At 71.5% G+C, this 57,671-nt stretch carries 51 protein-coding genes (2 of these 51 cut by a window edge); 24 read left to right on the plus strand and 27 right to left on the minus strand.

All coding sequences use genetic code 11. The features are described from left to right. The 6 genes from BUB75_RS32870 to BUB75_RS45695 all read right to left on the minus strand — a co-directional run. A protein-coding gene (locus tag BUB75_RS32870; protein WP_073262636.1) for a hypothetical protein crosses the window boundary here: on the minus strand, nucleotides 1-953 show its 5' portion. It extends 265 nt beyond the left edge of the window; 953 of the gene's 1,218 nt are visible here — the first part of the coding sequence; the start codon lies at nucleotides 951-953; the stop codon falls past the left edge of the window. Between the two features lie 100 nt (nucleotides 954-1,053). Continuing rightward, nucleotides 1,054-1,176 (minus strand): ribosomal protein bL36, encoded by a 123-nt coding sequence (locus BUB75_RS32875; RefSeq protein ID WP_073262638.1) that lies wholly within the window; start codon nucleotides 1,174-1,176, stop codon nucleotides 1,054-1,056. A 139-nt stretch (nucleotides 1,177-1,315) separates the two neighbouring features. Beyond that, the gene (locus BUB75_RS32880) at nucleotides 1,316-1,528 is read right to left on the minus strand and encodes a hypothetical protein (RefSeq protein WP_073262640.1); all 213 of its coding nucleotides are present in this window, start codon (nucleotides 1,526-1,528) and stop codon (nucleotides 1,316-1,318) included. 131 nt (nucleotides 1,529-1,659) lie between these two features. Next, on the minus strand, nucleotides 1,660-3,000 hold the full coding sequence (locus BUB75_RS46620; protein WP_178380035.1) for a hypothetical protein: 1,341 nt from the start codon (nucleotides 2,998-3,000) through the stop codon (nucleotides 1,660-1,662). A 162-nt stretch (nucleotides 3,001-3,162) separates the two neighbouring features. Next, a complete protein-coding gene (locus tag BUB75_RS46625) occupies nucleotides 3,163-3,426 on the minus strand; it encodes a hypothetical protein (protein ID WP_073262644.1) in 264 nt (87 codons plus the stop codon). 21 nt (nucleotides 3,427-3,447) lie between these two features. Continuing rightward, entirely contained in the window at nucleotides 3,448-3,675 is a 228-nt protein-coding gene (locus BUB75_RS45695; RefSeq protein ID WP_143175557.1) for a hypothetical protein, read from the minus strand. A 727-nt stretch (nucleotides 3,676-4,402) separates the two neighbouring features. On the opposite strand from BUB75_RS45695, the gene BUB75_RS32895 reads away from it, so the two are divergent. Next, nucleotides 4,403-4,813 (plus strand): hypothetical protein, encoded by a 411-nt coding sequence (locus BUB75_RS32895; RefSeq protein ID WP_143175558.1) that lies wholly within the window; start codon nucleotides 4,403-4,405, stop codon nucleotides 4,811-4,813. An 85-nt stretch (nucleotides 4,814-4,898) separates the two neighbouring features. Here the strand turns inward: BUB75_RS32895 and BUB75_RS32900 are convergent, their stop codons facing one another. After that, complete coding sequence (locus BUB75_RS32900; RefSeq protein WP_073262648.1) at nucleotides 4,899-6,509, minus strand: MFS transporter; 1,611 nt, start codon at nucleotides 6,507-6,509, stop codon at nucleotides 4,899-4,901. A 235-nt stretch (nucleotides 6,510-6,744) separates the two neighbouring features. Between BUB75_RS32900 and BUB75_RS32905 the strand changes: the two genes are divergently transcribed. Then, nucleotides 6,745-7,746 carry a GntR family transcriptional regulator gene (locus tag BUB75_RS32905; RefSeq protein ID WP_073262650.1) on the plus strand — a complete coding sequence of 334 codons (1,002 nt, stop codon included), beginning with the start codon at nucleotides 6,745-6,747 and terminating at the stop codon, nucleotides 7,744-7,746. Nucleotides 7,747-7,777: 31 nt separating this feature from the next. On the opposite strand, the gene BUB75_RS32910 is transcribed toward BUB75_RS32905, so the two are convergent. After that, the gene (locus tag BUB75_RS32910) at nucleotides 7,778-9,019 is read right to left on the minus strand and encodes an ROK family transcriptional regulator (protein ID WP_218617913.1); all 1,242 of its coding nucleotides are present in this window, start codon (nucleotides 9,017-9,019) and stop codon (nucleotides 7,778-7,780) included. A gap of 45 nt (nucleotides 9,020-9,064) precedes the next feature. Between BUB75_RS32910 and xylA the strand changes: the two genes are divergently transcribed. The 8 genes from xylA (at nucleotide 9,065) to BUB75_RS32950 (ending at nucleotide 17,625) form a co-directional block, all read left to right on the plus strand. Then, a complete protein-coding gene (gene xylA / locus BUB75_RS32915) occupies nucleotides 9,065-10,252 on the plus strand; it encodes a xylose isomerase (protein WP_073262654.1) in 1,188 nt (395 codons plus the stop codon). Between the two features lie 145 nt (nucleotides 10,253-10,397). Further along, nucleotides 10,398-11,828 (plus strand): dihydrolipoyl dehydrogenase family protein, encoded by a 1,431-nt coding sequence (locus BUB75_RS32920; protein ID WP_218617914.1) that lies wholly within the window; start codon nucleotides 10,398-10,400, stop codon nucleotides 11,826-11,828. Between the two features lie 84 nt (nucleotides 11,829-11,912). Then, nucleotides 11,913-12,359 carry a hypothetical protein gene (locus tag BUB75_RS32925; RefSeq protein ID WP_073262656.1) on the plus strand — a complete coding sequence of 149 codons (447 nt, stop codon included), beginning with the start codon at nucleotides 11,913-11,915 and terminating at the stop codon, nucleotides 12,357-12,359. Between the two features lie 394 nt (nucleotides 12,360-12,753). Then, complete coding sequence (locus BUB75_RS32930; protein ID WP_073262658.1) at nucleotides 12,754-13,716, plus strand: ABC transporter substrate-binding protein; 963 nt, start codon at nucleotides 12,754-12,756, stop codon at nucleotides 13,714-13,716. Further along, nucleotides 13,706-14,548, plus strand: coding sequence for an ABC transporter permease (locus BUB75_RS32935; protein ID WP_073262660.1), 843 nt, complete (start codon nucleotides 13,706-13,708; stop codon nucleotides 14,546-14,548). The genes BUB75_RS32930 and BUB75_RS32935 overlap by 11 nt, the downstream gene beginning before the upstream one ends. Next, nucleotides 14,545-15,324 (plus strand): ABC transporter permease, encoded by a 780-nt coding sequence (locus BUB75_RS32940; RefSeq protein ID WP_073262662.1) that lies wholly within the window; start codon nucleotides 14,545-14,547, stop codon nucleotides 15,322-15,324. Before BUB75_RS32935 ends, BUB75_RS32940 begins: the two co-directional genes overlap by 4 nt. Before the next feature lie 3 nt (nucleotides 15,325-15,327). Then, nucleotides 15,328-16,113, plus strand: a complete 786-nt coding sequence (locus tag BUB75_RS32945; protein ID WP_073262664.1) for an ABC transporter ATP-binding protein — start codon at nucleotides 15,328-15,330, stop codon at nucleotides 16,111-16,113. A gap of 99 nt (nucleotides 16,114-16,212) precedes the next feature. Further along, nucleotides 16,213-17,625, plus strand: coding sequence for an amidase (locus BUB75_RS32950; RefSeq protein WP_073262666.1), 1,413 nt, complete (start codon nucleotides 16,213-16,215; stop codon nucleotides 17,623-17,625). A gap of 71 nt (nucleotides 17,626-17,696) precedes the next feature. On the opposite strand, the gene BUB75_RS32955 is transcribed toward BUB75_RS32950, so the two are convergent. The 4 genes from BUB75_RS32955 to BUB75_RS32970 form a co-directional block, all read right to left on the minus strand. Beyond that, the gene (locus tag BUB75_RS32955) at nucleotides 17,697-18,722 is read right to left on the minus strand and encodes a hypothetical protein (RefSeq protein WP_073262668.1); all 1,026 of its coding nucleotides are present in this window, start codon (nucleotides 18,720-18,722) and stop codon (nucleotides 17,697-17,699) included. Next, a complete protein-coding gene (locus BUB75_RS32960) occupies nucleotides 18,719-19,678 on the minus strand; it encodes a transporter substrate-binding domain-containing protein (RefSeq protein WP_073262670.1) in 960 nt (319 codons plus the stop codon). The genes BUB75_RS32955 and BUB75_RS32960 overlap by 4 nt, the downstream gene beginning before the upstream one ends. A gap of 66 nt (nucleotides 19,679-19,744) precedes the next feature. Further along, nucleotides 19,745-20,374, minus strand: a complete 630-nt coding sequence (locus BUB75_RS32965) for an HD domain-containing protein (protein WP_073262672.1) — start codon at nucleotides 20,372-20,374, stop codon at nucleotides 19,745-19,747. Further along, entirely contained in the window at nucleotides 20,371-21,327 is a 957-nt protein-coding gene (locus tag BUB75_RS32970) for a GlxA family transcriptional regulator (RefSeq protein WP_073262674.1), read from the minus strand. Before BUB75_RS32970 ends, BUB75_RS32965 begins: the two co-directional genes overlap by 4 nt. A gap of 143 nt (nucleotides 21,328-21,470) precedes the next feature. On the opposite strand from BUB75_RS32970, the gene BUB75_RS32975 reads away from it, so the two are divergent. Next, nucleotides 21,471-22,565 (plus strand): sporulation protein, encoded by a 1,095-nt coding sequence (locus BUB75_RS32975; RefSeq protein WP_073262676.1) that lies wholly within the window; start codon nucleotides 21,471-21,473, stop codon nucleotides 22,563-22,565. Here BUB75_RS32975 and BUB75_RS32980 read toward each other — a convergent pair. The 8 genes from BUB75_RS32980 to arc form a co-directional block, all read right to left on the minus strand. Next, nucleotides 22,562-23,458 (minus strand): SdiA-regulated/phytase-like domain-containing protein, encoded by an 897-nt coding sequence (locus BUB75_RS32980; protein ID WP_073262678.1) that lies wholly within the window; start codon nucleotides 23,456-23,458, stop codon nucleotides 22,562-22,564. The genes BUB75_RS32975 and BUB75_RS32980 overlap by 4 nt on opposite strands. 72 nt (nucleotides 23,459-23,530) lie before the next feature. Then, nucleotides 23,531-24,541 (minus strand): helix-turn-helix transcriptional regulator, encoded by a 1,011-nt coding sequence (locus BUB75_RS32985; RefSeq protein ID WP_073262680.1) that lies wholly within the window; start codon nucleotides 24,539-24,541, stop codon nucleotides 23,531-23,533. A 54-nt stretch (nucleotides 24,542-24,595) separates the two neighbouring features. After that, entirely contained in the window at nucleotides 24,596-25,393 is a 798-nt protein-coding gene (gene prcA, locus BUB75_RS32990; RefSeq protein WP_073262682.1) for a proteasome subunit alpha, read from the minus strand. A gap of 31 nt (nucleotides 25,394-25,424) precedes the next feature. Then, a complete protein-coding gene (prcB, locus tag BUB75_RS32995; protein ID WP_218617917.1) occupies nucleotides 25,425-26,282 on the minus strand; it encodes a proteasome subunit beta in 858 nt (285 codons plus the stop codon). Nucleotides 26,283-26,388: 106 nt separating this feature from the next. After that, nucleotides 26,389-26,601, minus strand: a complete 213-nt coding sequence (locus BUB75_RS33000; protein ID WP_073262684.1) for a ubiquitin-like protein Pup — start codon at nucleotides 26,599-26,601, stop codon at nucleotides 26,389-26,391. A 61-nt stretch (nucleotides 26,602-26,662) separates the two neighbouring features. Beyond that, complete coding sequence (gene dop / locus BUB75_RS33005) at nucleotides 26,663-28,186, minus strand: depupylase/deamidase Dop (RefSeq protein ID WP_073262686.1); 1,524 nt, start codon at nucleotides 28,184-28,186, stop codon at nucleotides 26,663-26,665. A 94-nt stretch (nucleotides 28,187-28,280) separates the two neighbouring features. After that, on the minus strand, nucleotides 28,281-30,902 hold the full coding sequence (locus tag BUB75_RS33010) for a glycosyltransferase family 39 protein (RefSeq protein WP_073262688.1): 2,622 nt from the start codon (nucleotides 30,900-30,902) through the stop codon (nucleotides 28,281-28,283). 100 nt (nucleotides 30,903-31,002) lie between these two features. Then, nucleotides 31,003-32,790: a proteasome ATPase gene (gene arc, locus BUB75_RS33015; protein ID WP_073262690.1), complete on the minus strand. Its 1,788-nt coding sequence runs from the start codon at nucleotides 32,788-32,790 to the stop codon at nucleotides 31,003-31,005. A 268-nt stretch (nucleotides 32,791-33,058) separates the two neighbouring features. Between arc and BUB75_RS33020 the strand changes: the two genes are divergently transcribed. After that, the gene (locus tag BUB75_RS33020; RefSeq protein ID WP_073262692.1) at nucleotides 33,059-33,352 is read left to right on the plus strand and encodes a ferredoxin; all 294 of its coding nucleotides are present in this window, start codon (nucleotides 33,059-33,061) and stop codon (nucleotides 33,350-33,352) included. 92 nt (nucleotides 33,353-33,444) lie between these two features. On the opposite strand, the gene BUB75_RS33025 is transcribed toward BUB75_RS33020, so the two are convergent. After that, complete coding sequence (locus tag BUB75_RS33025) at nucleotides 33,445-34,431, minus strand: tRNA (adenine-N1)-methyltransferase (protein WP_084742040.1); 987 nt, start codon at nucleotides 34,429-34,431, stop codon at nucleotides 33,445-33,447. Nucleotides 34,432-35,222: 791 nt separating this feature from the next. Between BUB75_RS33025 and BUB75_RS33030 the strand changes: the two genes are divergently transcribed. From BUB75_RS33030 to BUB75_RS33055, 6 genes are all read left to right on the plus strand, one after another. After that, nucleotides 35,223-36,137 (plus strand): RecB family exonuclease, encoded by a 915-nt coding sequence (locus BUB75_RS33030; protein ID WP_084741994.1) that lies wholly within the window; start codon nucleotides 35,223-35,225, stop codon nucleotides 36,135-36,137. Between the two features lie 933 nt (nucleotides 36,138-37,070). Further along, a complete protein-coding gene (locus BUB75_RS33035) occupies nucleotides 37,071-38,390 on the plus strand; it encodes a sensor histidine kinase (RefSeq protein WP_084741996.1) in 1,320 nt (439 codons plus the stop codon). Further along, on the plus strand, nucleotides 38,387-39,070 hold the full coding sequence (locus BUB75_RS33040; RefSeq protein ID WP_073262698.1) for a response regulator: 684 nt from the start codon (nucleotides 38,387-38,389) through the stop codon (nucleotides 39,068-39,070). The genes BUB75_RS33035 and BUB75_RS33040 overlap by 4 nt, the downstream gene beginning before the upstream one ends. A gap of 52 nt (nucleotides 39,071-39,122) precedes the next feature. Then, a complete protein-coding gene (locus BUB75_RS33045) occupies nucleotides 39,123-39,845 on the plus strand; it encodes a Clp protease N-terminal domain-containing protein (protein ID WP_073262700.1) in 723 nt (240 codons plus the stop codon). 197 nt (nucleotides 39,846-40,042) lie between these two features. Further along, nucleotides 40,043-40,828, plus strand: a complete 786-nt coding sequence (locus BUB75_RS33050) for an ABC transporter ATP-binding protein (protein ID WP_218617918.1) — start codon at nucleotides 40,043-40,045, stop codon at nucleotides 40,826-40,828. After that, complete coding sequence (locus BUB75_RS33055) at nucleotides 40,828-43,368, plus strand: ABC transporter permease (RefSeq protein WP_073262703.1); 2,541 nt, start codon at nucleotides 40,828-40,830, stop codon at nucleotides 43,366-43,368. Before BUB75_RS33050 ends, BUB75_RS33055 begins: the two co-directional genes overlap by 1 nt. 68 nt (nucleotides 43,369-43,436) lie before the next feature. Here the strand turns inward: BUB75_RS33055 and erm are convergent, their stop codons facing one another. The 5 genes from erm to metH form a co-directional block, all read right to left on the minus strand. Beyond that, the gene (gene erm, locus BUB75_RS33060) at nucleotides 43,437-44,207 is read right to left on the minus strand and encodes a 23S ribosomal RNA methyltransferase Erm (protein WP_073262705.1); all 771 of its coding nucleotides are present in this window, start codon (nucleotides 44,205-44,207) and stop codon (nucleotides 43,437-43,439) included. A 283-nt stretch (nucleotides 44,208-44,490) separates the two neighbouring features. After that, nucleotides 44,491-46,164 carry a peroxidase family protein gene (locus BUB75_RS33065; RefSeq protein ID WP_143175559.1) on the minus strand — a complete coding sequence of 558 codons (1,674 nt, stop codon included), beginning with the start codon at nucleotides 46,162-46,164 and terminating at the stop codon, nucleotides 44,491-44,493. Nucleotides 46,165-46,503: 339 nt separating this feature from the next. Further along, complete coding sequence (locus BUB75_RS47310) at nucleotides 46,504-47,385, minus strand: hypothetical protein (RefSeq protein WP_143175560.1); 882 nt, start codon at nucleotides 47,383-47,385, stop codon at nucleotides 46,504-46,506. 173 nt (nucleotides 47,386-47,558) lie between these two features. Next, the gene (locus tag BUB75_RS33075) at nucleotides 47,559-48,257 is read right to left on the minus strand and encodes an HAD family hydrolase (RefSeq protein ID WP_073262709.1); all 699 of its coding nucleotides are present in this window, start codon (nucleotides 48,255-48,257) and stop codon (nucleotides 47,559-47,561) included. Continuing rightward, complete coding sequence (gene metH, locus BUB75_RS33080; protein ID WP_073262711.1) at nucleotides 48,254-51,817, minus strand: methionine synthase; 3,564 nt, start codon at nucleotides 51,815-51,817, stop codon at nucleotides 48,254-48,256. Before metH ends, BUB75_RS33075 begins: the two co-directional genes overlap by 4 nt. Before the next feature lie 170 nt (nucleotides 51,818-51,987). On the opposite strand from metH, the gene BUB75_RS33085 reads away from it, so the two are divergent. Continuing rightward, nucleotides 51,988-52,860, plus strand: coding sequence for a PAC2 family protein (locus BUB75_RS33085; RefSeq protein WP_073262713.1), 873 nt, complete (start codon nucleotides 51,988-51,990; stop codon nucleotides 52,858-52,860). Between the two features lie 324 nt (nucleotides 52,861-53,184). Then, nucleotides 53,185-53,589, plus strand: coding sequence for a DUF397 domain-containing protein (locus BUB75_RS33090; RefSeq protein ID WP_084742003.1), 405 nt, complete (start codon nucleotides 53,185-53,187; stop codon nucleotides 53,587-53,589). Here the strand turns inward: BUB75_RS33090 and BUB75_RS33095 are convergent. Beyond that, nucleotides 53,570-54,310, minus strand: coding sequence for a DUF6082 family protein (locus BUB75_RS33095; RefSeq protein WP_143175561.1), 741 nt, complete (start codon nucleotides 54,308-54,310; stop codon nucleotides 53,570-53,572). The two genes, BUB75_RS33090 and BUB75_RS33095, sit on opposite strands and share 20 nt — an antisense overlap. 222 nt (nucleotides 54,311-54,532) lie before the next feature. Here BUB75_RS33095 and BUB75_RS33100 point away from each other — a divergent pair, with 222 nt between their 5' ends. From BUB75_RS33100 to BUB75_RS33115, 4 genes are all read left to right on the plus strand, one after another. Next, on the plus strand, nucleotides 54,533-55,765 hold the full coding sequence (locus tag BUB75_RS33100; RefSeq protein ID WP_073262719.1) for a sensor histidine kinase: 1,233 nt from the start codon (nucleotides 54,533-54,535) through the stop codon (nucleotides 55,763-55,765). Then, nucleotides 55,762-56,418, plus strand: a complete 657-nt coding sequence (locus tag BUB75_RS33105) for a response regulator (RefSeq protein WP_073262721.1) — start codon at nucleotides 55,762-55,764, stop codon at nucleotides 56,416-56,418. The genes BUB75_RS33100 and BUB75_RS33105 overlap by 4 nt, the downstream gene beginning before the upstream one ends. Nucleotides 56,419-56,531: 113 nt before the next feature. Continuing rightward, entirely contained in the window at nucleotides 56,532-57,278 is a 747-nt protein-coding gene (locus tag BUB75_RS33110; RefSeq protein WP_073262723.1) for an ABC transporter ATP-binding protein, read from the plus strand. Further along, nucleotides 57,278-57,671, plus strand: the 5' portion of a protein-coding gene (locus BUB75_RS33115; RefSeq protein WP_073262725.1) for an FtsX-like permease family protein. 2,123 nt of this gene lie beyond the right edge of the window; 394 of the gene's 2,517 nt are visible here — the first part of the coding sequence; the start codon lies at nucleotides 57,278-57,280; its stop codon lies beyond the right edge, outside the window. The genes BUB75_RS33110 and BUB75_RS33115 overlap by 1 nt, the downstream gene beginning before the upstream one ends.

Consider the following 57,671-nt stretch of genomic DNA (forward strand, 5'->3'; position numbering starts at 1 on the left):
GTGCGGACCACGCCTGCCTCGACCGGTTCGTCGGCGTCCGGCCGCGGCGGGCGCAACCGTTGCGGCTCCGGACGCTCGGCCTGGGCCACCGCCTCGGTGAGGTCCCCCGCCGACAGCCAGGCCCGGGGCGCGTCGAACACGAGACCGGCCAGCGGCGCGGCCAGCGCCCCGACCGATGACCGCCGGGTGAACGTCCGCCACGCTTCTGCGGGCAGCAGGTCCAACGCACGGGTCGCGCCGACCGCCTGGGTGAGCCGGCCCGCTGCGGCGGTCGAGACGTCCCGGTAGGCCGCGATCGCGGCGCGGAGTTCGGTGCTCGGCCGGGTCAGGTCCGGCCAGCGGTTGAGCATGACGTCGTGCACCGCGGTCGCCTCGCCGATCAGCGTGTCGGCGTTCCAGAGCAGCGGCGCCTTCTCGCGCAGCGTGTCGATCGTGCCGCCGGAGGTGAGCATGAACAGCTCGGTGACGATCAGCCGGAACGCCTTGGTGAGCCGGGCGGCACTGTCTCGGGCGTCGTCGGCGGTGGCGGCCGGGTCGTCGAGGTTCAGCCGCTCGAGCGTCAGCATTCGGTGCAGTTCGAGCTGGCCACCGCGGGTGAGCATGCGCCGGACGAACAGCAGTGACACGTAGCTGGTGAACGAGGCCCGGTAGACGTCCTGGTGTGGGCGGTCGAACGCCTTCTGGACGGCACCGAGTTCCCGCAGCACCCGCACACGGGCCTGGAAAACGGCCTCGGGAAAGCCGCGGCACGCATGCCGCATCTGCTCCATCGTGAGGCCCTCGCTGCCCGCCGCCGAGAACGCGGTGAACAGCGCGTCGGCCAGGTCGACCAGCACCGGGTCGGCGACCACGGACTGCGCGGAGCTGCCCAGGACCGCGAACATCTGCCGGTAGACCGCGACGATCGCGTTGTCGTGCGCGGCGCTCTCCAGCGTCAGCTCATCGGGGTCCACAGTCCGGTCACTCTAATCGCCCGCCCCGACAGTTCCGGCGGCCCACCGGTCCGGATGCGCAGAAGGGCCCCGGTCAGTGACCGGGGCCCTACGCTGTGCGTCAGCCTTGTCGAGCCTTCAGCCGCGGGTTGCGCTTGTTGAGGACGAAGATCTGGCCGTGGCGTCGCACCACGATCGAGCCGTCCTTCTGCTTCAGCGACCGAAGCGAGTTCCTGACCTTCATCGCGGCCGTTCCTCTCCGCTCCCGGCGCTCCCGGAAGCCCACGTACCCGACAACCGTTTTCACTAACGGCTTCATTCCCGGGATCCCATGTGGAGCGATTGCATTTGGAAGACGTATGGCCCTTCCGAATGCAATCCGCTCAGGCGGCGACCGAGACGCTCCGACCGGGAAGCCGGTCGAGCGACGGGGTGAGCCCGTACTCCGCCTGGGCGCGCAACGCCTCGCGGGTGTAGGCGTCGGCGAACTGCCACGCCAGATCGTCACGGTCCTCGGCGACCGCCTCGTTGATGCGGGCGGCGTAGTCGTCGTGGAGTTCCTGCAAGTACTGCTCGATGCTCAGTGCCGTGGGCACGGTGGCCTTCCTCGTTCGTGGTTCGTCTTCGTTCGTTGACTTTAACGATTCAGAGCGCCGATCATTCCCGGGTGCGACGGCGGTCACTGCGCGTGCGGCGCGGGGGGCTTGGGGGCCGCTTGGCGGGGTGACTACACTGGGTCGGCCTCGTGGGCCTGACCAGGGGGACAAGTAGGCGACCGAAGGTACAGAAGGCCACTGAGGACACCAGAATCTGACCGATCGGACGAAGCGCGACCACCCACCCGGCCCCTAGCGTCCGGCGCCATGACCCCGGGAACCACCCCCAGCGCCGCTGGGGCCACCGCCGCTGCTCCGACCGACCCGACCGTTCCGATCGTGCCGATCCGGGGTGGGAGCACGACGGCGACGGTTCCCCTGGTCATCGTGGATCCCGACGAGGAGTCGGAGGGTGCGGACGGCGCTGTCGACGCCGTGGAGCCCGCCGCCGCCGAGGGCGCGGAGGCCGCGGAGGCCAGTGCCGTCGCAGTCGCGGTCGCCGAGGCGGGGCCCGCCGCGGAAGTAGAGACCGGGGGCGCCGCGGAAGCTCCCCCGGTCGCCGAGTCCGCGGCCGTCGCAGAGGTGCCCGACCGACCCGCCGCCGCCCCCGGTCGTGCCACCGCAGAACCGACCCCGCCGACCGCCGGGGCCGACCGCACCACCGCAGGGGCCGGATCGACACCGGCGCCCGGGACCGAACGCACCACCGCAGGGGCTGGGTCGGCGGCGGGGTCTGGGGCGGACGCGTCCGCGGACGCGGAGCGCAGGCCGCCGCGGCCGACGGTTCCGATCAGCGGCCCGCCATACTTCACCGAGGTTGCCGAGGTTCCGGGGTCGTCCGGCACGTCGGGAGGCCCGGTGCTGTCCGCCCGGCGGACCCTCCCCACCAGCACCCCGCCGAAGACCCGCCCGGCGTCGACCGAGTCGCCCGCGGCGGCGTCCGCCGATACCTCGAAGCAGTCGACCCCGACCGCAGCCGAGGCCGAGGCAACAAGCACCGACGCGCGGCCGGCGCCGACCCGGACGGCGGCGTCGGCGACGGCCCTGATCAGAGCGCGCCGCGCCGCCAGCCAGACCGGCCCGACGCCCACCGCAGGCCCGACGGCGCAGCCCGATGCCTCCCCCGCGCAGGCGAAGTCCAGCAGCACAAGGCCGCATACCAGCGGCCCGGCCAACAGCGGCGTGCAGCAGCGCCCCGCCGAGGGCGCCACCGGCTCCACCGGCGCGGCGGCGAGCACCAGCCCCGCGCAGACCACCAGTTCCTCACAGACCACCGGCGCCACGCGGCCCACCAACGCGACAGGGCCCACCGCCGCCACAGGCACCGCTGATGCCCCGAAAGCCACCAGCACCACCGGGGCCACCAGCGCCACCAGCACCACGGCGGCCACCAGCACCACGGCGGCCACCAGCACCACCGGGGCCACCGGGGCCACCGGCGCCGCAGGGGCCACCGGCGACGCAGGGACCACCGGCGACGCAGGGACCATTGGCGACGCAGGGACCACCGGCGACGCAGGGACCACCGGCGACGCAGGGACCATTGGCGGCGCCGGGACCACCGACGCCGCTGGGGCCGCACGGACCACTGGGTCCGCGGCGACCACGGGCTCTGCGCGGGCGAGCGGACGCACCTACACGTCGGCCGCGAGTAAGGACGCATCGACGGCCGAGGCGGAGCAGCCGTCTGCGGCGAAGCAGGCAGCCGAGATCTTCAAGGTCGCGCCCGGATCGGCGCTCGCCGCTCTGCTCGCGCTGACCGACACCGCCGCGAACACGCCGTCGACGGACGATGATGCGACCGGCGAGCCTCCCGCCTCCACCCCGGACGCCGCTCCGCCGATGACCCCGGCGCGCGCGACGGTCTCGCCCGATGCACCGGTTCGTCCCGCGGGCACCGCCCGGCCGGTAGGTACCGCCTACTCGGCCGGGACCGCCCGCCCGATCACGCCGCCCGCCTCGGACCCGACAACGACGTCCCGGCCCGCGGCCACCACCCGGCCGCAGTCGGCACCGGCCCGCCCCGAACCTGCCGCCCCCGCACGCCAGGCCGCGGCCACCCCGCCACGCCCCGCCGCATCTGCGCCCTCGCGCCAGGACGCGGCCACCCCGCCACGCCCGGCCGCGTCCGCTGTGCCACCGCGCACAGATGCCACCGCACCCGGTCGCGCCACCGTCACGCCACACCGCGCGCAATCCAGCGCACCCGGTTCCGCGACCGTCACGCCACCCCGTCCAGAACCCACCGCGCCCGGACGCGCGACCGTCACGCCATCCCGCGCGGAACCCACCACGCCGGGACGGGCCGACACCGTCGCGCCGCACTCAGCCCCCCCCGCAACGCACCCGGCCACGGCCTCCGCGCCGCACCGCCCCCAACCCATGACGCCGGGACGGGCCGACACCGTCGCGCCGCACTCAGCGCCCCCCGCAACGCACCCGGCCACGGCCTCCGCGCCGCACCGCCCCCAACCCATGACGCCGGGACGGGCCGACACCGTCGCGCCCCGTTCGGCGCCCCCCGCTACCGCCCGTCAGGCTGCTTCCGCCGTTGCCCCCGCGGCCCGCGCCGCTGCCGCCCCCGCCGCCCCCGCCACTGCGCCCCCCGCGGCCCGCGCCACTGCCGCCCCGGCGGCGGCGCCTACCGCCCCCGGGCAGGGGCATGTCGCGGCTGCGCCGGTCAGTCCGGCCGTCACCGCGTGGCCCGCGGCGGACGCGACGCCGCTGATCCCCGCGCAGCGCACGATGCCGCCGAGCGCGGGCCGCCAGCCAGCCCCAGCACCGGTGCCGGCGTCAGCACAGGCACAGGCACAGGTACCGGCACCGGCAACAGCGCCGGCGCCAGCCCCAGCACCGGCACCCGCGCCCAACGGCGTGCCGGACAACGCCTCGGACCCGACCGTCGCGATGCGCGTGCTGCGTACTCCGCGCAAGCGCCCGCCGCGCCCGGCCACGGTCGTTGCGGCGATGGTGCTGGTGAACCTCACCGGCGTGGGGCTGTTCGTGCTCTCGCTGCTGTTCGCGACGCTCGGCCCGGCGGTGTTCTTCGTTCCGCTGGTCGCCGCGGTCATGATGGGCTGGCTCGGTCGCGGGATCTGGCGCGGGAGCCGGGGTGCCTACGTCATCGCGCTGGGGATCGCGGTCATCGTGGCGCTGGCCGGCATCGCCTCGATCAGCGGCACCGCTTCACTGTTCATCACCGGGCTCCAACTCGTCGTCCCGGCCGCGTTGATCGGCCTGCTCACCGCCCAGGCCGACACCCGCGCCTACTTCTGGACCCGCTGAGCAGCACGGCAGCTACCACGCGCGGAGGCGCTGCACACTTTGTGCCCCCAGGAGGGCACAAAGTGTGCAGCGCTCGAGCCGGCTCCTAGCGGGAGCCCGCGCCAACCACGTCCACGTGAGAGGTGCCGCCGGGCTCGGTCTCCACCCGCAATCCCCGCAGCGCGGTCACCGCCGCCAGCGCGCCACAGAGCATCACCGCAGCGGCCGCCACCCCGGCAGCGTGCATCCCGTCGGTGAACGCGTCCCGCGCGAGCCGCAGCACCCCCTCCCCCGCGTCGCCGGGCAACTGTGCCGCCACGGCCTGGGCGCCGCCGAGCGTCTCGCGGATCATCTCGAGCGCGTCGCCGGGCAACCCGGACGGCAAACCGGCCGGCGCGCCATCGGTCACCTCGCGCCGGTAGATCGCGCTTCCGAGGCTGCCGAGCAGCGCCATCCCCAGCGCGCCGCCGAGTTCGGTGCCCGACTCCAGGATCGCGGACGCCGACCCCGCCCGCTCCGGCGGCGCGACAGCCAGCGCTACCTCGGTGACCAGCGCCATCACGGTGACCAGGCCGACCGCGTACGTGACAGCCGCGGCCATCACCAGCCACAGCCCGGTATCCGGCGTCACCTGGGTCACCAGCAGGAATCCGCCGGCCGCGAGGACAAACCCGCCCGCGATCACATACGCCCGGTCGATGCGCCGCGCGAGTGCGGCGGCCACCGGCGCGGCTGCGCCCACCAGGATCGAGGGCGCGACGCTCCAGAGCGCGGCCCGCAGCGGGCTCAGCCCGAGCACCGACTGCAGGTACTGCGTGGCGAACAGCGCGAACCCGACCACCCCGAACATCGCGATCACGTTGAGCGCCACCGCTCCGCCGAACGCGCGACGGCGGAACAGCGCCACGTCGACGATCGGGTCGGGGTGCCGGAGCTGCCTGCGGAGGAACACGACACCGAGGATGAGCCCGGCGACGATCGCGGCGAGCGGCTCCCAGAACGGCGTCTCCGCGCCTCCACCGATCTGTGCCAGCTCCTTCACACCCCAGATCACCGGCAGCACGGTGGCCAGCGACAGCAGACCGCTGAGCCAGTCGAAGGGCCCGACGCCCGGGTGGCGGAACTCCGGCACCAGCACCGGCGCGAGCACCAGCAGCGCGAGCATGAACGGCAGGTTGATCAGAAACACCGAACCCCACCAGAAGTGCTCCAGGAGCAGCCCGGACAGCACCGGCCCGAGCGCGATCCCGGCGCTGGTGACGCCGGTCCAGATCGCGATCGCCGTACCGCGCTGGCGGTCGTCGTGGAACATGTTGCGGATCAACGCGAGCGTCGAGGGCATCAGCGTCGCGCCGGCGACCCCGAGCAGGGCGCGCGCGGCGATCAGCAGTTCGGCACTCGGCGCGTAGGCGGCGACCACGGACGCCGCGCCGAACCCGGCGGCGCCGATCAGCAGTAACCGACGCCGTCCGATCCGGTCACCGAGCGCACCCATCGGGATCAGCAAGCCTGCGAGTACAAAACCGTAGACGTCGAAGATCCAGAGCTGCTGGGTGCTGGTGGGCTCGAGTTCGACGCTCAGGAACGGGACGGCGAAGTAGAGGACCGAGACGTCCATCGAAACGAACAGCAGCGGCAGGAGAAGGACCGCGAGCCCGGTCCACTCCTTCCGGCCAGCACGGGCCGGACCCGTATGGACGGTGTACTCGCTTGACATTAGCGCTCCTCCACGAGGCTGAGTAGTGCGGCTTGCGTACGTCGTACACGCCGCCTGAAGCGATTGAAGCGCACCCCCTACCCACCCCGCAAGTAGCCATTTTTGCAGGTCATAGGTGCACTAGGGAGAACTAGTGCACCTGAGCGTGACTAGTCGCAGGTCACCCAGCCTTGCGCCATCGGCGGCGCCATGGTGCACTAGTGCGGACTCCCGACGGAACAGGAACGAAAAGACGATGAGCGACACACCGTCGGCGCGGATCGTCGCCGAGCTCCGACGCCGGATCGAGACCGGGGAGCTGGCTCCCGGCGACCGGCTGCCCTCGACGCGGCAGATCACCCGTCAGTGGAACGTCGCGATGGCCACCGCCACCAAAGTGCTCACCGCACTCCGCCAGCAGGGCCTCGTGGAGGCCGTGCCCGGCATCGGCACCGTGGTCCGCGGCACCGAACCGCCCGCGGAGCACAAACCCGAAAAAACCCCCAACGACGCCCCCGCGCCGATCGGCAACCCGGTCCTCGGCCTCCCCGACCCACCCCGGCGCCGCCGCCGCGGCGCCGAAACACCGCTCACCCGCGACCGGATCGTCGCCGCGGCCCTCCACATCGCCGACACCCACGGCATGGCCGAGCTGTCGATGCGCAGGGTGGCCGCCGACCTCGACGTCGCGACGATGGCTCTGTACCGCTACGTCCCGAGCAAGGAGGACCTCGTCCTGCTCATGATGGACATGGTGTTCCGGGACTTCATCCTGCTCCCCCCGGTCGAGCCGGACGGTTGGCGGGCGAAGCTCGAGGCGGTCGCCCGGATCCAGTGGGAGGGTTACCAGCAGCACAGCTGGATGGGCGGGGCACTCTCGTTCTCGCGACCGCAGATGATTCCTCGCGGCATGGTGCACACCGAGTACGCGATGGCAGCGCTGCGCGACACCGGGCTGGCGCCGACGGAGATGCTGCACTCCGCGGTCACGATGTTCAACCACGTCCGGAGCATGGCGATGGTCTTCGACGAGGAGCGTCGCAACATCCAGGACACCGGGATCAGCGCCGGCGAGTGGATGGAGATGCAGGACCACGCGATGCTCGAGATCCTCGCGACCGGTGAGTTCCCGATGATGGCCACGGTCAGCGCGATCCCCGGCGACGCGCTCACGATCGACTCGATCTTCGAGTTCGGCCTCGCCCGCTACCTCGACGGCCTCGAGGCCCTGATCGCCGACCGCGCCGCGCGGAACTGACGCCCGCCGCGCCGCGCGGAACTGACGCCCGCTACCGCCCCAGCCACGCCCCCGGATCGTCCAGCACCCGATCCAGCACCGACCACGCCGCGCCCAACGCCGCCGCATCCGCCCCCAGCACCGACGCCCGCACCACCGGCCGCGACACCGCCGCGCCGACCAGCCGCCGCGCGAGCTGCTCCTCGATCGGACCGACCAGCCACGGCGCCAGCTCCGCGTGCGCACCGCCGAGCACCACCGCGTCCAGGTCGAGCAGGTTCAGCGCACCGGCCAGCGCGATTCCCAGCGCCTCCCCGGCCTCCGCGAGCGCCCCCAGCATTCCCGGCTCCCCCGCGCGAGCCCGCGCCGCGATGCCCGCCTCCGGCGAGCGGCCCGCGCCTGCCTCCGGCGAGCCACCCCCACCCGCCTCCGGCGAACGGCCCGAACGGCCCGAACGACCCGAACGGTCCCCGTCACTTCCTCCCGCCGCGCGCAGGATCGCCCGCAACCCGGCGTACTGCTCCAAGCACCCGTCGCTCCCGCACCCGCACGGCCGCCCACCCGGACGCACGGTGACGTGCCCCAGCTCCCCGCTCCACCCGTGACTCCCCCGGTACAGCCGCCCGTCCAGCACCAGCCCGGCCCCGATGCCCACCTCGCCCGACACCTGCAGGAACGATCGCGGCGCGGCATCACCCAGCGCCCGCTGCTCCGCCCGCGCGGCGAGCGTCGCCTCGTTCTCGACCGAGATCGGTACCCCCCGCAGCGCCGCCGACCCCAGTACCGCCTCCCGCACCCCGCCCGCATCGAGGTTGGGCGTCACGAGCAGCTCGCCGGTCGCCGGATCGACCAGACCCGGCACCGCGAACGCCGCCCCCGCCGGCGAGAGCCCGAGTGCGGAGCCGGCCGCGACGGCGTCCCCCAGCAGCGTGTCCAACGCGGGGAACCGACCCGCGAGCCGCACCCGCACGCCCCCGGTCAGGTCCACCAGGCAGACCGCGACGTGGTCGACGTTCAGCTCGATGCCCAACCCCGCCGGGCCACGCGGATCCAGCTCCAGGCCGGTGGACGGCCGCCCGACGCCGGTCCGCGTCGGCGCACCGGTCTCTCGCAGCAACCGTCCGGCCAACAACGTCTCCACCAGCGCAGAAACGCTCGCCCGGGTCAGCCCGGTCGCGGCGGCCACCTCGGCCCGGGAGACCGGACCACCAGCGGCCACCGCCCGCAACACCAGCGCCAAGTTGTGCGCGCGCACCGACCCCGTCCGCGCCGGACCCTCCACAAAAGCACCCACCCGAGATATGTTAACCCCCTGAACTAATCAACAGGAGGTAGCACCATGGCAACGCAGCCGACCCCCGCCGACCGCTTCACGTTCGGGCTCTGGACCGTCGGCTGGCAAGCCCGCGACCCGTTCGGCGACGAGACCCGCGCCCCGCTCGACCCGGTCGAGACCGTGCACAAGCTCGCCGAGCTCGGCGCCTACGGCGTCACGTTCCACGACGACGACCTGATCCCGTTCGGCTCCGACGACGCCACCCGCGCCAAGCACATCGCGCGCTTCACCGAGGCCCTCAAAGAGACCGGCCTCGTCGTTCCGATGGCCACCACCAACCTCTTCACCCACCCCGTCTTCAAGGACGGAGCCTTCACCAGCAACGACCGCGGCGTCCGCCGGTACGCCCTGCGCAAGACCCTCCGCCAGCTCGACCTCGCCGCCGAACTCGGCGCGAAGACGTTCGTCTGCTGGGGCGGCCGCGAAGGCTCCGAGACCAACGCCGCCAAGGACGTCCACGCCGCACTCTCCCGCTACGCCGAAGCCATCGACACCCTGGCGCAATACAGCATCGACCAGGGGTACGACATCCGCTTCGCGATCGAGCCCAAGCCCAACGAGCCCCGCGGCGACATCCTGCTGCCCACCGTCGGCCACGCGCTCGGTTTCATCGCCCAGCTCCAGCACGCGGACCGCGTCGGCCTCAACCCCGAGGTCGGACACGAGCAGATGTCCAACCTCAACTTCGTCGACGCGATCAGCCAGGCACTCTGGCAGGGCAAGCTGTTCCACATCGATCTGAACGGCCAGCACGGCCCGAAGTTCGACCAGGACCTGGTCTTCGGCCACGGCGACCTGGTCAACGCCTTCTTCCTCGTCGACCTCCTCGAGCACGGCCCGCTCGGCGGCGGCCCCACCTACGACGGGCCGCGCCACTTCGACTACAAGCCGTTCCGCAACGAGGACATCCACGGCGTCTGGGCCTCCGCCGCCGCGAACATGCGCACGTACCTGCTGCTCAAGGAGCGCGCCGCGGCCTTCCGCGCCGATCCCGAGGTCCAGGAGGCCCTCGAGGCGCACGGCGTCACCGGGCTCGCGCAGCCCACGCTCAACGACGGCGAGTCGATCGCCGACCTGCTCGCCGACCGCTCCGCCTACGAAGACTTCGACGTCGCGGCTTCCGCCGCGAAGGGCTCCGGCGCCGTGCGCCTCGACCAGCTCGCCATCGAACACCTTCTGCACGCACGCTAGATCTACGCCTGCCGGGCGGGCGCCGGTCCCTTCCGCGACCGGCGCCCGCGCCCACAGGCCGTGTCGTCCCGTTCCGCCGTAGTGGGTTGCTCACCCACCCTCCGGCCGCTGGGGGTATGCAGGGTGATCGGGCAGACTGCACACCGTGAACGCAGCCCTGAATCCTGACCGGTCGGAGTGGGACGTCATCGTCATCGGCGGAGGTCCGCCCGGTGAGGTCGCCGCGCAGTACGCCACCCAGTTCTCCGGCCTGGACGCCGTGATCGTCGAGCGCGAGCTGCTCGGCGGCGAGTGCTCGTTCTGGGCGTGCATGCCGTCCAAGGGTCTCCTCCGCCCGATCGAGCTGGTGTCCAACGCGCGGAACCTCCGCGGCGTGACCGGCGCGTCGATCGACGTCGCCGGGGTCCTGGCGCGCCGGGACGAGATCGTGAAGCACCACGACGACGGCTCGCAGGTCAACTGGGCCGTCGGCGCCGGGATCGACGTCATCCGCGGCCACGGCAGGCTGGCGGGTGAGAAGACCGTGACCGTCACCGGCGCCGATGGTTCGACCCGGACGCTCACCGCGCGGCACGCCGTCGTGCTGGCGGCCGGGACCAGGGCGAACATCCCGCCGATCGAGGGGCTCCGCGACGCCGCCCCCTGGACGTCCCGGGACGCCACGAACCTGCAGTCGGTGCCGCGCCGGGTCGTGGTCGTCGGCGGCGGCGTCGTGGCCTGCGAGGCCGCGACCTGGCTGCACGGCCTCGGCACCGAGGAGCTGACGCTGATCGAGGGTGGCCCCCGGCTACTCGGGCGGACCGAGCCGTTCGCGGGCGAGATCCTCGCCGAGCGATTCGCCGCCGCGGGAATCACCGTACGGACCGGCACCAAGGTCACGGCCGTGTCGCGCGGGACGGCCGGCGGCGAGGTGACCGTGACGCTCGACGACGGCTCGGTCGTCGTCGCGGACGAGATCCTGGTCGCGGCGGGGCGGACCCCGAACAGCGACGACCTCGGCCTGGACAGCGTCGGCCTGGCGCCGCACGGCTACGTGACGGTGGACGACCGGCTGACGGTCCCCGGCGTCGACTGGCTGTACGTGGTCGGCGACCTCAACGGCCGGGCACTGCTCACCCACATGGGCAAGTACCAGGGCCGGGTCGTCGGTGAGGTGATCGCGTCCCGCGCCGCCGGGACGCCGCTGGACGGATACCGGTACCGCGACCGGGCCACGGTGCCACAGGTGACGTTCACCGACCCGGAGATCGGGTCGGCGGGGCTCACCGAGGCGCAGGCCCGCGACGCCGGGCTGGACGTCGAGACCGCGGAGTACGACCTGGCCGCGCTGGCCGGCACCTACCTGCTCCGGGATGACTACGTGGGCCGCGCCAAGCTCGTGATCGACGGTGACACGCTCGTCGGCGCGACGTTCGTCGGCACCGGCATCGCCGAGCTGGTGCACTCGGCCACGGTGGCGATCGTCGGCAAGGTGCCGATCGCCGACCTCTGGCACGCGGTGCCGAGCTACCCCACGGTCAGCGAGGTCTGGCTACGCCTGCTGGAGACGCTCGAGCAGCAGCGCCGAGGGAAATAGACCGATTCGGGTGGGCCGGGCCCGACCGGCCCACCCGCACGTCGTACGATTCCGACAATTGTTACCGATCATTCGGGAGCGGTCATGCGGTTCCTCGGTCAGCTGAGTCACCTGCCGCCTCGTCTGGCGACCGGCGCGTACATCCTCAACTCGGGGCTCTCCAAGCGCAACGCCGACGAGCAGGCCGCGGCCGGTATGCACGGGATGGCCGCCGGGACCTATCCGTTCCTGGCCGGCGTCGAGCCGAAGCAGTTCGCGAAGTACCTGTCGACCGCGGAGATCACGCTCGGCGCGGCGTTGCTGGTGCCGGTGATCCCCTCCGCGGTGGTCGGCGCCGGGCTGGCCGCGTTCGCCGGTGGCCTGCTCGGGCTCTACCTGAAGACGCCGGGCCTGCGTGAAGAGGGCAGCCTCCGCCCGACCCAGGCCGGGACGCCGATCGCGAAGGACGTCTGGATGCTCGGCATCGGCGCCGGCCTGGTACTCGACAGCCTCAGCAATCGGACGAAGGCGTCGACAAAGAAGAAGAAGTAGCCCGGCGGTTCGGCCGCGGACCGGTGCGGGCGACGCCGCTGAGTGTGAGCTGCCCGGCGTCCGAATCGACGGCGCGGAGACCCGCGAGCACGCTCGACCGACCGCACGAAGTGCGATTGCCGTTCGCCGTCGCCGGGTGGATTGTTCACAACCTCGCGCCGTTCGGCGCGCCCAGACGACCAGTTAGCCGAAAAGGTTCCGCTGATCGGTTCATACTGTTAACAATGCAGCTAACAAAACCACGAACGTTGACGTGACTCAGCTCACGTCAATAGTCTGGATCCGTTCAACTGTTCACAGTGCGCACACCAATGCTCGGCCCACGGCGCCCCGGCCGTGGCATCGCTCTCAGCTCCCACTCCACCCGGAGTACCAACCCCCATTTGGAGCTTCCATGCGCCGTGCTCTGGCGAGCATCGCCGCCGCCACGCTGGCCTTCGGTTTAGCCGGCTGCGGCGGTTCGTCCGGCTCCGAGGTCAAGACCGAGGGCGGCAACGCCCAGGTGACCGTCGGAACCATCCCGATCCTCGACGTCGCACCGATCTACCTCGGCAAGGAGAAGGGGTTCTTCTCCAAGCGCAAGATCGATCTGACGCTCAAGACCGCCGCAGGCGGCGCCGCGATCGTGCCGAGCGTGATGTCCGGCGAATACCAGGTCGGCTTCTCGAACTTCACGTCGCTGCTGCTGGCCCGCGACAAAGGACTGCCGCTCAAGGTCGTGTCGAACGGCGTGTCCAGCACCGGCGTCCAGGGCAAGGACTTCGGCGCGATCGTCGTGCAGGGCAACAGCCCGATCAAGACCGCCAAGGACCTGGGCGGCAAGCGGGTCGCGGTCAACACGCTGAAGAACATCGGTGACACCGCGGTCCGCAACTCGATCCGCAAGGACGGCGGCGACCCGGACAGCGTCAAACTCGTCGAGCTGCCGTTCCCGGACATGCCCGCCGCGCTGTCCGGTGGCCGGGTCGACGCCGCGTTCGTGGTCGAGCCGCAGCTGAGCCAGACGCTGGCCGCCGGAGCGCGCCCGATCACGTCGACCTACGTGGACCTCGCCCCGAACCTCAGCGTGGCCGGGTACTTCGTCACGGAGAAGCTGCTCGCGTCCGACAAGGACCTTGTCGACCGATTCACCGAGGCGATCCAGGAGTCCCTCGCCTACGCCGACGCGCACCCGGACGAGGTGCGGCAGGTCCTGACCACCTACACCAAGATCACCCCCGACCTCATCCCGAAACTGACGCTGCCGAAGTGGCCGACCGAGATCAACAAAGATTCGATCGCGACGCTCGGCGAGCTCGCCACCTCGGACAAGCTGCTGTCCAAGGCCCCCGATCTGAACGCGCTCTATGCGGACTGAGTCCCCAGTCGCCCCGGTGACGGCACCCGCTGCGGTCACCGGGGTGGCGCGTCCCCGGCGGGGCGGGTCGAACGCGGCCCGCGGCGCCGTCGGCGCGCTGGTGGCGCTCCTGATCTGGGAGCTGGCACCGCGGATCGGCCTGGTGTCGTCGACCGACCTCCCGCCGGTCTCGACCGTCCTGCGCGTCCTGGTCCGGGAGGCGGGCACCAGCGCGTACTGGACCGCGATCGGCGAGACCGTGTACGCCTGGCTGCTCGGGCTGCTGATCGCGTCCGCGCTCGCGATCGTGCTGGGCTTCGCGCTGGCGCTGGTCCCCGCCGTCCGGTCGTTCACGACGTCCACGGTGGAGTTCCTCCGCCCGATCCCGTCGGTCGCGCTGATCCCGCTCGCCGTGATCGTCTACGGCACCGGGCTGGGTTCGACGCTGCTGCTCGTCGTCTACGCGGCGTTCTGGCAGATCTACGTGCAGGTCATCGCCGGGGTGGCCGACGTCGACCCGGTCGCGGACGAGACCGCGCGCTCGTTCCGGTTCGACCGGGTGCGTCGCATCCGGTACGTGATCTGGCCGTCGGCGCTGCCGTACGTGCTCACCGGCGTCCGGCTCGGCGCGGCGGTCGCGCTGATCCTCGCGGTGACCGCGGAGCTGGTCATCGGCGCGCCGGGGCTCGGCGCGGAGATCGCGATCGCCCGCTCCGGCACCGAACCGGCGCTGGTGTACGCGCTGGTGCTGACCTGCGGTGTGCTGGGTGTTCTGGTCAACGTCGGCGTCCGGGCCGGTGAGCGGAGGCTGCTGCGGTGGCACGCGTCGGTACGCCGGGAGGTGCCGGTATGAGGCTGGTCCTGAAGCCCGTGCGGTGGTTCCTCCTCCCGGCGGCGCTGATCGGCATCTGGTGGGCCGCCAGCGTCGGCGGCCAGAACTTCTTCCTGCCGACGCCGGACGCCGTGGCCCGCGCGTTCGGTCCGACCTGGACGCCCGCCACGCTCCGGGCGGACGTGCTGCCCAGCGTCGTTCGGCTGCTCACCGGGTTCCTGCTAGCCGGTGTGATCGGCGTCGCCGTCGGGACCGCGATCGGCCTGTCCCCGCGGCTGCGCGCCTACACCGAGCCGGTACTGGAGTTCCTACGGGCCGTGCCGCCGCCGGTGCTCATCCCGGTCGTCATGCTGTTCGCCGGGATCGACAACACGATGAAGATCACGGTCATCGTGTTCGGCTGCGTGTGGCCGGTGCTGCTCAACACGATCGAGGGCGTCCGCGCGGTCGACCCGGTGCTCGGCGAGGTCTGCCGGTCGTACCGGATCGGCGGGCTCACCCGCCTGCGCACGCTGGTGCTGCGCGGCGCCAGCCCGCAGATCATGACCGGTCTGCGCCAGGCCCTCGCGATCGCGATCATCCTGATGGTGATCAGCGAGATGTTCGCCGCGTCCAGCGGTCTCGGGTTCACGATCGTGCAGTTCCAGCGGAGCTACGCGATCCCGGAGATGTGGACCGGCATCATCCTGCTCGGCCTGCTCGGCGTCCTGCTGGCCGGCCTGTTCGGCCTCGCCGAACGCGTGATCTTGCGCTGGTACTTCGGCCTCCGCCGGTCCGCGCGCGACGGAGGGAACTGAGCCATGACCGCACTGCTTGAGATCAGCGGGTTACGGAAGGTCTACGGCGACTTCGAGGCACTCCGCGACGTCAGCGTCTCGCTCGCCGACGGCGAACTCGTCTGCCTCGTCGGCCCGTCCGGATGCGGCAAGACGACGCTGCTCAAGTGCGCCGCCGGGCTGCTGCAGCCGTCCGGAGGCTCGGTGACGCTGTCCGGCACGCCGGTCACCGCGCCGCCCGCCGACCTGGCCGTCGTCTTCCAGGAGTACGGGCGCAGCCTGTTCCCCTGGCTCACCGTCCGGCGCAACGTTGAGCTGCCGCTCAAGCAGAAGAAGGTCGGCCGCGCCGAGCGGGCCCGCCTGGTCGACGAGGCGCTGACCGCGGTGGGGCTCGCCGACCGCGGTGACGCCTATCCGTGGCAGCTGTCCGGCGGCATGCAGCAGCGGGTGGCGATCGCCCGCGCGGTCGCGTACCAGCCGTCGGTGCTGCTGATGGACGAGCCGTTCGCCGCGGTGGACGCGCAGACCCGCGCCGACCTGGAGGACCTGATCCGGTCGATCTGGCAAAAGTTCGGGGTGACGATCCTGTTCGTCACCCACGACATCGACGAGGCGGTGTACCTCGGCGAGCGGGTCGTCGTGCTGTCGTCAGCGCCGACGATCGTGCAGGAGACGCTGTCGGTGGACCTGCCCGCCGAACGCGACCAGCTGACCACCCGCGCCGACCCGCGGTTCACCGAGCTCCGCGCGCACGTCTACGCCGAGATCCAGGCGGCGAAGAAGCGCGCCCCGGCCGCCGCGGCGGACTGACGCCGCCGGGCTCCGCTGGCACATCCTGCCGTGCCGGGTGCGCCCGGAGCGGCAGGGACGCCCAGTGACACCGGTGGGTGGTTCCGGGAAGCTCGGGGCATGGATGACCTCTGTGACCTGGACGCAGTCGAACTGGCGCAGCGGCTGCGGCGCCGGGACGTCTCCGCCCGGGACGTCGTCGCGGCACACCTCGACCGGATCGAACGCGTCAACCCGGCCGTCAACGCGATCGTGACGCTGGACGCCGAGGGAGCGCTCACCGCCGCTGCGGCTGCCGACGAGGCGGTCGCGCGCGGCGCCGAGCCCGGCCCGCTGCACGGCCTCCCGATCGCGTTCAAGGACACCCACGACACCGCGGGGATGCGCACCACCTACGGCTCGCCGCTGCTCGCCGACAACGTCCCGGCGTTCGACGAGCTGGTCGTGCAGCGGATCCAGGACGCCGGTGCGATCCGGATCGGCAAGACCAACGTTCCCGAGTTCGCCGCCGGGTCGCACACGTTCAACACGCTGTTCGGCGTCACCCGCAACCCGTACAACCTGGGACGCTCGGCGGGCGGCAGCAGCGGCGGCGCGGCCGCCGCCCTGGCCGCTCGGCTGATCCCGATCGCCGACGGCAGCGACATGGGCGGCTCGCTGCGCAACCCGGCGTCGTTCTGCAACGTGGTCGGGTTCCGGCCCACGCCCGGCCGGGTGCCGACCTACCCGAACGACAACCCGTGGGACACGATCGGCACGTCTGGGCCGATGGGCCGCACGGTGGCCGACGTGGCGCTGCTGCTCTCCGCGATCGCGGGCCCCGACCGGCGCTCGCCGATCGCGCTGGAGACACCTGGTGACGCGTTCCGGGTGCCGTTGGAGCGTGACCTGGCCGGGCTGCGGGTCGCGTGGAGCCCGACGCTCGGCGGCCTGCCGATCTCGGCGGACGTGTCCGCGGTGCTGTCCGGCGCACCGGCGGTCTTCGCCGAACTGGGCTGCGTCGTCGAGGAGGCGGAGCCGGACCTGTCCGAGGCCGACCTGGTGTTCCGGACGCTCCGCGCGAACGCGTTCGAGCTGGCGTTCGGCGCGTCCTACGACGCCCGGCCGGACGCGTTCAAACCGGCGCTGGCCTGGAACATCGCCCAGGGACGGGGACTGAGCCGCGGCGACGTCGGGCGAGCCACCGCCGCCTGGGCGCGGACCTACCGGGCGGCCGCGGCGTTCTTCGACGTGTACGACGTGCTGATCGCGCCGGTCAGCCAGGTGGCCCCGTTCGACGTCGACGAGGAGTACCCGCGGATCGTCGCCGGGCAGGAGCAGCACTCCTACCTGGACTGGATGCGCTCGGCGTACCACGTGACCGTGCTCGGGGCTCCGGCGATCTCGGTGCCCGCCGGGTTCACGCCGGACGGCTTGCCGGTCGGGCTGCAGATCGTCACCCGCCCGCGCTCGGACCTGCTGACGCTGCAGGTCGCGGCGGCGTTCGAGGCCGCGACCGGCCACGGCCGCCGCCGCCCGCCCCTCGACGTGTGATCCGGAGGCCCGCCCGGCCTCCTGGCGCCCGGTCCGCGGCCACCCGGGCGGCGGCGGCCGGGCCGGGTGCGTCAGGGCGGGCCTGCGGTACGGGGGGACTGCAGGACGCGGCAGGTCGCATCGATCGTCGGAGCCGGGCGGACCCGCCGTCCCCACGCCTCGAGCAGCGAGTCCTCGATGTGCAGGTCGTGCACCCGCAGCCGATAGACCGGCAGGTCCGGCGAGGCGGGGCAGAGCGTCCGAGCGGTGATCGCGTCGTTGTGCACGTACCGCACCCCGCCACTCTCCTGCAGGATCGCGGTCAGCTCGTCGTCGGTGCCGACCACGTAGCCGCGGAGGTTCGTCGACGATCCGTCGGTGTCGCGCACGGTCGTCACGGTGAGCGGCAGCACCGGCATCGTCATCGTGGTCGCGGCGGCAGCCACCGCGAACAGCACGACGCCGATCTGACCGGCAACAGCCAGCACCCCGGCGAACCACCGCGGCACCGGCCCGTCCACCCCGAGCGCGAGCAGCGGCGGCACGACGAACATGCCGAACACGAAGTACTCACCCTGGCGGGCGGCGTCGACCGCGGTCGGCGTCAGCAGGCCGGCGTAGACCGACAGCACGGCGGCGGACGCCGCCGACCGCTGCCACCGCTTGATCCGACCCCACTCCGGGACCGACTGGAACACCAGCACGAACGCCGGCAACAGCAGCGGAAGGTAGAGAATCTGCCAGGTGGCCAGCGCGAGCCCGAACACGACGCCCAGCAGCCACAGCGGTGTCCGGCGGGTCCAGCGGGCCAGCAGCGGGAGCCGCTCCGGTGCTCCGTTCGCGTCCGCGCTACGGACCAGCACACCACCGACCGCGAACGCCAGCACCAGGACGCCGCTCACTAGCCGCATGCTCACCAGCAGCGTCGTCGCGAACAGGTTCACCGCGTTGACGTTCTGGACCAGCAGCAGCGTCGTCTGGAACTGACCGCCCGCTTCGATCCACAGCCGGAGCAGCGAGAGCGCCGCGGGCAGGGCGACCGCCAGCGTCCAGAACACCTGGCTCTCGTGCCTGCGGGACGCCTCGGCGGGCGCGGGCCCCGGCGTCGCCTGCGTCATCGAGTCGGGTACTTCGCGTCGCTGTCGACGAGGTCGGGGTGGTCATGGGGCTCCGGCTGGTCCAGTGCCCCGAGCACGCTCAGGTGCTCGGCGAACGATTGGCGCCACGCGGTGACCTCGCCCCGCCGGTCGGCCGCGTAACTCTTGTAGAGGTAGTAGTCGACCAGCTCGCGCAGCGCGGGGTTCTTCTTCGAGACGCCGATCCCGATCTCCTCCACGCCCGGGTTCGACGCGGTCGCCAGCTTCAGGTCGAGCACCTGGAACTGGTCCTCGTGCTCGCTCTGGAAGCCGAACAGCACCGACCGGTCGGTGCTCATCGCCTGGTAGAGCCCCTTCTGCATGCCCTCGAAGCACTCCTTGTCGCTGTTCCGGGCGACAAACGGGACACGTCGCTCGGCAAGCAGCTTCTCCGACGTGGACGCGGTGGACGTGCACACCTTGTAGCGCGGGTCGACCAGATCCTGGAGCGTCGTGATCTCACTCTTCAGCTCCTCCGGCACCATGACGCTCTGCTCGATGACGAGGTACGGCCCGGCGAACGCGATCGACCGCTTGCGCTCCTCGGTGATCGACAAGCTCGCGACGACCAGGTCCACCTTGTCCTGGAGCAGGAACTTGAGCCGGTCCGCGACGTTGTCGATCGGCACCCACTCGATCTTGTCGTCGCCGACGTAGCCGAGGTTGGCCGCGATGTAGCGCGCGACGTCGATGTCGAAGCCCTCGTTGCGGCCGTCTGCCACGTACCCGAGCAGCGGCTGCCAGTCGTAGACGCCGATCCGGAGTTTGGCCGGCCGGTTCTCGTCCCGCAAACCGGCCTCGGTGAGCTTCTCCTCGACGGTCGGACCGTCGGGGTCCTGGGTCTTGCTCTGGCAGGCCGCGACCGCGGTGAGAACCGCGAGAAGGACGATGCAGACGACCCGGCCGACGCGTGCCAGCGGCCCAGCACCCGCGCTCATCCAGCCCCTTCGGCAGTCCGTCCGCGTCCACACGAGAGGCTAGCAGCGGGCCACGATCTACGCGGGTCAGTCCCAGCCGTTGACGGCCACCAGAGCGTCCCAGGTCGGGTAGGGCGCGTCGGGGTGGCGCTGGTGCAGGAGTTCGCCGGGGAGCGTGCACGGCGGCGCCTTGCGCGGATCGGCCTCGACCTGGGCGACGATCAGCGCGGTGAGGGCAGGCGTGCCGCCGAGCCGCGGGTAGATCGCGAGCAAGCGGTCGGCGAAACCGGGCGGCAGCCCGTCCGGTCCGCCGAGGACGTCGTGGGTGATGCCCGCGTGCGCGATCCGGATCTCCGGTGGGCGGCGGCGGCCGAACACCGGCGACGCCGTGAGGCTCGGCGTGGTGTGCAGCGCGATCGCGTCCCAGACCGTGTCGATCTGTGCGTCGGTCGCGCCGTGCTCCTCCAGGAGCTCGGCGGCCCGGTCGGCGCCGTCGACCTCGAACCGCTGGGTACCGGCGCCGGCGTCGGTCAGCCCGACGTCGTGCAGCGCGCAGATCAGGTAGACGAGCTCGACGTCGTAGTCCTGGCCGCGCGCGTCGGCGAGCGCCCGCGCCAGCAGGTACGAGCGCTGGTTGTGGTTCCGTACCAGCGGGGGGTGAGTCGCCTCGACGAACTCGTCGACGGCCTTCGTCAGCGGGGTGGCGGGTGCGGTCATCGGTCGTTCCTTCCGAACGGGTGGAACCGCTCGCGGTAGGCGTGCGGTGGGATGCCGAGGTGTTTGAGGAAGACCCGCCGCAGCGTCTCGTCCGAACCGAAGCCGCTCTGCCTGGCGACGGCGGGCAGCACCGCGTCGCTGGACTCCAGCAGCGTCCGGGCGGCGGCCAGCCGCGTCGACTCGACGTACTGCGCGGGGGTCGCGTTCAGCTCGCGGCGGAACAGCCGGCCGAGGTGGCGGGCGCTGACCGCCGCGGTCTGGGCGAGGCTCTCCAGCGTGTGCGGCGCGGCCGGGTCGGCGGCGACCGCGTCGACCGCGGCCCGCAGCGCCGGGTTGCGCGGGACCGGCCCCGGTTTCGGGATGCCGTACTGCGCCTGCCCTCCGGGGCGTTGCAGGAACACCACCAGCCAGCGCGCCACCGTCCGGGCGACGTCCGGGCCGAGGTCCTCCTCGAGCAGCGCCAGCGACAGGTCGATTCCCGCCGTCACCCCCGCGGAGGTGAGCAGGGACCCGTCCCGGACCACGATCGCGTCCGGCTCCACGGTGACCGCCGGGAACCGCTGCGCGAGCACCTCGCAGAGCGCCCAGTGCGTGGTCGCCCGCCGGCCGTCGAGCAGGCCGGCCGCCGCGAGCAGCAGCGCACCCCCGCACACCGAGGCGACCCGCCGGACGTCCGGCGCGATCCGGGTGAGCTGGTCCACGACGCCGTCCGGCATCCCGTCCGCGCTGCGCAACCCGAGGTCGCCGGGGACGAGCAGCGTGTCCGGCGGCGTCCGGACGGCGGACAGCGCGGTGTCCACCGCGAGCGGAACGCCGACGTCGGTGGTCACCGGCGCCCCGTCCGGCGAGGCCAGCCGCGTCCGGTAGGCCTGCGGCGCGTGCAGCACCTGGAGCGGCCCGGCGACGTCGAGCAGCGTGACGCCGTCGTAGACGACGATCAGGACGTCCTTCATGGAGAGGAGTCTCCGGGGCCGCCGGACACGTCTACAAGGACCACCGACCCACAGATCCGGACCTCGGAACTGTCGGGTCACCGTGCGCGTTAGAACGGTCACTAAGGGAGGAATCCCCTCCCGGTAGTTTCCGAGGAGATGTCGTGGTCTTCAGGAAGTTGATGCACGCGTTCGGTGCCGGCGGACCGTCCGTCGACACCGTGCTGGAACGCGGCGACTGCCGGCCCGGCGAGCTGGTGCGCGGTGAGGTCCGGCTCCGCGGCGGCGACCGGACCGTCACGATCGAACGCATCGAGCTCGGCCTCGTCACCCGCGTCGAGTTCGAGGGCGGCGACCACGAGCAGGCGGGCGGCGTCGAGTTTGCCCGGCTCCCGCTCACCGGCGGCTTCGAGCTGCCCGCGAACACCGACCGATCGATCCCGTTCCAGTTCCCGGTGCCCTGGGAGGCGCCGGTCACCGCGGTGTTCGGCCAGCCGCTGCGCGGCATGGCCGTCGGGCTGCGCACCGAGGTCGCGGTCGCGAAGGCGATCGACGCCGGTGACCTCGACCCGGTGGCGATCCACCCGCTGCCCGCACAGGAGCTGTTCCTGGACGCGGTCGCGCGCCTCGGGTTCACGTTCCGCAGCGCGGACGTGGAGTACGGGCAGCTGCGGGGCGTGCCGCAGCAGCTGCCGTTCTACCAGGAGATCGAGTTCTTCCCGGCGCCGGCATACGCCGGGCGGCTCAACGAGCTCGAGGTGACGTTCGTCGCCGGGCCGCAGGCGGTCGACGTCGTGCTCGAGGTCGACAAGCGCGGCGGCCTGTTCAGCGGCGGGGCGGACACGTTCCACCACCTGCGGATCGATTACGCGACCGCCGGTGACACCGACTGGGCGGGATACCTCGACGGCTGGCTCCAGCAGCTGCTGGCGGGCTCCCACGGCGGGTTCGGCGGCGGCCCCGGTGCCTACGGCGGACAAGGTGCCTACGGCGGACAAGGTGCCTACGGCGGACAAGGTGCCTACGGCGGACAAGGTGCCTACGGCGGACAAGGTGCCTACGGCGGACAGGGTGCCTACGGAGGACAGGGGGCCTTCGGCAGCTACGGCCACCACGGTCACCGTCGCCGCCGCGGGCACGGGATGGGTGCGGTCGCGGGCGGCGCGGCCGCCGGGTTCGTCGGCGGAATGGTCGCCGGTGAGGTCCTCGACGAAGCCGGTGACGCGCTCTTCGGCGACGACGAGGGAGAGTTCTTCTAACCGCGGATCGGGACCGCTCCGATCGGGGCCGGTATGCGCTCGGTCGCGGTGAGCAGCGTCCGGGCGTCGGTGGTGTACGCGATCGCCTCGCCCTGACGGCTCGCGGGCAACCGGATCTGCCGCGGAGCCCGGGTCACCAGCGCCCGGGCGATGTTTCCGTCCGGCGCGTACCACTCGAACGCCCGGTCGTACGTGCGGAGCACCGCCCGGGTGCCGTCCCGGGACACCGCTCCCCCGGTGATCAGGCGGCTGCGTGCCCGGCACGCCGGGCACGCGCGACGCACGTCGAAGCGCCCGACCAGCCGCAGCCACCCGGTCGGGCGCAGCGGCGCGTCGGCGACGTAGACGCCCGCGGCACCGGCCGTCTTGGTGACCAGGACGGCCGCCCCACGGCGGGTGACGAGCATCGCCTCCGCGTCGTGCGCCCCGTCGGGGTAGCGCAGGTCGTACCGGGCGACCGCGGTCGCTGCGGTACCCACCCGCCACCGGAACAGCGACACCGCGAGCCGGTAGCCGGTGTTGCCACCGATGTCGGCGATCCAGAACGTCCCGGACGCGTCGAGCGCGATGTCCTCGGTGTCGAACCGCTTCCCGCCCAGCGGGACGGCGTCCGGGTCACGGGGGGCGGGCGGACGGAGCACGGTCCGCCGGATCGGGCGGCACCCGGCGTCCAGACGCCAGATCACCGGGCCGGTGTCGTTGACGACCGAGAACCCCCCGGGGCGTTCGACGAGGCCGCTGATCTGCCCCAGCCGACGATCGGCGACGACGCACCGGGTCACCGGACGTCCGACCGCGGGCGCGGCGACCGCGCGCACGATCGGGAACAGGCTCCCGACGACGCTCAGGCTGATCGCCGCACGGACGGCCTTGACTGCCAGCCTCGTCGCCACCGCAGCCCCCGTCCGTACCACGAGCACCGGTGCGCCCGTAATGTCCGATTCCCATCGGCGGTACGCACCGTACTAGATCCGTTCGTCCCGTGCGGGCGCGCCTTGGTCATACAGCGCTGCCAGCGCCCTCGCGGTGCCGACGAACAGCGCGCGCAGCTCCGGCGGCCCCAGGACCTCCACCTCCGCGCCGAGCGCGAGAAAGTCGCCGTGCGCCTTCCGGATGTGCTCGACCGGGATCGTGGTGCGGAACCACCCGTCCGGGTCCGGCGGGTCGGCGTTCGCCCTGGCCGCCTGCGTCATGGCAGGGCCCCCGAGCAGGTGTTGCAGCCGGTCGAGCCCCGCCGGCGAGAGCCGCACCTCGGCCTCGCCGCGGATCAGGTTGCGCTCGAACCGGCTCGTCCACTTCTGCCAGTACTCGGCCAGGTCGAAGCCCTCCGGACGCGCGAACCGCTCACCCGGCACTTCGACGTCGAGCAGGTGAGAGACCTTGTAGGCCCGGATCTCGTCGCCGGGGACCTTGCGTGCGACGAAGTACCAGACCCCGGCCTTCAGCACGAGTCCCAGCGGATCCCAGACCCGCTCCACGTCCCGGGGCGCCCGCCAGCGCCGGTAGCGGGCGTAGATCCGGTGCTGGTTCCAGACGGCGTCCGCGAGGGCCGCGAGGTGCGGCACCTGCTCGGCCTCGCGGAACCAGCCGGGAGCGTCGAGGTGGAAACGTTCACGCATGCGCTCGGCGCGAGTGCGCAGCTCGGCCGGGAGCGCGGCCAGCAGCTTGAGCTCGGCGGCGGCCAGCTCGGTGCCGAGGCCCAGCGCGGCGGCCGGGCCCGGCATACCGACCAGGAACAGCGACTCCGCCTGGTCGATCGTGAGGCCGGTGAGCCTCGTGCGGTAGCCCTCCAGCAGCTGGTAGCCGCCGGCCGGCCCACGGTCGGCATACAGCGGTACCCCGGCCGCCGAGAGCGCCTCGACGTCCCGGTACACGGTGCGTACCGACACCTCGAGCTCGTCGGCGAGCTCCTGCGCGGTCATCCGGCCGCGGGTCTGCACCAGCAGCAGCATCGAGAGCAGTCGGTCGGCACGCACGCCCTCAGTGTGCCGCGCATGCCTGACAACCGATGTCAGGCATGCGCGCGGTGCTCAGGAGTCGGACGACTCCGACGACTCCGACGACTCGGTGCCCTCGGCCGACTCCGGCTCCTCGGACGACGCCTCGCTCTCGGCGTCCGCAGAAGTAGTTTCAGTGACGAGGAGGCCCTCCAGGGCCGCACCGATCAGCCGGCGGAAGGCCCGGCCCGGCCGGGTGCGGTCGAGGACCGCGACCTCGAGCTGCGCCGCGGAGATCGTGCGGGGGTTGCCGTTCTCCCCGCCGATCGACGCCAGCGCGTCGACCGCGATCTTCAGCGTCGCCCGCAGGTCGAGCCCGGCGTCGTGCTTCTCGCGCACCTGGGTCGCGATCGCCTCCGACTGCCCGCCCATCGCGACGAAGCCCGGCTCGTCGCTGACCGAGCCGTCGTAGGTGAGCCGGTAGAGCTCGTCCGCACCGGCCTCGGCGCCGACCTGCGCGACGCAGACCTCGACCTCGAACGGCTTGGACTGCTCACCGAAGATCGCGCCGAGCTGCTGGGCGAACGCGTTGACTAGGCCGCGGGCGGTGACGTCACGGCGGTCGTAGGAGTACCCGCGAAGGTCGGCGTAGCGCACGCCGCCCTGCCGCAGTGCCTCGAACTCGTTGTACTTACCGACCGCGGCGAAGCCGATGCGGTCGTAGATCTCACTGACCTTGTGGAGCGCGTTGGACGTGTTCTCGGCGACGAACAGCACGCCGCCCGCGTAGCTGAGCACGACCACACTGCGACCGCGCGCGATCCCCTTGCGCGCGAACTCCGAGCGGTCGCGCATGAGCTGCTCGGGCGAGGCATAGAACTGCATGGCCACGGTGCTGGGGCCCCTTCGCTAGAACTGAACTTCAGACGCCCGGGTTCGCCGTACGGTCGGCGATCACGTCGGCCACGACCGCACCGACCTCGTCGTCGGTCAGCCGCCGGACGCCCTCGGCGTCGACGACCGTCAAGATCGGGTAGAGCTTGCGGATGATGTCCGGGCCGCCGGTCGCCGAGTCGTCGTCGGCCGCGTCGTAGAGCGACTCGACCAGGACGCGCACGGCCCCGGTCTGGTCCATCCCCGGCTTCCAGAGCTTCTTGAGCGCGGACTTCGCGAACACCGAGCCCGACCCGACCGACGAGTAGCCCTGGTCCTCCCAGCACCCGCCGGTGACGTCGAACCCGAAGATCCGGCCGGCCTTCGCGGGGTCGGTGGCGTCCAGGTCGTACCCGGCGAACAGCGGGATCACCGCGAGGCCCTGGAGCGCGGCGCCCAGGTTGCCACGGATCATGATCGACAGCCGGTTCGCCTTGGCGTCGAGGGTCAGCGGGGTGCCCTCGATCTTCTCGTAGTGCTCCAGCTCCACCTGGTAGAGCCGGATCATCTCGATCGCGATGCCGGCCGTACCGGCGATGCCCGCGACCGAGTACGCGTCGGTCGGGAAGACCTTCTCGATGTCGCGCTGGGCGATCATGTTGCCCTGGGTGGCCCGGCGGTCGCCGCCCATGACCACGCCGCCGGCGTAGGTGGCGGCGACGATCGTGGTGCCGTGCGGCGCGACCGAGCCGTGGTCACCGGGCGGCAACGGACGCCGCCCCGGAAGCAGCTCGGGTGCGGTCAGGTTGAGGAACTCGGTGAACGACGACCCCCCTGGCGCGGTGAACAGGTTCGAGAAACGGCCGGAAGCACCTAGACCCCCCGTAGCGCCAAGACCCGTGGCCACCTGGATCCTCTCTCGTACGTACGCGTCAATCCTGCTGCAACCCTACCGCCACCCGCACGAAGGCCGCCCGGCAGCGTTGGCTGCGGGCGGCCTTCGATGTCGGGGGCTACTCGCCGCCCTTCTGCACGTATCCGCGGACGAACTCCTCCGCGTTCTCCTCGAGGACCGAGTCGATCTCGTCGAGCATCGCGTCGACGTCCTCGGTCAGCTCCTCGACCCGCTCGGCGACCTCAGGATTCGCCTCGACGGCCTCGACCTCGTCGACGTCCTGCCGGGCCCGGCTACTCTGCGACTGTCCGCCGCTGTCCCTGGTGCTCATGGCGTCTCCCCTCGGTTCGCATCTCGACGGTACCTCCCCGGAACGGCAATTGGTCCGAGAGTTAACGTCCTGGACCCGTCAGCGCGTCCAGCAGCTCGGTCGCGCTGTCGCACCGATCGAGCAGGCTACCGACGTGCTGGAGCGTGCCGCGCTCCGGCTCGAGCATCGGCACCCGCACCAGCGACTCCCGGCCGACGTCGAAGATCAGCGAGTCCCAGCTCGCGGCCACCACCGACGCGCCGTACTTCTCCAGGCACCGGCCGCGGAAGTACGCGCGGGTGTCGGTCGGCGGCTTGAGCATCGCCTTCGCGACCTCGTCGTCGTCGAGCAGCCGTTTCATCGCGCCGCGGGCCACCAGCCGGTGGTAGAGGCCCTTCTCTTTCCGGACGTCGTGGTACTGCAGGTCGACCAGCTGCAGCCGGGGCGAGTCCCAGCCCAGGCCGTCCCGGTCGCGGTACCCCTCGAGGAGGCGCAGCTTGGCGACCCAGTCCAGTTCGGTCGCGCAGAGCATCGGGTCGCGGCGGAGCCGGTCGAGCATCGACTCCCAGCGCTCCAGTACGTCCTTGGTGATCGGGTCGACGTCGTCCCCGTACCGGTCGGCGACGTACTGGCGAGCCCGCTCGCAGTAGATCTCCTGGATGTCCAGCGCGGTCATCTTCCGGCCGTCGCGGAGACTCACCTTGTGCTGCAGGCCGGGGTCGTGGGAGACCGAACGGAGGTCGGTCACCGGCTCGGCCAGCGCGAGGTCCCCGGGCAGCGCCTTGTCCTCGATCAGGCTGAGCACCAGCGACGTCGTGCCGACCTTGAGGTACGTCGCGATCTCCGACAGATTCGCGTCGCCGATGATCACGTGCAGCCGCCGGTACTTCTCGGCGTCCGCGTGCGGTTCGTCCCTGGTGTTGATGATCGGCCGCTTGAGCGTCGTCTCCAGACCGACCTCGACCTCGAAGAAGTCGGAGCGCTGGCTGATCTGGAACCCGGTCCCCGATCCGTCCTGGCCGATGCCCACCCGGCCGGCACCGCAGATCACCTGCCGGGTGACGAAGAACGGCGTCAGGTGCGTGACGATCTCGCTGAACGGCGTCCGGCGGCGCATGAGGTAGTTCTCGTGCGCACCGTAGGACGCGCCCTTGTTGTCCGTGTTGTTCTTGTACAGGTTGATCGGCGGTGCGCCGGGCACGGTGGCCGCGCGCCGCGACGCCTCGGCCATCACCCACTCGCCCGCCTTGTCGAACAGCACGACGTCGCGCGGGTTCGTCACCTCGGGCGTGGAGTACTCGGGGTGCGCGTGGTCGACGTAGAGCCGGGCGCCGTTGGTGAGGATGACGTTGGCCAGGCCGAGGTCCTCATCGGCCAGCGCCTCCGCCGGATCGTAGAGCGCCCCGCCGTAGTTGAACCCGCGGGCGTCGCGCAGCGGCGACTCCTCCTCGTAGTCCCATCTGGCCCGACCGTTGCGCGCCGGGTCGTTGCGGGCCCCGTACGCGTTGACGATCTGGGACGAGGTGACCATCGGGTTGGCGCCGGGCTGGCCCGGGACCGAGATGCCGTACTCCACCTCGGTGCCCATGATTCGTCGCGCGCTCATGAACGAAGCCTACGTACCTCAGCGTCTCGGCGCCCGGCCTGGTCGACGGCTTTCGCGCCACACCCCGCCGTCGTCCGGTGGCACCGGGTCGCGGTCACCCGCCCGCCGCGGGGCGTGCGGGCAGGTGGAGGGCGGTGCGCGGATCGTCGTCGGCGAGCGCGTGCGGCGTGTCCGGGAACGGATCCGGTGGCCCGGAATCTCCGCTCGCGACCGCCACACCGGCCGGAACCGGCTCCGGCGCTTCCTGGATCTCCGGCTCGGCCACGGGTCCCGCGATCGCCCGCGGCTCCTCGGGTGGTGGAGGCTCGGTCGCCGGCCCCTCGTCCGGCATTCGCGGACGCAACCGCCCGACTAGCGACGCCACGACGCCGACCGAGGTCAGCAGGAACAGCGGGTACACGGTGCTGAACTGGCGCGCACCGGACGGCACGCCGACCAGCAGCCCCAGCAGCACGCTGACCACGCCGCCGCCCAGCGCGAGCGCCGCCAGCGGGTCGCGGAACGTCCGCAGCGGGGCGGCGATCACCGTCACCAGCAGCACGGCGCAGAGCAGGGCGTCGGCGGCGATGTACGTACCGTCCACCGAGGTCATGTCGTGGATCCGGTCGGCGATCGAGCCGACGACACCGCCGGTGCCCTCGGAGATCACCTCGCGGGCGCGGCCCAGGTACCGGGCGTCCACGATCGTGTTCACCTGCCCGAGCAGCACGATGCCGCCCGCCGCCAGCCCGGCCACGCCCGCGTACGGCCACCAGCGATTGCGTAGCGTCCGCGCGGAGACGCTCGCGCACAGCCAGGCCATGCCGACGGCACCCACCAGCGCGATCGACGTCGACCGGCTGGCCAGCGCCAGCAGGAGCAGCACCCCGAACGTGGCCAGCGCCCGCCTGCTGCGCGGCCCGTCCAGCGGCAGCGTGAACAGGCAGCCGATCGCCAGCGCGATCGCGAGCATGTCCGCGGTGCCCGCCAGGCCGGCGACCGCGATCCGGTCGGTGAGCAGGAAGCCGACCGCGGTCAGCGTGGCCGCCGCGGCGCCCCAGCGGCGCGCCGCGAAGACCGTCAGCATCACGGTCGCGACCAGCAGCCCGATCACCGGGACGACCAGCAGCCCGCCGGACCCCATCAGCCCGACGAACGGCGCGGACAGCAGCGGGTACACCAGGTTCGGGTCGGCCGACGTCGCGTGCTGGTAGATCCAGTAGTCGCCGTACTCCCAGCAGGAACCACCGCACCCGGACCCGAAGAACGGCATGTTGCGCAGGTCGACGTAGGTCTGGGCGGTGGCGTCGGCGGGTGAGTAGCCGAGGATCCGGTAGGTCCAGGCCAGGTGGTAGATGCTGCTCGGACCGTAGTGCCAGGTCCGCTCCGACAGCTCGGCGAAGGTCAGCGCGAGCAGCGACGCGATCACCGTCCAGCCGTGCAGCGGCAGCACACCGATCCAGCGCAGGCCGCGGCGCGTGGGCGACCATCGCCGGGCCGGGCGGATCGTCGCGGCGGCCGCCGCGACGGCCTTCGCCGGGAGGCGGTACGCCGGGGGCCGCGGGGCGGTCTCGGTCGATCGGGACGGACGCTGCCGGACCGGTCCCCACAGGTCGGCGAGCAGTGCCACGCCGGCCAGGACGAGCAGCGGGACGATCGGCGCGTGGTACCGGAACGACGCGGGCCAGAACTCGACGATGTTGATCGCGCTGACCGCCAGGAACGCCCCGGCCGCCATCGCGGAGATCTCGCTGCGGAATCGCCAGACCACGGCGACCGTCACGATCACCAGCAGCGCCATCAGTACCAGGTCGTACCGGACCCGCAGCAGGTCGGACGTGATGATGTTCCAGGTGACGTCGGGGAACGCGCCGAGCCCCTGGGACTGGAAGTACTGCTGGGACAGCGCGTTGAACTGCCCGGTCAGCGACAGTTCCTCGCCGCCGAAGATCATCGGCGTGATCAGCATCTGCGCGAGCAGGATGCCGAAGCCGACGAAGCTGCCCCAGAACGCGAACGGCAGCCAGACGTTGCGGAACTTGCGGTCCCGCACGGCCACCAGCAGCCAGGCGAACCCGACCGCGGCGGGCAGCGCGATCGCGAACTGCCGGTTGAGCATCCCGATGCCGACCAGGACGACGTACGCGATCAGGTGTTTCCGAGTGACGCGTTTGGCCAGCGGCAGCAGCAGCAACGGCAACGCCAGCAGCGCGAACGCCGGGCCCTCGGTGTGCGCGACGACGCTCCACCGGGACACGTAGACCGGCAGCAGCAGCACGGTGCCCGCGAGCAGCGCCCAGCGCTGGCCCCAGAGGCGGGACGCCAGCAGCACGGTCGCGACGACGGCCAGCGCGTAGCCGACGATCGGCACGACGAGCATGCCCATCGGCCCCATCAGCGCGACGAATGGCGCGGAGAGGAACGGCAGCAGGACGCGCGGCCCGACGACCGCCGCGTACTGCCCCGTGAAGAACTTCTCGTGATAGTCGTCCGGCCAGCAGGACCAGCAGTCCTTCAGGCCGGCGTTGTCCCACATGTAGTTGTACGAGAGCTGCGCGGCCTCGGCCTGCGGGTGGCCCAGGTACCAGTAGGTCCAGGCCAGGTAGATGCGGGAGTCCGGGCCGAACTGGGGGTTGGTGATCAGCGCCAGCGCTACCGCGAGCACATAAAGCAGCGCGAGGAGCAACCACCCACGGACCGGGAGCGCCGCCGTGAGCCGGCGGGTGATCGTCTTCACGTGGCGCCTTGTTGCGTCATCTCAGCGGATGGTCCCGGTTTCGGTGCGGAGAGGTGCCCGGAGACCGTAGTGCGTCTCCGGGCGGCCCGTCATCGGCGGGTCAGAGATACTGTCCCGTATTGCTCACGGTGTCGATCGACCGACCCGCCTCGCTGCCCTTGCCGCCGGAGACGAGCGTGCGGATGTAAACGATCCGCTCGCCCTTCTTACCGGAGATCCGAGCCCAGTCGTCCGGGTTGGTCGTGTTCGGGAGGTCTTCGTTCTCCCGGAACTCATCGACGCAGGCGTCCAGCAGGTGCTGCATCCGGACGCCCTTCTGGTTGAGCGTCAGGAAGTCCTTGATCGCCATCTTCTTCGCCCGGTCAACGATGTTCTGGATCATCGCGCCGGAGTTGAAGTCCTTGAAGTAGAGGACTTCCTTGTCGCCGTTGGCGTACGTCACCTCGAGGAAGCGGTTCTCCTCGGTCTCGGTGTACATCCGCTCCACCACGCCCTGAATCATCGCGTCCAGGGTCGCCTGGCGGGAGCCGCCGTTGGCAGCGACGTCGTCGCCGTGGATCGGCACCGAGGCGGTGATGTACTTGCTGAAGATGTCCTTGGCCGCTTCGGCGTCCGGACGCTCGATCTTGATCTTCACGTCCAGCCGGCCCGGCCGCAGGATCGCCGGGTCGATCATGTCCTCGCGGTTGGACGCGCCGATCACGATGACGTTCTCCAGGCCTTCGACGCCGTCGATCTCGGACAGCAGCTGGGGAACGATCGTGTTCTCGACGTCCGAGGAGACGCCGGAGCCACGGGTACGGAAGATCGAGTCCATCTCGTCGAAGAACACGATCACCGGGGTGCCGCCGGACGCCTTCTCCCGCGCACGCTGGAAGATCAGGCGGATGTGCCGCTCGGTCTCACCGACGTACTTGTTGAGCAGCTCCGGGCCCTTGATGTTGAGGAAGAACGACTTGCCGGCGTTCGTGCCGGTGTCGCCGCGCACCTCGGCCACCTTCTTGGCCAGCGAGTTCGCCACCGCCTTCGCGATGAGCGTCTTACCGCAGCCGGGCGGGCCGTAGAGCAGGACGCCCTTCGGCGGCCGCAGCTCGTGCTCGCGGAACAGGTCCGCGTGCAGGAACGGCAACTCGACCGCGTCCCGGATCTGCTCGATCTGGGACGAGAGGCCACCGATCGACGTGTAGTCGATGTCAGGCACCTCTTCGAGCACGAGCTCCTCGACCTCGGACTTCGGGATGCGCTCGTAGGCGTAGGCCGACCGCGGCTCCAGCAGGAGCGCGTCGCCTGCCCGCAACTGCACCTCGTCGAGGGTATGGGCCAGGTACACGACCCGCTCCTCGTCCGCGCGGGACAGCACGAGCGCGCGGTCGCGCACGCCCGTCTCGTCCTCCAGGACCTCCTTGAGCGTCACTACTTCGCCGGCCCGTTCCACACCGAGGGCCTGCACGACGTTGAGGGCATCGTTGAGCATGACCTCTTGGCCGCGGCGGAGCGACTCGAGCTCCACCGACGGGGAGACGGCGACACGCAGTTTGCGTCCGCCGGTGAACACGTCGACGGTGCCGTCGTCGTGTGCGGCCAGGAAGACCCCGTAGCCGCTGGGCGGCTGGGCCAACCGGTCGATCTCCTCTTTCAGCGCAACGATCTGGGTACGCGCTTCTCGAAGGGTCGAGGCCAGTTTGTCGTTCTGTTCCGTGAGGCGAGAGATCGTGGCTTGCGCGGTGGCAAGACGATCCTCGAGGGTCCGGACGTGCCGGGGCCCTTCCGTGAGCTTGCGGCGCAGGAGCTGGACTTCCTCCTGGAGGAAGTCCACCTGGGCCGTGAGATCGCGGACCTCCGCCTCGCGGCGCGCATTGCCGTGCGCGTCGTCTCGGTTTGTGTTCACGAGCGGCCACCTCCCCCGGTGATCGGTGCACCAACAGTACCGACTCACCCACAGAGCCGTCGTGCAGTCGATGCCCGCGTCACAGAAGGGAAACTTTGTCCTGTTCACTCATGCGGTGTAGGGACATGACGGGTCGACACGCCAGGTTCACCTAGGGTAAACGGCGGTGCCAACCTCTCCTCCCCGGTGGGCGGTGACCGTGCGGCGTGCCTACGCTGGCAGCGCCGATTCAGTCGGCAGACGCACCGGTGGGGCCGAGGGAGGACACGTGTCGGAGAGTGCGGGCACCGAGGCTCCGCTGCGGGTCTGGGTCGACCAGGATCTCTGCACGGGCGACGGTCTTTGCGTCCAGTACGCCCCGGAGGTTTTCGAGTTCGACATCGACGGGCTCGCCTACGTGAAGGGCGACGACGGTGAGCTACGGACCGCCAAGGGCGAGCAGGTGCCGGTACCGGGGCGGCTGCGACTGGACGTGATCGACTCGGCGAAGGAGTGCCCCGGCGATTGCATTCACGTCGTCCGCGCCGACGACGGCCTCCCAGTAGCGGGCCCCGCCGCCTGACGAGTGCGCTAGCGCTCGTGTTCTGACCTGGAGCCCGCCGAGGACGAGGCTGGCGTCCGCGCGCGAGGCCGCCTCGACCTTGCTGTGGGCCGTCAGGCTTGGCCCTCGGCGGGCCGCGCACCAGGGTCGGGCTTGCCGGTCTTCTGGGCCTGGTAGGCCTCCGCGCCCTTGGAGGGCTTGCGCTGGCGCTTCGGGGCGACGACGCCGTCGGACAGGCGCCTGGTGCTGATCAGGAACGCGGTGTGGGCGACCATCCGATGGTCGGGGCGCACCGCCAGCCCGTCGACGTGCCAGTCGCGGACCAGCGTCTCCCACGACCGCGGCTCGGTGAACGAGCCGTGTTCCCGCAGCGCCTCGACCGTGGCCGAGAGCTGCGTCGTCGTCGCCACGTACGCGATCAGGACGCCGCCCGGCACCAGCGCGGGCGCCACCGTCGGGAGCACCTCCCACGGCGAGAGCATGTCGAGGATCACCCGGTCGACCTCGAGGCCGCGCGCGTCGGCCACGTCGCCGACGGTCAGCGACCAGGCCGGGTGCGGGCCGCCGAAGAACCGCTCGACGTTGACCCTGGCGATGTCGGCGAAGTCCTCCCGGCGCTCGTACGAGTAGACCGCACCGCGCTCCCCCACCGCGCGTAGCAGCGAGCAGGTCAGCGCGCCCGAACCGGCGCCGGCCTCGAGCACCCGTGCGCCGGGGAAAATGTCACCCATCGCGACGATCTGGGCGGCGTCCTTGGGGTAGATCACCTGCGCGCCCCGCGGCATCGAGAGCACGAAGTCCGAGAGCAGCGGACGCAACGCCAGGTACTGCGTGCCGGAACTGGCTTGTACGACAATGCCCTCGGGCTTGCCGATCAGGTCGTCGTGGGCCAGCGCGCCGCGGTGCGTGTGGAACGACCGGCCGGGCTCCAGAAGCACGGTGTGCAACCGGCCCTTGGGGTCGGTGAGCTGCACACGGTCACCGGGAGCGAACGGTCCTCGACGGCTCGCGCCGACCGGTCGCTCTGGCGGACCGACCGGATCAGTGGGATCGCTCACACTTCCCGCCCGGGCGTGTTCGGGTGTCACGTTCGTTACCATTGTCCGGTTATGGGCGCCTTCGGCCGCCGGGGGCCGACCCTCGATCGCGCTCTCGTGCGTCACGCGCTCGGTCTCGGCGCTCGTCACCAGTGTCTCCTTCGCTAGTCCAGCGCCCGATGCTAATCGCCATCCCCGGTACCCGGCCCGCCCAGGGTGGCGGGCGCCGCGCGCCCGCGCCCACGTCTCCGGCCTGCGCCCGCGCCTGCGGCTTGCTTCCGCGCCTGCGGCTTGCTTCCGCGCCCAGCGCCCGCGCCCCGCGCCCTGCCCCCGCGCCCAGCCCCCGCGCCCAGCGCCCGCGGCGCCCGCGGCCCGGTTCCGTGCTGCGGCCCGCTTCCGCGCCCAGCGCCTGCGCCCTCCGCCCGCGCCCTGCGCCCCAGCGCCCGCGCCCTCCGCCGCGCCCTGCGCCTGCGCCCTCCGCCCGCGCCCTCCGCCGCGCCCTGCGCCTGCGCCCTCCGCCCGCGCCCTCCGCCCGCGCCCTGCGCCCCTGCGCCCGCGCCCTCCGCCCGCGCGTGCGCCTCTGCCCCGCGCTGCGGCTGCGGCTGCGGCTGCGGCTGCGGCTGCGGCTGCGGCGAAGATTGGCCGTCTACCGACGTATCCCCGACGCGTGACAGGTCGATAGTTGGCCAGATTTCCTGGTACGCCGAGGTGGGCGGCGCGTGCTTGCGGGCGGGGCCGGGCGGGCGCCGGCGCGGTAGGCGTCGCGGACGCGGCAGGGGCGGCGGGGGCGGAGTTATCCACCGGTCTGGGCTGACGGCGGCGAAGTGTCGGTGGGCTCGCCTAACCTGACCGGCATGAGCACCGCGACCGACCCGCTTCCCACCTCCGGCGCGCCGGCTCCCGGCGGCCCGGGTCCGGACGGGCGGACCGCGCTGACGATTATCGGGTCGCTCTCACCCTCGCGGGCCTCCGACTTCAAGACCTGCCCGCTGCTCTACCGGTTCCGCAGCATCGACCGGCTGCCCCAGCGTCCCACCACCGCCGCCACCCGCGGCACGCTCGTCCACGCTGTGCTCGAGCGGCTGTTCGACCTGCCGCCCGGTCAACGTTCCCCGGATGCGGCGGAGGCCCTCCTGGAGCCGGAGTGGGCCCGCCTGAGCACCGAGGCGCCGGAGCTGGCCGAGCTGTTCGAGACGCCGGAGGCGCTGACCGAGTGGCTCGCGTCGGCTCGATCGCTGCTGGCCGCCTACTTCACGCTGGAAGACCCGAACCGGCTCGCCCCGGCCGAGCGCGAACGCCTGGTCGAGGTCGTGCTCGACTCCGGCCTGCGGCTGCGGGGTTTCGTCGACCGCATCGACGTCGCACCGAGCGGCGACATCCGGGTCGTCGACTACAAGACCGGCGCAGCGCCCCGCGAGTCGTTCGAGGGCAAGGCGATGTTCCAGCTCAAGTTCTACGCGCTGGTCATCTGGCGCACCCGGGGTGTCGTGCCCCGGCTGCTGCGCCTGCTCTACCTCGGCGACCGCGAGGTGCTCGACTACGTCCCCGACCCCGACGAGCTGATCCGGTTCGAGCGGACGCTCCAGGCGCTCTGGACCGCGATCGATCGGGCGACCACCGCGCGCGAGTTCCGGGCCAACCCCGGCCCGCTCTGCGGTTGGTGCGACCACCAGGAGCTGTGCCCGGCGCACGGCGGTACGCCGCCGCCGTTCCCGGAGGTGCTGCCTCCGCTCACCGAGGCGGCACCGACCCCGGCCGCCGAAGACTGACCAGCAGCGCTCGGCCCGTCGCCCCGCCCCCGCAGCCGCTGCACCCCACTGGCCCCCTGCACCCGCTGCACCCACTGCGCGCTGCGCCTGTTACCCGTTGCATCCACGGCCGCGCGGCCCGCTGCACCCCGCGGCGCGCTACACCCGCCAGGGGCGCCAGGCACGGGGCGCGCACAGCCCGCCGAGCGCACAGCCCGCCGGGGCCCCAGGCACGGGGCGCGCACAGCCCGCCGGGCGCACAGCCCGCCGAAGGCAGGGGCCCGCAGAGCGCACGCCGGGCACGGGTCCGCTGCGCCCGCCGGGTCCGCTGCGCCCGCCGGGTCCGCTGCGCCCGCCGGGCGCGCAGAGCCCGCCAGGCGCGGGCGCAGGGCGCGCAGGGCGCAGGCACCGCGCACCACAGGGCACCGCGCACCGCGCAGGGCGCAGGGCACCGCGCACCGCGCAGGCGCAGGGCGCAGGCGCAGGGCACCGCGCACCGCGCAGGGCGCAGGCCCAGGGCACCGCGCACCGCGCAGGCGTAGGGCACCGCGCACCGCGCAGGCGCAGGCGCAGGCCCAGGGCACCGCGCACCGCGCAGGGCGCAGGCCCAGGGCACCGCGCACCGCGCAGGCCCAGCGCACCGCGCACCGCGCACCGCGCAGGCGCAGGGCACCGCGCACCGCGCAGGGCGCAGGCCCAGCGCACCGCGCACCGCGCACCGCGCAGGCCCAGCGCACCGCGCACCGCGCACCGCGCAGGGCGCAGGGCACCGCGCACCGCGCAGGGCGCAGGCCCAGGGCGCAGGCGCGGGGCGCGGGGGCCGGCGAGCGGGCCGACGCGGGCTTGCCGCGTGCTGGCGGCTGGCCTGGCGGCGCAGTGGCCTCACCGGCCGCAGGGAGCCGTCCGGCCACACCGCCACCGGCTCGCGGGACACGGTCGGCGAAGATGTGAGACATGCGACTGCCCTGGCCGGAGAATTTGTACCGGCCGGCGGACGACCGGGCCGGCGAACCGGCGCCGCCGGTCGCGTCCTGGCGCGCGCTCGGCGTCGACGCGGCGCTGGCCGGCGCGATCCTCGTGCTGTTCGCGGTGGTAGCCGGTCCGCTCGAGCCCGGGCCGCTTCGCGCCGAGGACGGCCCGGCGTGGGCGATCGGGCTGGCGCTGGTCGGCGTCGTCCCGGTCGCGCTGCGCCGGGTCGCGCCGCTCACCGCGACCGGCCTGGTCTGCGGCGCGATGCTGCTCGGCGAGTGGCAGGCGGCCAGCCAGGGCGTGGCCGCCGTCGCGGCGCTGATCCTCGCCTACACCCGGGGCGCGCTGGCGCCGCTGCGACAGGCGGTGCTCGCGACGCTGGCGCTGGGCGCGTGCGGCGCGGCGGTGGGGCTCGTCGGGCCGGGGGCGACCGGGCCACGGTGGGCCACGGTCTCGGCCGGGCTGCTCGCGTTACTGGCGTGCTTCTTCCTCGGGAGGACGGTGTTCACTCGGCGGGCGTACACCGCGGCGCTCGAGGAACGGGCGCGCGTGGCCGAGCTCAACCGCGAGACCGCGGCGCGCCAGGCGGTCCTCGACGAGCGTCGCCGGATCGCCCGTGAGCTGCACGACATGGTCGCTCACCACGTCAGCGTGATGGGCGTACTGGCCACCGGCGCCCGCCGGACGCTCCGCCGCGACCCGGACGCCGCCGACGAGGCCCTGCGCACGATCGAGGACACCGGGAGGGCCAGTCTGAGGGAGATGCGGCGCCTGCTCGACGTCCTGCGCTCGGACGATGAGCGCGCCCCCGAGGAGCCACCGCCGCCTGCCCCCGGCGTCGCCGGGCTGGAGCAGCTCGTCGAGCAGGTGCGCGAGGCCGGGCTGCCGGTGGAGCTGACCGTCACCGGCGCCGCGACCGACCTGGAGCCGGGCGTCGACCTGACCGTGTTCCGGCTCGTGCAGGAGGCGCTCACGAACACGCTGAAGCACGCCGGCGCCGCGCACGCCAAGGTCGCGCTGGAGTTCGCGGTCGACGGCGTCCGTATCACGGTGACCGACGACGGGCACGGTCCGGCCCCCGGCAATCTTCGTCTGGGCCACGGCCTGGTGGGGATGCGGGAACGGGTCGCCCTCTACGGTGGCACGCTGCGGACCGGCGCGCGGGCGGGCGGCGGCTTCCGGGTCTCGGCCCGGCTGCCGCTCGACGGTGTCTCCCGGTCCTCGCCCCCGCCGTCGGGACGAACGACGTCCCCGGCGGGAGCGACGCTCTCGGACGGACCCCCACTGCAGGAAGGGACGAGGTGACCGACGCCGCGCAACCCCGACGGATCCAGGTCCTCCTGGCCGACGACCAACCGCTGCTCCGCACCGGCTTCCGGATGGTGCTGGGCGCCGAGCCCGACCTCGACGTCGTCGGCGAGGCGGGCGACGGGGTCGAGGCCGTCGAGCTGACCCGGCGGCTGCTGCCGTCGGTCGTGCTGATGGACGTCCGGATGCCCCGGATGGACGGGGTCGCCGCGACCCGGGCCATCGTCGCCGCCGGGCTGCCCAGCCGTGTACTCGTGCTGACGACGTTCGACCTGGACGAGTACGTGGTGGGCGCGCTCCGGGCCGGCGCCAGCGGTTTCCTGTCCAAGGACGTCCCCGCCGAGGAGCTGATCGCCGGGATCCGCACGGTCGCGGCCGGGGAGGCCGTGGTGTCGCCGCGCATCCTCCGCCGGTTGCTCGACCAGTTCGCCGACCGGCTGCCGGAGCCGGGCGTCGACCGGCGCGGCCCGCTGTCCGCGCTCACCGAGCGGGAGCAGGAGGTGCTGACGCTGATGGCGCGGGGCCGCTCGAACGGGGAGATCGCCCGCGAGCTGTTCGTCAGCGAGACGACGGTCAAGACCCACGTCGGGCACGTGCTGACGAAGCTGGGCCTCCGGGACCGCGTCCAGGCGGTGATCCTCGCGTACGAGACCGGCCTCGTCCGTCCGCAGTCCTGACGAACGTCAACCCGGGGTTGACGCTAGGCGAACGTCAACCTAGGGTTGACGCATGACCACACCACAGATGCCCCCCACCGTCGGACTCGACAGCCTCATCGCCGGCATCAAGAAGGTGCACGACGATCCGCTCGACCAGCTCTCCACCGCGGTGATGACCGCCGAATCCCTCGGCGAGGTCGCCGACCACCTGATCGGCCACTTCGTCGACCAGGCGCGCCGGGCCGGCGCATCCTGGACCGACATCGGCCGCAGCATGGGCGTGACCAAGCAGGCCGCGCAGAAGCGGTTCACGCCGCGGGATCCCGGCCTCGACCCGTCGCAGGGCTTCGCGCGCTTCACCCAGCGGGCGCGGCACGTCGTCGTCGCGGCGCAGGAGGCGGCCCGCGATGCCAGTAACGCCGAGCTCACCCCGGCGCACCTCGTGATCGGGCTGCTGACCGAGCCGGAGGCGATCGCGGGGAAGGCGATCGTCGCCACCGGGGTTCCGCTGGACGCCGTACGCGCCGCCGTGACGCCCACGGTGCCGCCGGCCGCCGAGACGGTCCCGGCCCTCATCCCGTTCGACGGAAACTCGAGGAAGGTCCTGGAGCTGACGTTCCGGGAGGCACTCCGGCTCGGCCACAACTACGTCGGCACCGAGCACATTCTGCTGGCGCTGCTGGAGCACGAGGGCAGCGACGGTGTGCTCACCGGCCTCGGCGTCACGAAGGAGCGCGTCGAACCGTTCATCGCCGAGGCCGTGACGGCGGCTGCCGCGGAACCACAACCGTAGGGCTCAGGGGAACCCTGAGAGTGACCCAGGGGTCGGTGTCCCCCCTAGGTCGTACGTCAGGACCAGACCGTACGACGACGAATACCCCTTGAGGCTCCCCCTACGTTGGGGTAGAGGCTGCGATCGACAGCACACGGGGTTGAGGGCGCGCTGTGTAATCAGCGCGCCCGGCTAAAAGAAACGGGACGGAGAGGGCTGTGACTACGCCGCTGACCGACTCATCGACCGGCGACGCCGTCGGCAGTATCGCCGCTGCGCGGGCGGTCGACGTGTGGAAGGTGTACGGAACCACCGAGGACACCAGGGTGAACGCGCTCGCCGGTGTCACCGCCGAGTTCGAGCGGGGCAAGTTCACCGCGATCATGGGGCCGTCCGGGTCCGGTAAGTCGACGCTGATGCACTGCCTGGCCGGGCTCGACTCGATCTCGCGCGGCGAGGTCTACATCGGTGACACCCGGGTGGACACGCTCGGCGACAAGGGCTTAACGCTGCTGCGCCGGGAGAAGGTCGGCTTCATCTTCCAGCAGTTCAACCTCCTCCCGACGCTCAGCGCCGAGGAGAACATCACGCTGCCGCTCAACATCGGCAAGCGGAAGCCGGATCCGGAGTGGATGGCCACCGTCATCAAGACCGTCGGCCTCGGCGACCGGCTCAAGCACCGGCCGACGCAGCTCTCCGGTGGGCAGCAGCAGCGCGTGGCGTGCGCGCGGGCGCTCGTCTCCCGCCCGGACGTCGTCTTCGCCGACGAGCCGACCGGTAACCTCGACTCCCGCTCGGGCGCCGAGGTGCTGCAGTTCCTGCAGAACTCGGTCCGTGACTTCGGCCAGACGATCGTCATGGTCACCCACGACCCGAACGCGGCTTCGTACGCCGACCGGGTCGTGTTCCTCGCCGACGGACAGATCGTCGACGAGATGACCGACCCGACGAGCGAGCGGGTGCTGGACAAGATGAAGGCACTGGACACGTTCGGGGCCGCCTGATGTTCCGCGCCACACTCAAGAGCCTGCTCGCGAGGAAGCTGCGGCTGACGCTCTCCGCGTTCGCCGTGGTCCTCGGCGTGATGTTCGTGGCCGGCTCGATCGTGATGACGTCGTCGCTGGCAAAGTCGTTCGATGCGCTCTTCGCCGGCATCAACAGCAGCATCGACGTGCAGGTCCAGGCGAAGTCGAAGCTGGACAACAACGGCGGGTCGGACACGGCCACCGCCACGATCCCGGCCTCGCTGGTGCCAAAGATCGAGGCGGCTCCCGGCGTCGCGAAAGCCACCGCGGGTGTATTCGTCGAGGGTGCCCGCGTGATCGGCAAGGACGGCAAAGTCACGGCCGCCCAAGCGCCGCGCTTCGGCAGCAGTTGGGGTGGCGAGGACGATTTGATCCAGCTGCGGGAGGGCCGCGGCCCGACCGCGCCGGACGAGGTCGCGGTGGACGCGGCGCTCGCCAAGTCGCTGGACTTCAAGGTCGGCGACACGATCGGCATCCTCACGCTGCAGCCGAAGAAGGAGTTCAAGCTCGTCGGCATCTTCGGTTACAGCGGTGATCGGGACACGCTCGGCGGCTCGCAGGTCGTCGCGTTCACGCTGCCGGTCGCCCAGGACCTGATGCTCGGCGAGCGGAACGCGTTCACCGACGTCCAACTCCAGGCCGACCCAGGGGTCAGCCAGAAAGAGCTGAAGAAGACGATCGAGGGCGTCGTCGGCGGCGGCTACAACGTGCAGACGCGGGACGAGGTGAACGAGCAGACCTCCAAGGACATTCGGGAGGGGTTCAAGTTCATCAACTACTTCTTCCTGGGCTTCGCCGGCGTCGCGCTGTTCGTCGGGATCTTCCTGATCCTCAACACGTTCTCGATGCTGGTCGCCCAGCGGACCCGCGAACTGGCGTTGTTCCGCGCGATGGGCGCGGCTCGCGGGCAGGTGATCCGGTCGGTGATGTTCGAGGCGCTGGTGATCGGCCTGCTCGGGTCGGCGCTCGGGCTGATCGCCGGAATCGGTATCGGCTGGCTCCTCGGCAAGGGGTTCGACGCCCTCCTCGGCGCGGAGCTCGATCTGATCTTGACCGTGCCGATCACGGCGATCATCGCATCGTTCGTGGTCGGCGTCGGGATCACGCTGATCGCGGCGCTGTTCCCGGCGATCCGGGCGTCCCGGATTCCGCCGATCGCCGCGATGCGCGACGCCGCCACTCCGGACAAGCCGCTCACGAAGGTCACGTCGATCGGCGGGGCGATCTTCGTCCTGGGCGGCGCGATCATGGCGTTTGGCCTGATCAGTGACGCGGACGGTGCCCTCTGGGGCCTGCTCGTCGGAGTCCTGCTGGTGTTCATCGGTATCACGCTGCTGACCCCGATCATCAGCCGGCCGATCGTGTCGGTGCTCGGCCGGATCTTCGCCTGGTCGACCCCGGGTCAGCTGGGCCGGCGCAACTCGGCCCGCAACCCGCGCCGCACCGCGATCACCGCGGGCGCGCTGATGGTCAGCATCGCGCTGGTCACCGGCGTCAGCACGATCGCGGCCTCGGCGAGCAAGAGCATCGCGAGCCAGGTCAGCGAAACGCTCCAGGCCGAGCTGATCATCTCCGGGCAGCAGACCAGCGCGCAGCCGCCGGTGTTCGACGTGGCCACGCTCGACAAGATCGAGCAGGCCGACGGCGTCGAAGAGGTCGCCGGGTTCTACTACGGCCCGGCGCGGATCAACAACGAGGACAGCTTCCTGATCGCGATGAGCGACCCGGCGGCGACCCAGCGGTTGATCGGGCTCAAGGCGAAGTCCGGGGAGATCGACCAGGTCGGTGCGAACCAGATCATCGTCGACGAGGACACCGCGAAGGACGAGAATCTCCAGGTCGGAGACAGCGTCCCGGTCCAGCAGATCCGCGGCGACCAAGAGAACTACGAGATCGTCGGGATCTACGAGCAGAACGACGCCACCGGCGGATTCATGGCCGGCGAGGACGCGGCGCAGAACTTCCAGATCGCCCAGCCGTCGCAGGCGTTCGTGAAGGTCGAGGACGGTGCCTCCGTGAAGGACGTCGAGGCCGAGATCAAGACGCTCCTGGCCGACAGCCCTGAGGTGAACGTGCAGGACCAGAGCGCGTTCATCGACGACATCACCGGCATCTTCGACATGATCCTCTGGATCGTGCAGATCCTGCTCGCGCTGGCGATCCTGATCGCGGTGCTCGGCATCATCAACACGCTCGCGTTGTCGGTGGTCGAGCGGACCCGCGAGCTGGGCCTGCTCCGGGCGATCGGACTGCGCCGGTCGCAGACCACGCGGATGATCACGGTGGAGTCGATCGTGATCTCGGTGTTCGGCGCGCTGCTGGGCATCGTCGTCGGGGTCGGCCTGGGCGCGGCGGTGGTGCAGGCGCTCAAGTCCCAAGGCCTGACGCACTTCGCGCTGCCCTGGGGCTGGATGGGGACGTACCTGATTTTCTCGGTCCTGGTCGGGGTGATCGCGGCGCTGCTTCCGGCGCTGCGTGCCGCGCGGCTCAACGTGCTGGCGGCCATCTCGTACGAGTGAGTTGAGAACGTCGACGGCCGGGGCCTTTCGAGGTCCCGGCCGTCGCGCGTCAGTACCCCCGTGCGGTGTCAGCTCGACGTGCGGTGGAGCGCCGCCCGGTGGAGTGCGGCCCACTGCTCTGCGGTGAGACGGCCGGGCAGCGTCCCCGCTGCGATCCGGTGCGCATCCAGCCAGCGCGCGACCACCCGCCCGGGGAGCATCCCGCGCAGGATCGCGCCGACGCCTGCTCCCCGGCCGGTGAACACCCGCCGCACCATCGCCTGGTACGCCGCCCGCTCACCGGGCGGCACCAGCGGCTCCGGACGCCGCTCGATCACCAGCACCCCGCCGTCCACACTGGGCATCGGGCGGAAGGCACGTGCGGGCACGCGTCCGGCCAGCCCGAACGTGTACCAGGGCCACCACGACGCGGTGAGCATCGTGGTCGACCCGAGCGCCGCTCGCTTGCGGGCCACCTCCCACTGGACGAGCAGCACGGCTGTGCCCCACGTCCGCTGGCCGAGCAGGTGGCGCAGCAACGGCGTGGTGATTCCGAACGGCACGTTCGAGACGAGGTCGTGCCCGTCCGGTTCTTCGAACCGGAGAAGATCACCCCGGACGACGTCGACCCGGTCGCCGAAGCGCCGCCGGAGCGCGGCGGCCCGACGGGGGTCGAGTTCGACGGCGGTGACGCGATGACCGGCGTCGACCAGCGCGGCCGTGATCGCACCGGCGCCGGCGCCGAGTTCGACGACCCGCTCTGCGCCGCGGGGCACCAGCGCCACGAGGTCCCGGACGACCCGGGTGTCAACAAGGAAGTTCTGGCCCAGCTCGTGCGGGCCGGCAAAAGATCGAGACATGGAACGTCCTGCGCATCGGCGGAAGAAGAGGTCAGCTCCGTCGACGGCGGTACGCGCATGGCGTCCACATGAGGGGTAGCGGAAGCCGGTCGGGGACAGCAACCACCGACCGGACTACGACGCCTACCTCTGGGCGCTGGGGAGCACCGCCGTCAGGCGGTGCGCAGCCGAAGCGCATGCGTATTCATGCCGGCACGCTAACCGGGCGTGCCGGTGCGAGGCCAGTGAATATCGCGACGACCGTCCGAGCACCCCTCGCGCCCGGACGGCCGCCGCGAGTCCCTCAGCCCCCCAGCGGGTTGAGCAGTTCCGGACGGTCCTCGAACGCGTACCGGAGCAGGTCGACCATCGTGAACGACCCCGGGTTCGGGCCCAGCGTGGGCCGCCAGAACGGATCCCGGACGATCGAGATCTTGCTGCCCTCGATCGCGCGGTGGAACGTCTCGGCGATGATTCGCCCGCCGACGCCGGTCAGCCGCCCACCGTTCAGCTCGGACTCCCGCAGGATGTAGAACCAGAGCGGCGTGCGGGTGGTCAGCTCGGTCTCCTCCTCCGGCGTGAGGTCGGTGAACACCGCTCCCCCGTTGCCGGCGAGCAGGTCGGCCGGCTTCAGCGGCTCCAGCCCGAACAGCTCCGCCATCTGCTGGCCGCTGGCCAGCCGCAGCCCGACGCCGCGGGTGAGGTTGCGGAACGCGAGGTTGCGGTGCTCGTCCTGGACCGGACCGGTGCCCCGCGCACCGAACGACCCGGCGGGCAGCCGCCGCAACGGATCGACCAGGAGCGTGTCGATCGGCCGCGCGAGGTTGGACTCCTCCGGCGGGATGACCAGCTCCGGGATCCCGGCGCCGCCGAAGTCGTAGAGGCGGCGGAAGTCCGCGATCCAGTTGGTGGGCAGCCGGTCGATCGTGCCCGAGTTCGGGTCGTTCAAGTCCTCGAGCGACGCTCCGGCGTCGAAGTTCCCGCTGGTCCCCGAGAAGACGAAGAGCAGGAACAACGTTCCGGGCACGACGCCGCCGCGCCGGAAGATCCGGTTCCACTGGTAGGCGCTGCGGATCATGCTGTGCCCGAAGCGGTAGGCCGCGACCGAGAACTCGATCGGCATCGTCGGCCGGTCGCCGGGCAGCGCCTCGGAACCGGCTTCCGCGTGCGGGCCGGCGCTGCCGGGTACCTCGAAGAACCTGCGTCCGTTGGTGAACACGTCGTCGACGATCGCGGTGTCGACCACGCGCGTCAGGAAGTCGGTGCGCACCATCCACTGGTAGTGCTTCACCACCCGGTCGCGGGCCATGTCGAACAGCCGCGAGGTCGGCACGCCGTCGTCGGCGAGGTCGGCGATCACTCGATTGTGGAAGCGCAGGAACGCCAGGTGGGTCTGGGCGACCGCGAGGTTCTCGTCGTTGCGCTCGTCCGGGATCAGCGGGATACGCCGTTCCTTGCGTGTCGCGCCGATGCCGACCCGCGGCAGGTCGAAGCCGTCGAGCGGGACGTTCGTCCCCGGGCCGCGGACCGGCTCGGTCGCGCCCATCTTCAGCGAGACGCCGTCGGAGTCGTAGTACACCCGGTCGGCGGAGTACGGCCCCCGGCCATAGACCGAGTCCAGGTCCAGGGCGGGCGACCGGCCCTGGAGCAGTTCGTCGACGGTGACCTCGGTGCCGAGCCCGGTGCGGGTGGCGTCCATCGTCAGGTCGTGGTCGATGAACTGGCCGAGGTAGGTGTACCCGGCCGGGATCCGGTTCGCGATCTGGTCGTCGCCCTGCTCGGGGCCGGCCGTCATCGCCAGCCCCAGCTTGCTGATCAGCGCCGGGCTGTTCGGCTCGCCCAGGGGGCCGAGCCGCGAGAACCGGAACTTCCGCAGCGATGCGGTTGTGGACGGACGCCGGCAGTGCGGCTCGCCGTCCTCGTGGGTGAGGATCCCTTCACCCAGTACATAAAATTCATCACGTACGTGTCGCTTCATCCCCGTGAACTCCCCAACGCGACATGTGGTGTGGCGTGGCCGCGACCGCGTGGGATCGCGGTATCTGGGCCGCCGGAACCGGCCCGCCGGGGCACCTGCCAACGGTGCCTCGCAGGGAGCGCGATCCGGTGACGCCGGGACCGCCGCTCCCGAGATCGGCGGGCCTACCCCTAAGCCCTACCGTGGCTGCGAATGTAGTCCCGAATTGCAACAAGTGCCTCAACCGACCGCTGTCGGTTTCCCGTCACCACGCTGCGGACGCGTTTCTTCCGCCGCGCACGTGCGCGGCTTCTGAAAAGGCCTATTCGGACGCTGGGGAGCGCGCCGTTTCGGGGTGGGTCAGCCCTTGGCCATCTGGATCAGGCCGCGGATGACACCGATGAAGCCGAAGATCATCGGGCCGTAGGCGACGAAGTAGGTGCCGCCCGCGTCGGCGGACGCGTAGGTGCCGACCGTGAGTCCGATGCCGACGACGAACAGGATCGCGCTGCCGACGATGAGCTTGACGCCGGGGCGGTGCCAGAGCCCGGCCTCGGAGTCGTTGGCGCCCTCGGAGAGGTTGCCAGGGTTACCGGGATACGCCTGCTTGCCTGGGTGACCCTGCTGGCCGGGGTAGCCGGGCTGGCCCGGGTGACCCGCCTGCCCGGGGTAACCGTGCGCGCCGGGGTATCCCTGCGCTCCCGGGTATCCCCCGGCTCCGGGGTGACCTCCTGCTCCTGGGTGACCTGCCGCTCCGGGGTGACCTGCCGCTCCGGGGTGGCCCTGCGTTCCCGGATAGGCCGGCGCGCCGGGGTATCCCTGCGCTCCCTGGGGTGCTGCGCCGGCGGGGTAACCCGGTCGGCCGGACTGCGGCCCGTAGCCCGGCTGCGCGGCCTGCCCGGGATACCCCTGCTGGCCCGGGTAGCCCGACTGACCCTGGTAGCCAGGCTGGCCCTGGTAGCCAGGCTGGCCCTGCTGGCCGGGCTGCGCGGGGTAACCCGACTGGGGGTAACCGGATTGGGGGTAGCCGGGCTGGGCGGGACGGCCCGGCGCGGCCTGGGGCGCTCCCCATCCCTGCGGCGGCTGGCCGTATCCCCCGCCGTGCCCCTGCTGAGGCGGGGCGGACTGCGGACGAGCGGACGAAGGCGCCCCGTACCCGGGCGGTTGCCCGGCGCTCGGATACCCGTTCACCTGACCATGAGCCGGTAACGAAGCGTTACCGCCGTGCTCCTGCGGTTGCATCCTGTCTCCCCGTGGTCCGACCGGCCTCACCCGGTACCCGGGGCACTCTAGCCCTCTCCCGACTCAACCGTCCGTCGGGTGTCGGACGCTCCACCACCGGGAAAGTGGACCCGCCCAGGCCAGCTCCAGCTCGCCCGAACGGGTCCACTCACCTCGTCAGCGCACGCGCGGCGTCAGGCGACCGCGCGGAGGACCGCGGCGAGTTCGGGCAACCCGACGCCGGCCAGTGATTCCCGGTGGACCCGGCGCGGCCCCGCGGGCACCGGCGCCTCGCTGGGCACCACCAGCACCGGGCAACCGGCGGCCTCCGCCGAGGCCGTGCCGTTCACCGAGTCCTCGACCGCGACGCAGTCACCCGGGTTCACCCCGAGCAACGCCGCCGCGCGCAGGTACGGCTCGGGGTGCGGCTTCGAGTGCGCCACCTCGTCACCGCAGACCACCGCGTCGAAGTTTTCCCGGCCCAGCGTGTCGAGCGCGACCTCGACGAGGTTGCGCCGGGTCGCGGTGACCAGCGCGGTCGGCACCCGCGCCGCGCGAACGGCGGCCAGCAGCTCCCGCGCGCCCGGACGCCACACCAGCGCGGTCAGGAACAGCTCCCGCATCCGGTCCTCCAGCCACGCCCCGCTGGACTCCACGTCCAGGTCGGGGCGCCCGAGGTCCGCGTGCAGGATCTCCATCGACAGCGCGAGCGGCGCCCCGATCATCGTGACCCGCGCCGAGTGGGACAGCGAGCCCCCGAGGTGCCGGGCCAAGTCGTCCAGCCCGACGTCCCACAGTTTCTCGCTGTCGAACAGCGTCCCGTCCATATCGAACAGGACCGCCTCCGGCAGACGGGAACCGACGACCTCGGCTTCGGGTAGCGGACTGGTCATCGGGCCGCGAAGTACTTCGCCTCGGGGTGATGCACGACGATCGCGGACGTCGACTGCTCCGGGTGGAGCTGGAACTCCTCGGACAGCTTGACGCCGATCTGGTGCGGCTTGACCAGCTCGAACATCTGCTCCTGCTGCTCCAGGTCCGGGCAGGCCGGGTATCCGAACGAGTAGCGGGCGCCGCGGTATTCGAGCTTGAAGAAGTCCTCGACGTCGGTCGGGTCCTGGCCGGCGAAACCGAGCTCGGAGCGCACCCGCGCGTGCCAGTACTCCGCGAGCGCCTCGGTGAGCTGCACGGACAGGCCGTGCACCTCGAGGTAGTCGCGGTAGTTGTTGGCCGCGAACAGCTCGTTGGCGTACTCGGCGATCCGGTTGCCCATCGTGACGACCTGGAACGCGACGACGTCCGGGCGCCCCTCGTCGAGCGCTGCCGCACGGGACCGGAAGAAGTCCGACAGGCACAGACGACGGTCGCGGACCTGGCGCGGGAACCGGAACCGGACCCGCTCCTCCGAAGCCGGGTCTTCCGAGGAGAGCACGATCAGCTGGTTGCCCTCGGAGACCGCCGGGAAGTAGCCGTACACGACCGCGGCCTCCAGCACCCGGTCCGCGAGCAGCCGGTCGAGCCAGTAGCGCAGCCGCGGCCGTCCCTCGGTCTCCACCAGCTCCTCGTAGGACGGTCCCTGGCCGCCGCGGGCGCCGCGCAGGCCCCACTGGCCGAGGAACGTGGCGCGCTCGTCGAGCAGCCCGGAGTAGTCGGCGAGCGGGATGCCCTTGACCACCCGATCGCCCCAGAACGGCGCGGTGGGCACCGGGTTGTCGGTCGCAACGTCCGAGCGCACGCTCTCGTCGTCCACCGAGATCTCCGGGCCGGCTGCCGCCTTGCGCTCGGCGGCGATCCGGGCCGACCGCTCGTGGCGTGCCTTGCGCTCGGCGGCCTTGCGGGCCTCCTCTTCGCTGTCGGCCGGTGCCACTCCGCCGCGCTTGGCGAGCATCAAGGCGTCCATCAGCCGAAGGCCTTCGAACGCGTCGCGCGCGTACCGCACGTCGCCCGCGTACATCTCGGCCAGGTCGTTCTCGACGTAGGCGCGGGTCAACGCCGCACCACCGAGCATGACCGGCCACCGCGCGGCGACGCCGCGCGTGTTCATCTCGGCGAGGTTCTCCTTCATCACCACGGTGGACTTCACCAGCAGGCCGGACATGCCGATGACGTCGGCCCGGTGCTCCTCCGCGGCGTCGAGGATCGCGTTCACCGGCTGCTTGATGCCGATGTTGACGACGTTGTAGCCGTTGTTGCTCAGGATGATGTCGACGAGGTTCTTGCCGATGTCGTGGACGTCGCCCTTGACCGTGGCGAGCACGATCGTGCCCTTGCCCTCGTCGTCCTCGTTGCGCTCCATGTGCGGCTCGAGGTGGGCGACCGCGGTCTTCATGACCTCGGCCGACTGGAGGACGAACGGCAGCTGCATCTGGCCGGAGCCGAACAGCTCGCCGACCGTCTTCATGCCGGCCAGCAGCGTCTCGTTGATGATGTCGAGCGCCGACTTCTCCTGCAGCATGGCGTCCAGATCGGCCTCGAGGCCGTTGCGCTCGCCGTCGACGATCCGACGCTGCAGACGCTCCTCCAGCGGGAGCGCGGCGAGTTCCTCGGCGCGGGACGCGCTCGTGGACTTCGCGTCGACACCCTCGAAGAGCTGCAGCAGGTGCTGCAGCGGGTCGTAATCCTCGCGCCGCCGGTCGTAGATCAGGTCCAGCGCGGTCTCGCGCTGGTCCTCCTGGATCCGGGTGATCGGCAGGATCTTGCTCGCATGCACGATCGCGGAGTCGAGCCCCGCTTCGCGGCACTCGTGCAGGAAGACCGAGTTGAGCACCTGACGCGCGGCCGGGTTCAGGCCGAACGAGATGTTCGACAAGCCCAACGTCGTCTGGACGTTGGGGTGACGGCGCTTCAGCTCGCGGATGCCTTCGATCGTCTCCAGACCGTCCCGGCGGCTCTCCTCGGTACCGGTGGCGATCGTGAACGTGAGCATGTCGACGACGATGTCCGACTCGGCCATGCCCCAGTTCTGGGTGAGGTCGGTGATCAGCCGCTCGGCGATCCGCACCTTGTCGGCGGCGGTGCGGGCCTGGCCCTCCTCGTCGATCGTCAGCGCGACGACCGCGGCGCCGTGCTCCTTGATGATCGGCATGATGCGGGCGTACCGGGACTCGGGGCCGTCGCCGTCCTCGAAGTTCACCGAGTTGACGATCGACCGGCCGCCGAGCGACTCCAGCCCCGCCTCGATGACGTCGACCTCGGTCGAGTCGAGCATGATCGGCAGCGTGGACGCGGTCGCGAACCGGCCGGCCAGCTCACGCATGTCCTCGGCGCCCTTGCGGCCGACGTAGTCGACACACAGGTCGATGAGGTGCGAGCCGTCGCGGGTCGCCTCACGGGCGATCTCCACGCAGTCCTGCCAGCGGCCCTCGAGCATGGCCTCGCGGAACTTCTTCGAGCCGTTCGCGTTGGTGCGCTCGCCGATCATCAGCGCGCTGGCGTCCTGCTGGAACGGCACCGACTGGTAGATGCTGGCGACGCTGGGCTCGTCATCCGGGGTCCTTACCGCCGGGGTGAGGTCTTTCACCGCCTCGGCGACCTGGCGGATGTGCTCGGGCGTGGTGCCGCAGCAGCCGCCGACGAGCGTCGCGCCGTACTCGGTGACGAACCGGCTGAGCGCGGTGGCGAGCTCGGCGGGCTGCAATGGGTAGACCGCGCCGTTCGGCCCGAGCTCCGGCAGACCGGCGTTCGGCATCACCGACAGGCCGACGTGGCCGTGCTGGGAGAGGTAGCGGAGGTGCTCGCTCATCTCGGCCGGGCCGGTGGCGCAGTTGAGGCCGAGGTAGTCGACGCCGAGCGGCTCCAGCGCGGTGACCGCCGCGCCGATCTCGCTGCCCAGCAGCATCGTGCCGGTGGTCTCGACCGTGACGTGGCAGATCAGCGGCACCCGCTTGCCCTGCTTCGCCATCGCCCGCTGGGCGCCGACGATCGCCGATTTCGCCTGCAGCAGGTCCTGGCAGGTCTCGACGATGATCGCGTCGGCGCCGCCGGCGAGCAGACCCTCGGCCTGGAGCTGGAAGGCGTCACGCAGCTTCGCGTACGGCGCGTGACCGAGCGTCGGCAGCTTGGTGCCGGGACCGACCGAGCCGAGCACGAACCGGGGCCGGTCGGGCGTCGAGAACCCGTCGGCGACCTCGCGGGCCAGCCGGGCGCCCTTCTCGTTGAGTTCGAAGATCCGCTCGACGATGTCGTACTCACCGAAGTTCGCGAGGTTGCCGCCGAACGTGTTGGTCTCGACCAGGTCGGCGCCGGCCGCGAAGTACGCCTCGTGGACGCTCTTGACCACGTCGGGGCGGGTCGCGTTGAGGACCTCGTTACAGCCCTCCAGACCCTCGAAGTCGTCGAGAGACAGGTCAGCGGCCTGGAGCATCGTGCCCATCGCCCCGTCGGACACGAGGACCCGCTCGGCGAGGGCGGACGTGAGGGCAGTGGCCGGCGTGCTCCGCAGGATGGACACCATGCTGTCAAGGTTACCGTGACACGTGCGTACTCCAGGCAGGCGACGCCCTCTTGCCGGTTCAGAGTGACGTCGAGGTATCGTGCGGCACCATTCGGGACAGTTCGGGCGTCGGCACCCGCGCTCTGGGCTGCACCGCCCCTCGCGGGTTGCGGGCGTCGTAGGGTGGTTGCGTGACCGAGTTCGACGGACTACCTGTGCTGCGTTCCCCCGTCGTCATCGCGGCGTTCGAGGGATGGAACGACGCGGGTGACGCGGCGACCGCCGTGGTCGAACATCTCGAACTGGAGTGGCAGGCCAAGCCGGTCGCCGAGATCGACCCGGACGACTACTACGACTTCCAGGTCAACCGGCCGCTGGTCTCGATGTCCGAGTCCCCCGGTGGCCGCCGGATCGAGTGGCCGACCACCCGCGTCTCCACGTGCAGCCCTCCGGGCGCCGAGCGGGACGTCGTCCTGGTGCGCGGCATCGAGCCGAACATGCGCTGGCGGGGCTTCTGCGAGGAGATCCTGGAGCTGTTCCACGCGCTCGACGTCGACCAGGTCGTGCTGCTCGGCGCGCTGCTCGCCGACACGCCGCACTCCCGCCAGTTCCCGGTGACCGGCAGCGCGTCCGACGCCGAGCTGGCCAACCGGTACGACGTCCAGCAGACCAAGTACGAGGGGCCGACCGGCATCGTCGGGGTGCTGCACGACGCGTGCGTGCGGGCGGAGATCCCGTCGCTGTCGTACTGGGCACAGGTGCCGCACTACGTGGCGCAGGCCCCCAACCCGAAGGCGACGCTGGCGCTGCTGCACACGCTGGAGAACGTGCTCGACCTGCGGGTGCCGATGGGTGAGCTGGCCGAGCGGGCCGCGGCGTGGGAGTCGCAGGTCAACGAGCTGGCCGCGTCGGATGCCGACATGGCCGAGTACATCCGGACGCTGGAGCAGCGGGACGGCGACGAGGAGATGCCGCAGGCGTCCGGCGAGGATCTCGCGCGCGAATTCGAGAAGTACCTCCGCCGCCGCGGCGGCACCGCCGGCCCGGGCGGCCCCGCCGTCTGACGCGACAGCCGCAGCGGCACCGCGGACAGAACCCACGGGGGCCGGCCCAGCCGTCTGACGCGAGCGGCAGTGGCACGCCCGGCCGCCCGGCTCACGCGCGCGCCGCCGACATCTGGGCGGGCCCACGCGGCGACACGCCGACCGGATACCGCTGGTCAGTGTTCCAAGTAACGCCATTCCGCGCGGAACAAAAAATGATAAATACCGACATAATAGACTGGTGTTAACGTTCACTCGTCATTACGTGACAACGTGTCATCTTTCTCAGCTGCAGATCGACGCGTCGGAGTAACGATTCAGAGGTACCGTTTGCTAGGACCGGGGATGCGACCGGTCGCCCAGCGCCCATTCGCCACGAGCGGTGCGGACGCCGAATGCCACGAGCGGGGCAAGGAAAGTCATTTCGTCCGCGGTATGACCACATCGCAGAGCAGGGGGCGTTACATGTCTTTATCACCCGGGGCGTACACCATCGCGTTGGCATGCGGCCAATCCAATTGTGTCGAGGTCCGAGCGGCACTCGACCGCGCGAGCGTCGAGATGGGCAGCACCGTCGATCGTAACGGGGTGCGCCTCGTCTTCTCGGCACAGACCTGGCGGGATTTCCTAAAATGGATCCTGACCCGGATGCAGGAATGGGCGAAGGAACACGGCATAGATCATCTGGATCTGAAAGAAGAGCTGCGCGCAAGGACGATCGACACTCGATCTATTCTCGCCGCCCGGTAGGTCGACTGCGACGCATGCCACGATGTCGTCGCTTTTGAGTCCACCAGAGAACCGCCGCGCCCGCGCCGAATCCGACTAGAGCGGCGGCGCGGGCGACCGGCAGCCGCTCTCGACTCGCGCCACCGGCCGCGTCTGCGCCCAGCGTGGAGCCGGCTTCCGCGCCGGCGGTGAACTCGGAGACCAGCGCACTTTGCCAGGCAGCATCGGCCAAGCGGACGAACCGCCGCCTCCGCCGTGTCGTCGCGTTGGACGCCCAGCCGCCGCGCGACCGCAGCCAGTAGGAGCGGCCGGCGGAGAGCGAGAACCGATCCTGCAACAAGCGACGAAGCTCCGGCTCGGAAATTGCCCCGTGCGTGAAGCCGGCTTCGAAGTACTTGAAGATTAGATTGAGATAAATAGCCCGCCGCCACTCACCACTGTCGAAGTCGGTGCGCGGCGACCACACGTCCTGCAGATCCGGGTGCTCGAACGCGACGCGGAAGAGTTCGAACTGCGCGTCGAGCGTTGCCTGGATACGTTCTGATCTGATCTGTTCCGCCTGGAAGAACAACGATCCCGACACACCGATCAACGCAACGGCGGAGAGTATTACCGCCACCGAACCATAGGACTGGCCGACATTTCCGAGTAATTCCCAGTCTTCGCCGACATGATCTGCCGACCATTTCGCCGGCAACGGCGCGAGAAATACCAGCGCGGCGGGGAGAAGTATCAAAGACACCGGAATACTCGACCGGATAAGAAAGCGCCCTATTCTTGCCCGAGCCGTCAATCGCGCCGGCAGACTGTAATCTTCGGTGGTGCTCTTCGGGGGACGGGGTACCCGCTGATCGAAAGCACTCATGTCCACATTGCAACATCGACCGGCCGCCACCACCACCGGTGTATGTCGGGTCTTGCTCGTCCTTCGCTGGGTGGAGACCGCGCCGGTAGCCTCGGCCGCATGCGAACCGTGCACCTGTGGCTGCGGGGGCACCCGGGCGTGTTCGACGGGCTGGCCGCGCTGGTCGTCGTGCTGCTCGCGCTGATGTTCTACCCCGGGTTGGCGATCAACTCCGACCTGTGGTGGGAAGCCGCCCTCCCGTTCCTGTTCGCGGTGCCGGTCGCGCTGCGCAGCCGCTATCCGATCGGCACGCTGTACGCCACCGCCGCGCTTGGCCTGATCGCGCTCGCCACGTTCCGCATCCCGCACCCGGCGGCGCTGTTCGCCGGGATCGTGGCGGCCTACTCGGCTGCGGTGTACGCACCCCGGCGTCACTCGTGGGCGGCGCTCGCGCTCTCCCTGCTCGTCGGCCTGATCGGCGGCGTGCGCTGGTCGTACGTGATCGTGCAGCTGGCCGGTTCGTCGTACACGCTCGAGGAGCTGACGCTCCGCAACCAGGTGATCGCGCTCGGCGTCTCCGTGGTCGTGGCCAGTGCGCCGCTGGTGATCGCCTGGCTCTGGGGCGGCGTCGTCCGTACCCGCCACGCCTACCTGCAGGAAGCCCTCGACCGCGCCGGCCGCCTGGAGCGGGAGCGGGACGCGCTGGCCCGGCTCGCGGTGGTCGAGGAACGCGCCCGGATCGCCCGCGACCTGCACGACGTCGTCGCCCACAGCTTGTCGGTCGTCGTGCTGCAGGCCGACGGCGCCCGTCACGTGCTGGAGAGCGACCCGGCGCGGGCCGCCCGTGCCCTGGACGTCATCGGCCGGACCGGCCGGGAGGCCACCGCCGAGATGCGGCGGCTGCTCGGCGTTCTGCGCAGCGACACGTCGCCGGGGCCGGACCGGGCACCCCAACCCGACCTCGTGCAGCTCGACGCGCTGGTCGACCAGGTCCGCGGCTCCGGCTTGCCGGTCACGCTCACCGTGACCGGGGATCTCGCCTCCGTCCCGGCGAGCGCCGCACTGTCCGCGTACCGCATCGTCCAGGAGGCTCTCACGAACACGTTGCGACACGGCGGCCCCGAGGCGTCGGCCGAGGTCAGCGCCGAGGTGCGGCCCGACGGCCTGTCGGTCCGGGTGGTGGACGACGGGCGGGGCGCCGCCGCGGCGGACGACGGCGCCGGGCTCGGCCTGCGCGGCATGCGGGAACGTGCCGCCGCGGTGGGCGGCGAGGTGACCGCGGGGCCACGCGCGGGCGGCGGTTTCGGGGTCACGGCGTGGCTGCCCTACGAGCCGGTGGCGGTCGCGCAATGATTCGGGTGTTGCTCGTCGACGACCAGGAGCTGGTCCGCTCCGGGCTCCGGATGGTGCTCGACACGCAGGACGGGCTCACCGTGGTCGACGAGGCCGGTGACGGGCTCGCGGCGGTCGAGCGGGTCCGCGCGGGCGGCGTCGACGTCGTCGTGATGGACGTCCGGATGCCCCGGCTGGACGGCGTCGGCGCGACCGAGCGGATCGCCGCACTTCCCGACCCGCCGCGCGTCCTGCTGTTGACCACGTTCGACCTGGACGAGTACGCGTTCGCCGGGTTGCGCGCCGGCGCCGCCGGCTTCCTGCTCAAGGACGTGCCGACCGCCGAGTTGGTCAGCGCGATCCGCGCGGTCCACGACGGGGACGCGGTCGTGGCCCCGTCCACGACCCGCCGCCTGCTCGACCGGTTCCTCCCGCATCTTCCGGCTCCGGAGACGGCACCGGATGCCTTCGCCGACCTCACCGCACGGGAGCGCGAGGTCCTCGTTCTGCTCGCGAACGGCCTCTCGAACGCGGAGATCTCCGAAGCCCTGTTCCTCAGCGAGGGCACGGTGAAGACGCACGTCAGCCGCGTGCTGACCAAGCTCGGCGTCCGCGACCGGGTGCAGGCCGTCGTGCTGGCCTACCAGTCCGGGCTGGTCGGTCTCGGGAAGTAGCCGGGTACGTCGAAAGGCAGACCCGGGTCCGTCGGAAGACCCGTCGGACGACCGAACGAATGACGACGGCAGCCGGACGATTCGCCCGCGCACGCTCCCTAGCGTCGGTAGGCATGAACCCCACTACCCCCGCCGCCGTGACGGCGACCGATCTGGTGAAGACGTACGGTACCGGCGACACCCGGGTGAGCGCGCTGCGCGGCGTCTCGCTGACCGTGCCCGCCGGGCAGTTCGTGGCGATCATGGGGCCGTCCGGCTCCGGCAAGTCGACGCTCCTGCACTGCCTGGCCGGGCTCGACACGGCGACGACCGGCCGGGTGCAGATCGGCGACACCGGCCTCGGCGGCCTCTCCGACGGGCGGCTGACCCGCCTGCGCCGGGACGCCGTCGGGTTCGTCTTCCAGTCGTTCAACCTGCTCCCCACGCTGTCGGCCGCGGACAACATCCTGCTGCCGCTGCGCCTCGCCGGACGGCGTCCGGACCCCAAGTGGCTGGACCGGGTCATCGACCTGCTCGGCCTCGCCGACCGGATGCACCACCGCCCCGCTCAGCTGTCCGGCGGGCAGCAGCAGCGGGTGGCCTGCGCGCGGGCGCTGATCACCCGGCCGCGGGTGATCTTCGCCGACGAGCCGACCGGCAACCTGGACTCGCGGTCCGGCGCGGAGGTGCTCAGCCTGCTCCGGGCCAGCGTCCGGGAGCTGGGCCAGACCGTCGTCATGGTGACCCACGACCCCGTCGCGGCGAGCTACGCCGACCGGGTGGTGTTCCTCGCCGACGGCCTGCTCGTGGACGAGGTGACGGACCCGACCCCGGAGACCGTCCTGGACCGCGTCGGCCGTCTCGAGAGGCGAGTCGCCTGATGCTGCGCGTGGCTCTGTCCCGGGTGCGGCACCAGTTCGGTTCGCTGCTCCTGCTCTCGCTCGCGGTCGCCGCCGCGGTCGCGTTCCTCGCGAGCGCGTTCACGCTCGGCGACGCGATCCGCGCCGCGGTCTACCGAGCGACCGCGGCCGAGGCCGAGCACGTCGCGGCGCACGCGACGCCCCTCGAACAACCACTGACCGACGACGACGTCCGGACGCTGGCCGCCGTGCCGGGGGTGGACGCGGTCCAGCCGCGGGTGGATTTCGGCACTGCCACGCTCGTCGGCCAGGACGGTCAGGTCGCGCGCCTCCCCGGCGTACCGGCGCTCGCCGCGTTCGTCGCGCCGGTCGCACCAGAGCTGACCGACCACGAGCTGCTCCGCGGACGCTTCC

The sequence above is a fragment of the Cryptosporangium aurantiacum genome, assembly GCF_900143005.1.
Lineage (GTDB): Bacteria > Actinomycetota > Actinomycetes > Mycobacteriales > Cryptosporangiaceae > Cryptosporangium > Cryptosporangium aurantiacum.

Excerpts from the sequence above, each read along its gene's own strand:
- BUB75_RS33035 (WP_084741996.1), top strand. The coding sequence starts at position 37,071 with ATGCGACTGCCCTGGCCGGAGAATTTGTACCGGCCGGCGGACGACCGG.
- BUB75_RS33090 (WP_084742003.1), top strand. The coding sequence starts at position 53,185 with ATGCGACCGGTCGCCCAGCGCCCATTCGCCACGAGCGGTGCGGACGCC.
- BUB75_RS32960 (WP_073262670.1), bottom strand. The coding sequence starts at position 19,678 with ATGAGCGCGGGTGCTGGGCCGCTGGCACGCGTCGGCCGGGTCGTCTGC.
- BUB75_RS32950 (WP_073262666.1), top strand. The coding sequence starts at position 16,213 with ATGGATGACCTCTGTGACCTGGACGCAGTCGAACTGGCGCAGCGGCTG.
- BUB75_RS33000 (WP_073262684.1), bottom strand. The coding sequence starts at position 26,601 with ATGAGCACCAGGGACAGCGGCGGACAGTCGCAGAGTAGCCGGGCCCGG.
- BUB75_RS33075 (WP_073262709.1), bottom strand. The coding sequence starts at position 48,257 with ATGACCAGTCCGCTACCCGAAGCCGAGGTCGTCGGTTCCCGTCTGCCG.
- BUB75_RS33055 (WP_073262703.1), top strand. The coding sequence starts at position 40,828 with ATGTTCCGCGCCACACTCAAGAGCCTGCTCGCGAGGAAGCTGCGGCTG.
- BUB75_RS32925 (WP_073262656.1), top strand. The coding sequence starts at position 11,913 with ATGCGGTTCCTCGGTCAGCTGAGTCACCTGCCGCCTCGTCTGGCGACC.
- BUB75_RS32970 (WP_073262674.1), bottom strand. The coding sequence starts at position 21,327 with ATGAAGGACGTCCTGATCGTCGTCTACGACGGCGTCACGCTGCTCGAC.
- BUB75_RS33100 (WP_073262719.1), top strand. The coding sequence starts at position 54,533 with ATGCGAACCGTGCACCTGTGGCTGCGGGGGCACCCGGGCGTGTTCGAC.
- BUB75_RS32930 (WP_073262658.1), top strand. The coding sequence starts at position 12,754 with ATGCGCCGTGCTCTGGCGAGCATCGCCGCCGCCACGCTGGCCTTCGGT.
- dop (WP_073262686.1), bottom strand. The coding sequence starts at position 28,186 with ATGAGCGCGCGACGAATCATGGGCACCGAGGTGGAGTACGGCATCTCG.
- BUB75_RS32875 (WP_073262638.1), bottom strand. The coding sequence starts at position 1,176 with ATGAAGGTCAGGAACTCGCTTCGGTCGCTGAAGCAGAAGGACGGCTCG.
- BUB75_RS32955 (WP_073262668.1), bottom strand. The coding sequence starts at position 18,722 with ATGACGCAGGCGACGCCGGGGCCCGCGCCCGCCGAGGCGTCCCGCAGG.
- BUB75_RS32945 (WP_073262664.1), top strand. The coding sequence starts at position 15,328 with ATGACCGCACTGCTTGAGATCAGCGGGTTACGGAAGGTCTACGGCGAC.
- metH (WP_073262711.1), bottom strand. The coding sequence starts at position 51,817 with ATGGTGTCCATCCTGCGGAGCACGCCGGCCACTGCCCTCACGTCCGCC.
- BUB75_RS33025 (WP_084742040.1), bottom strand. The coding sequence starts at position 34,431 with ATGGTAACGAACGTGACACCCGAACACGCCCGGGCGGGAAGTGTGAGC.
- BUB75_RS32940 (WP_073262662.1), top strand. The coding sequence starts at position 14,545 with ATGAGGCTGGTCCTGAAGCCCGTGCGGTGGTTCCTCCTCCCGGCGGCG.
- BUB75_RS33030 (WP_084741994.1), top strand. The coding sequence starts at position 35,223 with ATGAGCACCGCGACCGACCCGCTTCCCACCTCCGGCGCGCCGGCTCCC.
- xylA (WP_073262654.1), top strand. The coding sequence starts at position 9,065 with ATGGCAACGCAGCCGACCCCCGCCGACCGCTTCACGTTCGGGCTCTGG.
- erm (WP_073262705.1), bottom strand. The coding sequence starts at position 44,207 with ATGTCTCGATCTTTTGCCGGCCCGCACGAGCTGGGCCAGAACTTCCTT.
- BUB75_RS32900 (WP_073262648.1), bottom strand. The coding sequence starts at position 6,509 with ATGTCAAGCGAGTACACCGTCCATACGGGTCCGGCCCGTGCTGGCCGG.
- BUB75_RS33045 (WP_073262700.1), top strand. The coding sequence starts at position 39,123 with ATGACCACACCACAGATGCCCCCCACCGTCGGACTCGACAGCCTCATC.
- BUB75_RS32935 (WP_073262660.1), top strand. The coding sequence starts at position 13,706 with ATGCGGACTGAGTCCCCAGTCGCCCCGGTGACGGCACCCGCTGCGGTC.
- BUB75_RS47310 (WP_143175560.1), bottom strand. The coding sequence starts at position 47,385 with ATGCAACCGCAGGAGCACGGCGGTAACGCTTCGTTACCGGCTCATGGT.
- BUB75_RS32965 (WP_073262672.1), bottom strand. The coding sequence starts at position 20,374 with ATGACCGCACCCGCCACCCCGCTGACGAAGGCCGTCGACGAGTTCGTC.
- BUB75_RS33110 (WP_073262723.1), top strand. The coding sequence starts at position 56,532 with ATGAACCCCACTACCCCCGCCGCCGTGACGGCGACCGATCTGGTGAAG.
- BUB75_RS32905 (WP_073262650.1), top strand. The coding sequence starts at position 6,745 with ATGAGCGACACACCGTCGGCGCGGATCGTCGCCGAGCTCCGACGCCGG.
- BUB75_RS33065 (WP_143175559.1), bottom strand. The coding sequence starts at position 46,164 with ATGAAGCGACACGTACGTGATGAATTTTATGTACTGGGTGAAGGGATC.
- BUB75_RS33105 (WP_073262721.1), top strand. The coding sequence starts at position 55,762 with ATGATTCGGGTGTTGCTCGTCGACGACCAGGAGCTGGTCCGCTCCGGG.